Origin of the sequence: Pseudidiomarina mangrovi (assembly GCF_003999375.1) — a bacterium.
Taxonomy (GTDB): domain Bacteria; phylum Pseudomonadota; class Gammaproteobacteria; order Enterobacterales; family Alteromonadaceae; genus Pseudidiomarina; species Pseudidiomarina mangrovi.
Map to the genome: position 1 here is coordinate 403700 of NZ_RJLC01000017.1, position 57671 is coordinate 461370.

The 57671-nt window shown below is 50.6% G+C and carries 58 protein-coding genes (2 of these 58 running past the window's edge); 15 read left to right on the plus strand and 43 right to left on the minus strand.

The genetic code is table 11. The features are described from left to right. A protein-coding gene (gene rne, locus EFO84_RS11200; protein WP_127348137.1) for a ribonuclease E crosses the window boundary here: on the plus strand, window positions 1-1820 show its 3' portion. Its footprint begins 1162 nt before the window's first position; 1820 of the gene's 2982 nt are visible here — the last part of the coding sequence; its start codon lies off the left edge, out of view; the stop codon is at window positions 1818-1820. Between the two features lie 92 nt (window positions 1821-1912). Here the strand turns inward: rne and EFO84_RS11205 are convergent, their stop codons facing one another. The 12 genes from EFO84_RS11205 to pspA form a co-directional block, all read right to left on the minus strand. Next, window positions 1913-4396 carry a S9 family peptidase gene (locus EFO84_RS11205; protein ID WP_205701978.1) on the minus strand — a complete coding sequence of 828 codons (2484 nt, stop codon included), beginning with the start codon at window positions 4394-4396 and terminating at the stop codon, window positions 1913-1915. Window positions 4397-4498: 102 nt separating this feature from the next. Then, window positions 4499-5140 carry a maleylacetoacetate isomerase gene (gene maiA, locus EFO84_RS11210; protein ID WP_127348138.1) on the minus strand — a complete coding sequence of 214 codons (642 nt, stop codon included), beginning with the start codon at window positions 5138-5140 and terminating at the stop codon, window positions 4499-4501. 30 nt (window positions 5141-5170) lie between these two features. Then, the gene (locus tag EFO84_RS11215; RefSeq protein ID WP_127348139.1) at window positions 5171-6211 is read right to left on the minus strand and encodes a fumarylacetoacetate hydrolase family protein; all 1041 of its coding nucleotides are present in this window, start codon (window positions 6209-6211) and stop codon (window positions 5171-5173) included. Window positions 6212-6225: 14 nt separating this feature from the next. Next, window positions 6226-7362 (minus strand): homogentisate 1,2-dioxygenase, encoded by a 1137-nt coding sequence (locus EFO84_RS11220; protein ID WP_127348140.1) that lies wholly within the window; start codon window positions 7360-7362, stop codon window positions 6226-6228. Further along, the gene (gene hppD / locus EFO84_RS11225) at window positions 7355-8434 is read right to left on the minus strand and encodes a 4-hydroxyphenylpyruvate dioxygenase (protein ID WP_127348141.1); all 1080 of its coding nucleotides are present in this window, start codon (window positions 8432-8434) and stop codon (window positions 7355-7357) included. The genes EFO84_RS11220 and hppD overlap by 8 nt, the downstream gene beginning before the upstream one ends. Window positions 8435-8659: 225 nt before the next feature. Next, on the minus strand, window positions 8660-10222 hold the full coding sequence (gene tyrR, locus EFO84_RS11230; protein WP_127348142.1) for a transcriptional regulator TyrR: 1563 nt from the start codon (window positions 10220-10222) through the stop codon (window positions 8660-8662). Window positions 10223-10342: 120 nt separating this feature from the next. Further along, window positions 10343-10684, minus strand: coding sequence for a 4a-hydroxytetrahydrobiopterin dehydratase (locus tag EFO84_RS11235; protein ID WP_127348143.1), 342 nt, complete (start codon window positions 10682-10684; stop codon window positions 10343-10345). Between the two features lie 42 nt (window positions 10685-10726). Continuing rightward, window positions 10727-11518 (minus strand): phenylalanine 4-monooxygenase, encoded by a 792-nt coding sequence (gene phhA / locus EFO84_RS11240; protein ID WP_127348144.1) that lies wholly within the window; start codon window positions 11516-11518, stop codon window positions 10727-10729. After that, the gene (gene megL / locus EFO84_RS11245) at window positions 11511-12761 is read right to left on the minus strand and encodes a methionine gamma-lyase (protein WP_127348251.1); all 1251 of its coding nucleotides are present in this window, start codon (window positions 12759-12761) and stop codon (window positions 11511-11513) included. Before megL ends, phhA begins: the two co-directional genes overlap by 8 nt. Before the next feature lie 115 nt (window positions 12762-12876). Next, window positions 12877-13266 carry an envelope stress response membrane protein PspC gene (gene pspC / locus EFO84_RS11250; protein WP_127348145.1) on the minus strand — a complete coding sequence of 130 codons (390 nt, stop codon included), beginning with the start codon at window positions 13264-13266 and terminating at the stop codon, window positions 12877-12879. Then, entirely contained in the window at window positions 13263-13499 is a 237-nt protein-coding gene (gene pspB, locus EFO84_RS11255; RefSeq protein ID WP_127348146.1) for an envelope stress response membrane protein PspB, read from the minus strand. Before pspB ends, pspC begins: the two co-directional genes overlap by 4 nt. A gap of 57 nt (window positions 13500-13556) precedes the next feature. After that, complete coding sequence (gene pspA / locus EFO84_RS11260; protein WP_127348147.1) at window positions 13557-14231, minus strand: phage shock protein PspA; 675 nt, start codon at window positions 14229-14231, stop codon at window positions 13557-13559. Between the two features lie 237 nt (window positions 14232-14468). On the opposite strand from pspA, the gene pspF reads away from it, so the two are divergent. The 7 genes from pspF to putP are packed head-to-tail and all read left to right on the plus strand — an operon-like array spanning window position 14469 to window position 22463. Beyond that, window positions 14469-15554, plus strand: a complete 1086-nt coding sequence (gene pspF, locus EFO84_RS11265; RefSeq protein WP_127348148.1) for a phage shock protein operon transcriptional activator — start codon at window positions 14469-14471, stop codon at window positions 15552-15554. After that, window positions 15554-17227, plus strand: coding sequence for an ABC transporter substrate-binding protein (locus tag EFO84_RS11270; protein WP_127348149.1), 1674 nt, complete (start codon window positions 15554-15556; stop codon window positions 17225-17227). Before pspF ends, EFO84_RS11270 begins: the two co-directional genes overlap by 1 nt. Next, window positions 17224-18255, plus strand: a complete 1032-nt coding sequence (locus tag EFO84_RS11275; RefSeq protein WP_127348150.1) for an ABC transporter permease — start codon at window positions 17224-17226, stop codon at window positions 18253-18255. Before EFO84_RS11270 ends, EFO84_RS11275 begins: the two co-directional genes overlap by 4 nt. Further along, entirely contained in the window at window positions 18242-19138 is an 897-nt protein-coding gene (locus tag EFO84_RS11280) for an ABC transporter permease subunit (protein WP_127348151.1), read from the plus strand. The genes EFO84_RS11275 and EFO84_RS11280 overlap by 14 nt, the downstream gene beginning before the upstream one ends. Next, complete coding sequence (locus tag EFO84_RS11285; RefSeq protein WP_127348152.1) at window positions 19135-20130, plus strand: oligopeptide/dipeptide ABC transporter ATP-binding protein; 996 nt, start codon at window positions 19135-19137, stop codon at window positions 20128-20130. Before EFO84_RS11280 ends, EFO84_RS11285 begins: the two co-directional genes overlap by 4 nt. After that, window positions 20123-20887: an ATP-binding cassette domain-containing protein gene (locus EFO84_RS11290; RefSeq protein WP_127348153.1), complete on the plus strand. Its 765-nt coding sequence runs from the start codon at window positions 20123-20125 to the stop codon at window positions 20885-20887. The genes EFO84_RS11285 and EFO84_RS11290 overlap by 8 nt, the downstream gene beginning before the upstream one ends. 52 nt (window positions 20888-20939) lie before the next feature. Further along, window positions 20940-22463: a sodium/proline symporter PutP gene (putP, locus tag EFO84_RS11295; protein WP_127348154.1), complete on the plus strand. Its 1524-nt coding sequence runs from the start codon at window positions 20940-20942 to the stop codon at window positions 22461-22463. A gap of 108 nt (window positions 22464-22571) precedes the next feature. Here putP and EFO84_RS11300 read toward each other — a convergent pair whose 3' ends face one another. From EFO84_RS11300 to EFO84_RS11315, 4 genes are all read right to left on the minus strand, one after another. Next, window positions 22572-23291, minus strand: coding sequence for a hypothetical protein (locus tag EFO84_RS11300; RefSeq protein ID WP_127348155.1), 720 nt, complete (start codon window positions 23289-23291; stop codon window positions 22572-22574). 432 nt (window positions 23292-23723) lie between these two features. After that, the gene (locus EFO84_RS11305; RefSeq protein WP_127348156.1) at window positions 23724-24521 is read right to left on the minus strand and encodes a patatin-like phospholipase family protein; all 798 of its coding nucleotides are present in this window, start codon (window positions 24519-24521) and stop codon (window positions 23724-23726) included. A gap of 19 nt (window positions 24522-24540) precedes the next feature. Further along, a complete protein-coding gene (gene recA / locus EFO84_RS11310; protein WP_127348157.1) occupies window positions 24541-25614 on the minus strand; it encodes a recombinase RecA in 1074 nt (357 codons plus the stop codon). 48 nt (window positions 25615-25662) lie between these two features. Then, entirely contained in the window at window positions 25663-26154 is a 492-nt protein-coding gene (locus EFO84_RS11315; RefSeq protein ID WP_127348158.1) for a CinA family protein, read from the minus strand. Between the two features lie 51 nt (window positions 26155-26205). Here EFO84_RS11315 and mutS point away from each other — a divergent pair, with 51 nt between their 5' ends. Further along, window positions 26206-28761 carry a DNA mismatch repair protein MutS gene (gene mutS / locus EFO84_RS11320; RefSeq protein WP_127348159.1) on the plus strand — a complete coding sequence of 852 codons (2556 nt, stop codon included), beginning with the start codon at window positions 26206-26208 and terminating at the stop codon, window positions 28759-28761. Between the two features lie 10 nt (window positions 28762-28771). Here the strand turns inward: mutS and rpoS are convergent, their stop codons facing one another. Genes rpoS through ftsB form a run of 9 tightly spaced genes read right to left on the minus strand, consistent with a single transcriptional unit; the run spans window position 28772 to window position 35058 of the window. Then, on the minus strand, window positions 28772-29752 hold the full coding sequence (gene rpoS, locus EFO84_RS11325; protein ID WP_127348160.1) for an RNA polymerase sigma factor RpoS: 981 nt from the start codon (window positions 29750-29752) through the stop codon (window positions 28772-28774). After that, on the minus strand, window positions 29749-30573 hold the full coding sequence (locus EFO84_RS11330) for a peptidoglycan DD-metalloendopeptidase family protein (RefSeq protein WP_127348161.1): 825 nt from the start codon (window positions 30571-30573) through the stop codon (window positions 29749-29751). The genes rpoS and EFO84_RS11330 overlap by 4 nt, the downstream gene beginning before the upstream one ends. Beyond that, on the minus strand, window positions 30557-31135 hold the full coding sequence (locus tag EFO84_RS11335; RefSeq protein ID WP_127348162.1) for a YqaA family protein: 579 nt from the start codon (window positions 31133-31135) through the stop codon (window positions 30557-30559). Before EFO84_RS11335 ends, EFO84_RS11330 begins: the two co-directional genes overlap by 17 nt. Next, complete coding sequence (locus EFO84_RS11340) at window positions 31132-31767, minus strand: protein-L-isoaspartate(D-aspartate) O-methyltransferase (protein WP_431355332.1); 636 nt, start codon at window positions 31765-31767, stop codon at window positions 31132-31134. The genes EFO84_RS11335 and EFO84_RS11340 overlap by 4 nt, the downstream gene beginning before the upstream one ends. Then, on the minus strand, window positions 31767-32522 hold the full coding sequence (gene surE / locus EFO84_RS11345) for a 5'/3'-nucleotidase SurE (protein ID WP_127348164.1): 756 nt from the start codon (window positions 32520-32522) through the stop codon (window positions 31767-31769). Before surE ends, EFO84_RS11340 begins: the two co-directional genes overlap by 1 nt. Next, on the minus strand, window positions 32500-33573 hold the full coding sequence (truD, locus tag EFO84_RS11350; RefSeq protein ID WP_127348165.1) for a tRNA pseudouridine(13) synthase TruD: 1074 nt from the start codon (window positions 33571-33573) through the stop codon (window positions 32500-32502). The genes surE and truD overlap by 23 nt, the downstream gene beginning before the upstream one ends. Beyond that, window positions 33566-34048 carry a 2-C-methyl-D-erythritol 2,4-cyclodiphosphate synthase gene (gene ispF, locus EFO84_RS11355; protein ID WP_127348166.1) on the minus strand — a complete coding sequence of 161 codons (483 nt, stop codon included), beginning with the start codon at window positions 34046-34048 and terminating at the stop codon, window positions 33566-33568. The genes truD and ispF overlap by 8 nt, the downstream gene beginning before the upstream one ends. Before the next feature lie 22 nt (window positions 34049-34070). Next, the gene (gene ispD / locus EFO84_RS11360; RefSeq protein WP_127348167.1) at window positions 34071-34775 is read right to left on the minus strand and encodes a 2-C-methyl-D-erythritol 4-phosphate cytidylyltransferase; all 705 of its coding nucleotides are present in this window, start codon (window positions 34773-34775) and stop codon (window positions 34071-34073) included. Window position 34776: 1 nt separating this feature from the next. Next, window positions 34777-35058, minus strand: a complete 282-nt coding sequence (ftsB, locus tag EFO84_RS11365) for a cell division protein FtsB (protein ID WP_127348168.1) — start codon at window positions 35056-35058, stop codon at window positions 34777-34779. Between the two features lie 85 nt (window positions 35059-35143). On the opposite strand from ftsB, the gene EFO84_RS11370 reads away from it, so the two are divergent. Continuing rightward, entirely contained in the window at window positions 35144-35866 is a 723-nt protein-coding gene (locus EFO84_RS11370) for a sulfite exporter TauE/SafE family protein (RefSeq protein WP_164742439.1), read from the plus strand. On the opposite strand, the gene EFO84_RS11375 is transcribed toward EFO84_RS11370, so the two are convergent. The 16 genes from EFO84_RS11375 to rpoE all read right to left on the minus strand — a co-directional run bounded on the left by EFO84_RS11375 (window position 35863) and on the right by rpoE (window position 52446). Further along, on the minus strand, window positions 35863-36486 hold the full coding sequence (locus tag EFO84_RS11375) for a hypothetical protein (protein WP_127348170.1): 624 nt from the start codon (window positions 36484-36486) through the stop codon (window positions 35863-35865). The genes EFO84_RS11370 and EFO84_RS11375 overlap by 4 nt on opposite strands. A gap of 12 nt (window positions 36487-36498) precedes the next feature. Continuing rightward, window positions 36499-37797: a phosphopyruvate hydratase gene (gene eno, locus EFO84_RS11380; protein WP_127348171.1), complete on the minus strand. Its 1299-nt coding sequence runs from the start codon at window positions 37795-37797 to the stop codon at window positions 36499-36501. A gap of 35 nt (window positions 37798-37832) precedes the next feature. Then, a complete protein-coding gene (gene pyrG / locus EFO84_RS11385) occupies window positions 37833-39470 on the minus strand; it encodes a CTP synthase (RefSeq protein ID WP_127348172.1) in 1638 nt (545 codons plus the stop codon). A gap of 69 nt (window positions 39471-39539) precedes the next feature. After that, window positions 39540-40382, minus strand: coding sequence for a nucleoside triphosphate pyrophosphohydrolase (gene mazG, locus EFO84_RS11390; protein WP_127348173.1), 843 nt, complete (start codon window positions 40380-40382; stop codon window positions 39540-39542). Then, window positions 40379-42565: a GTP diphosphokinase gene (relA, locus tag EFO84_RS11395; protein WP_127348174.1), complete on the minus strand. Its 2187-nt coding sequence runs from the start codon at window positions 42563-42565 to the stop codon at window positions 40379-40381. Before relA ends, mazG begins: the two co-directional genes overlap by 4 nt. Window positions 42566-42568: 3 nt before the next feature. Continuing rightward, entirely contained in the window at window positions 42569-43882 is a 1314-nt protein-coding gene (locus EFO84_RS11400) for a class I SAM-dependent RNA methyltransferase family protein (RefSeq protein WP_127348175.1), read from the minus strand. Window positions 43883-43897: 15 nt separating this feature from the next. Beyond that, the gene (pdxJ, locus tag EFO84_RS11405; RefSeq protein WP_127348176.1) at window positions 43898-44665 is read right to left on the minus strand and encodes a pyridoxine 5'-phosphate synthase; all 768 of its coding nucleotides are present in this window, start codon (window positions 44663-44665) and stop codon (window positions 43898-43900) included. A 1-nt stretch (window position 44666) separates the two neighbouring features. Further along, a complete protein-coding gene (gene recO / locus EFO84_RS11410) occupies window positions 44667-45365 on the minus strand; it encodes a DNA repair protein RecO (RefSeq protein ID WP_164742440.1) in 699 nt (232 codons plus the stop codon). A gap of 2 nt (window positions 45366-45367) precedes the next feature. Beyond that, window positions 45368-46276, minus strand: a complete 909-nt coding sequence (gene era, locus EFO84_RS11415; RefSeq protein WP_240642702.1) for a GTPase Era — start codon at window positions 46274-46276, stop codon at window positions 45368-45370. Window positions 46277-46278: 2 nt separating this feature from the next. After that, entirely contained in the window at window positions 46279-46971 is a 693-nt protein-coding gene (rnc, locus tag EFO84_RS11765) for a ribonuclease III (RefSeq protein WP_127348178.1), read from the minus strand. A 3-nt stretch (window positions 46972-46974) separates the two neighbouring features. Continuing rightward, window positions 46975-47871, minus strand: a complete 897-nt coding sequence (gene lepB / locus EFO84_RS11770; protein WP_127348179.1) for a signal peptidase I — start codon at window positions 47869-47871, stop codon at window positions 46975-46977. Between the two features lie 26 nt (window positions 47872-47897). After that, window positions 47898-49709 (minus strand): translation elongation factor 4, encoded by a 1812-nt coding sequence (gene lepA / locus EFO84_RS11430; protein ID WP_127348180.1) that lies wholly within the window; start codon window positions 49707-49709, stop codon window positions 47898-47900. Window positions 49710-49797: 88 nt separating this feature from the next. Continuing rightward, on the minus strand, window positions 49798-50238 hold the full coding sequence (locus EFO84_RS11435; protein ID WP_127348181.1) for a SoxR reducing system RseC family protein: 441 nt from the start codon (window positions 50236-50238) through the stop codon (window positions 49798-49800). After that, entirely contained in the window at window positions 50235-51215 is a 981-nt protein-coding gene (locus EFO84_RS11440) for a MucB/RseB C-terminal domain-containing protein (protein WP_127348182.1), read from the minus strand. The genes EFO84_RS11435 and EFO84_RS11440 overlap by 4 nt, the downstream gene beginning before the upstream one ends. Beyond that, the gene (locus EFO84_RS11445; protein ID WP_164742441.1) at window positions 51208-51834 is read right to left on the minus strand and encodes a sigma-E factor negative regulatory protein; all 627 of its coding nucleotides are present in this window, start codon (window positions 51832-51834) and stop codon (window positions 51208-51210) included. Before EFO84_RS11445 ends, EFO84_RS11440 begins: the two co-directional genes overlap by 8 nt. A 33-nt stretch (window positions 51835-51867) precedes the next feature. Continuing rightward, window positions 51868-52446 (minus strand): RNA polymerase sigma factor RpoE, encoded by a 579-nt coding sequence (rpoE, locus tag EFO84_RS11450; protein WP_127348184.1) that lies wholly within the window; start codon window positions 52444-52446, stop codon window positions 51868-51870. A 178-nt stretch (window positions 52447-52624) separates the two neighbouring features. Between rpoE and nadB the strand changes: the two genes are divergently transcribed. Next, a complete protein-coding gene (gene nadB, locus EFO84_RS11455; protein WP_127348185.1) occupies window positions 52625-54238 on the plus strand; it encodes an L-aspartate oxidase in 1614 nt (537 codons plus the stop codon). On the opposite strand, the gene EFO84_RS11460 is transcribed toward nadB, so the two are convergent. Together EFO84_RS11460 and EFO84_RS11465 are read right to left on the minus strand one after the other, a co-directional pair. Then, on the minus strand, window positions 54203-54487 hold the full coding sequence (locus tag EFO84_RS11460) for a hypothetical protein (RefSeq protein WP_127348186.1): 285 nt from the start codon (window positions 54485-54487) through the stop codon (window positions 54203-54205). The genes nadB and EFO84_RS11460 overlap by 36 nt on opposite strands. 6 nt (window positions 54488-54493) lie before the next feature. After that, entirely contained in the window at window positions 54494-54766 is a 273-nt protein-coding gene (locus EFO84_RS11465; RefSeq protein ID WP_127348187.1) for an FAD assembly factor SdhE, read from the minus strand. A gap of 77 nt (window positions 54767-54843) precedes the next feature. On the opposite strand from EFO84_RS11465, the gene ygfZ reads away from it, so the two are divergent. The 4 genes from ygfZ to EFO84_RS11485 form a co-directional block, all read left to right on the plus strand. Further along, window positions 54844-55785, plus strand: a complete 942-nt coding sequence (ygfZ, locus tag EFO84_RS11470) for a tRNA-modifying protein YgfZ (protein WP_240642703.1) — start codon at window positions 54844-54846, stop codon at window positions 55783-55785. Further along, window positions 55782-56270, plus strand: a complete 489-nt coding sequence (locus tag EFO84_RS11475; RefSeq protein ID WP_127348189.1) for an FKBP-type peptidyl-prolyl cis-trans isomerase — start codon at window positions 55782-55784, stop codon at window positions 56268-56270. Before ygfZ ends, EFO84_RS11475 begins: the two co-directional genes overlap by 4 nt. A 307-nt stretch (window positions 56271-56577) precedes the next feature. Then, complete coding sequence (locus EFO84_RS11480; RefSeq protein WP_127348190.1) at window positions 56578-57156, plus strand: hypothetical protein; 579 nt, start codon at window positions 56578-56580, stop codon at window positions 57154-57156. A 499-nt stretch (window positions 57157-57655) separates the two neighbouring features. Then, a protein-coding gene (locus tag EFO84_RS11485) for a trans-sulfuration enzyme family protein (protein ID WP_127348191.1) crosses the window boundary here: on the plus strand, window positions 57656-57671 show its 5' portion. The gene runs 1154 nt beyond the window's last position; 16 of the gene's 1170 nt are visible here — the first part of the coding sequence; the start codon lies at window positions 57656-57658; the stop codon falls past the right edge of the window.

The following is a 57671-nucleotide window of genomic DNA, read 5'->3' on the forward strand; positions in this document are numbered from 1 at the left end:
GTCAGCGCTTGCGTCCAAGCTTGGGTGAGTCATCCAACCATGTGTGTCCGCGCTGTAGCGGCCAAGGCACCATTCGTTCAGTTGAATCACTGGCTCTATCTATCTTGCGCTTAATCGAAGAAGAAGCGCTGAAAGACAAAACCTTACAAGTACAAGCACAGGTTCCGGTCAGCGTTGGTACTTATTTGCTCAACGAAAAACGCAGCTCAATCACTGATATTGAAAAGCGCCATAAGGTATCGGTACTGGTTATTCCAAATCAGAATCTCGAGACACCACATTTTGATGTGCGCCGTTTGCGTTCTGATGAGGTAGAAGCCGCCAATAGCTTCACCCTGCTTGATAAAGCCGACGATAGCTCCATGACCTTTACCTTAAATAAGGAAAAAGTCGCTTTTGAAGAGCCTGCAATCAAACACCTGCAAGCCCCAGCAGCTCCAGCACCAGTTGCCGCAGCTGCCTCCACTGAAAAAGCTGCAGTACCAGCCGGCCCGGGCTTAATCAGTCGCTTGATGAGTTGGTTCGGCAGCCTATTCAGTGGCTCAGACAACAAAGAACAAAAAACTGAGCAAGAGCCGCAACGTCGTCCACAACAACGTCGTAACCAGCGCGGCAACAACCGCCGTCGTGGTGGTGCTAACCGTGGCCCGCGTGAGCGCGATGAACGTAACAATAAAGCTGAGGTAGCAGCTGTTGCCGAGCCAGTGGCAGCCAGCGCTGCGGCTAGTGATGATAAGCCAGTACGTAATGAACGTGGTGGTCGTCGCGGTCGTAACCGGAATAACCGCCAGCGTAATGAAAATGCAGCAGCTAGTGACGCCGCAAACGTTGAAGCAACAGCAGTCACTAGCGTTGCTGACGACGTTTCCAGCAGCAATGAGCAGCATGATGATGCACCTACGGTCAGCAAACCGCGCCGTCAACGCCGTAAGCTTGAGCGCTCGGTGCGTGTTGTTGCTGGTGACAGCACTGAAACGGCAAGCACTGAAACCACAAGCGCTGAAAAAGCCGAGGCAGTAACAGCAGCCGATCAAGCCGAAGTGAAGGCGGAAGTGAAGGCCGATATCGATACCACAGAGAGTGCGACGACCGCAGCGGTAGATATGACCGCAGCTGATACAACGTCGACCGAAACAGCCCCGACAGCCAGTGACGATACCAGTGCTACCGCGGCCAGTGACAGTGACGAGCAACAGCCAACGCGCAATCGTAGCCGCCGTTCGCCGCGTCACCAGCGTGCTGCTGGTCAACGCCGTAAAGCGGAACAACAGGAACTAACTGACGAAACAGCTGACTCTTCAGTGACTGACGCAACAGCAGCGGCTGACGCTAACGACGTCGCGCAGCCAGAAGCGGAAGCGGCTTCCAGTGCTGTAACAGAGCAGGCTGTAACTGAAAGTACTGTAACTGAAAGTGCAGTAACAGAAAGTGCAGCGGCGGCAGCAATAACCGCAGAGCCGGCGGTAGCACCTGCTCCAGAACAAGCTCAAGTTACGGAAGCAGCAGCAGAAGCGCAAGCCGAAGCCACACCGGAGCCAAAAGTCGCAGCGAAAGAAGAGCCGAAAGCAGAGCCGAAAGCTGAAGCGAAGCCAGAGCGCAAAACTGCAGCCAAAGCGGCTCAGCCAGTAGCCCAGCCACAGGCGAAGAAAGTGGTGTCGGCGGCTATGGCTAAAGCCACTGCTACGCCGCGTGATGGTCAATTTAGCCCGCTCACAGTCGCCAGTGATGAGCAACGCCCAGCCTTTGCTAAAGCACCGGTAACGGCGAGCCTGAGTGAAGCGAAATCTGTCGCCAGCGCAGCCATGACAAAAACTCAGTAACTATGCGTGAGTAGTTGATTGATAGGCATTAAAAACCGGGGCATGCCCCGGTTTTTTATTACCTGTGTTATGCCGGTAGGCGAATCACTCGCCTACTTCAGGTTCTCTTCGAACAGCATAAAGATACGACGATACTCATCTAGCCAGCTTGATGGCTGCCGAAAACCATGCGGTTCAACCGGGTAAATCGCCGTCTCAAAATTGATATTCTCATGCTCAATCAAGCGTTGTACCACGCGCACGCTATCTTGGAAGAACACGTTGTCATCCACCATCGGTGACATGATCAATAGCTGATCACGAAGCCCTTCGGTGAAATAAATCGGCGAGCTACGGCGATAGGCAATCGGGTCGTCATCAGGCAAGTTCAAGATATTTGAGGTGTAACCAGTATTGTAATGCGCCCAATCACTGACCGGACGCAGTGCCGCACCAGCTTGGAACAAGCCAGGCTCTTTGAACAACGCCATAAAGGTTAAAAAGCCACCGTACGAACCACCATAGGTACCCACACGATTGGTATCAACATTAGCGTTCGCACCCGCCCACTTCACCACATCAATTAAATCTTCAACTTCTGGTGTGCCCATTTGCCGGTACACCGCGGTGCGCCAATCACGGCCGTAGCCTTTAGAGCCACGGTAGTCAAGATCAAGCACCACATAGCCATGTTCGGTGAGCATGCTATGGAACATAAACTCGCGCTGATAGTTCGACCATCCACCATGAGCGTTCTGCAAGTAGCCAGCACCGTGAATAAATACCACCGCTGGATATTTTTCCGCCCGATTAGGGTCATAATCAGCTGGGTAATACACCCGTGTATAGATTGGGTCAGCCACATGACTAGACGCAATAGGCACAATGTTTGGCGCGGCCCAATCAACGGCTAAATAAGCATCGCTAACGGTATGGGTCAAACGTTGTGCCGTGGCATCTGCGCCGATTGTTTGATGGTACAGTTCTGGTGGCGTAAGTGCACTGGAGTGCGTGATCAACAACTGATCTTCGTTGGGGCTCAATTCATAATTATTGATACCACCGAGCTTAGTCAGTTGCTCAAGCTCACCGCTGGCAGTGGCTACGCGGAAAATTTCATAGTTACCTGGGTGGGGCTTATTGCCACTGAAATAAATGTACGAACCATCAGCATTCACTTGCGGATCTTCAGTGACATACTTACCTGAGGTTAACTGACGCTCTTTGCCATTCAACGGTTTCACATAAAGATGCGCATAGCCATCTTGTTCCGATTGATACCACAGCGTAGTGCTATTCGGTAAAAAGCCAAATTCATTATGGGTGTAATTGATCCAGGCCTCATCGCTCAAGCGGTGTTGGCTTTGCAATTGTTTGCCAGCGAAATCGAAACTGGCTATCCAGCGATCTTTGTTATCCCAGGCTTCCAACATCACCAATGCTTGTTTGCCGTCGTCGCTCCAGCGGAATGCCCCGCTCGACCAGCCCCAATCCTGCAACAAGGTGATAGGCCGTGGCTTTTTCTCACTGCTGTAGGTTTTGCCTTGGGCTTGGTAGTTTTCTGCCTTCACCGCCGCCAACGCATCATCGTCATAACCCGGCAACGTGTTGTAGGTGAACGTTGTTTTCGTACCGTCGGTTAAATTAAGCGCCATCACAGTATGCTCAACTGGCTTGGCATCAGCCACCCGACGACGCACATCGCGGGCTTTAACTCGGCCATCTTCAGCCACATAATCAGGCATGATGTCGCCGTCAGCACGCCACCCTTGTGGGCTGGTGATAGCAACTAATAATTTGTCACCCGCTGGCGACAAACTCGCCGCGACGATCTGTTTGTTATTGCCTAAATAGAATGGCTGCGGCGCCAAGCTACTATTACTGTCTGCCAATAGTTGCTGCTGGGCAAAACGCTCAGCACGGTCGTTACGCTCTTTCTGTACAAATTCAATCAGCTCGATTTGCTCGCGGGCAATAAAATCCTTGGCTGGGGCATTGGCTTCTGGTGCTTCACGGGTTTCCAGGCTGGCCAGCTGGGTGGTCAACCCAGAGCGTGGATCAACAGCAAAGAAATCGTTACCTTGACGGAACGACAAGCGGCCATCGGTTAAGAACATCAATTGATTTTGCCGAGCTTCATCGCGAGTCAACTGCTGTACCTTGCCAGCGGCTAAGTCCCGCACAAACACATTGCCCTCAAAGGTATAAGCTAACAAGCTACGGTCACTGTTATACACACCGTCGCTGTAGGCATAGTTGTGTAAACGGTCGAGCGGGACTTGATGCGCCGCTTCGCCATTTAACGGCAAATGATACCAATCCCGTAACAAACTGCCTTCGCGCTTCTGTTGATACAGTACGCCATCACCAGAGACCATCCAGTAGGCATTCTCGGGCGAACGCCCCAACCAATCTTGGTCGGCCATAATTTTTTCAAGGGTTAATTCACTACCGGCAACAGCATTTGGATTACTGGCCAACTGCACAGTTTCAATCGGTTGTTGGGTGACATTTGGCGCGGTAGCAGCTTCATTGGTGCTAACACAGGCACTGGCTAGCAAGGCGGCTGCAATAGCTAACGCGAGTTTGCTTTTCATTATGGTTATCCTCTTAGTAAGCGTTACCGCATTAAAGCAAAAAGCCCGACACAATTCGAGTCGGGCTTTTGCTGATTGCGATGAAGTTGGCACAAATTGCGGTTAGCTCTCCGCATCGGGCTGTTTACTCGGATGCGCCGCTGCTACCCAGGGCAATTCCAGCAACTTCTGATACATAGCTTGTAGCCGCGGGTATGCGGTCAAATCAATACCGAAGCGCTCGGCGCTGTATACTTGGGGCACCAAGCAGGCATCTGCCATAGAGAACAAATCGCCGTAACAGTAATTACCGCCATGATCAATAAGCGAAATTTCGAAACTGGCAAAGGCTTTGGCAAACCAATGTGCCAGCCAAGCTTTTTTCGCTTGGTCGTCAAGCTTCAAGGTGCCGCTAAGATACTGCTGCACCCGTAAGTTAATCAGCGGCTGTAATTCACTGGCTAAATCCAGCGACATGGCTCGTATCTGTGCCCGATCAGCAGCCTTGCCCGGTAATAACGCTGGGCCAGGATACTTTTCGTCGAGATATTCCATAATCGCCAGCGACTGGTGAATGACGGTTTTACCATCCACCAAAGTTGGCACTAAGCCGTTCGGATTAAGCTGTCGATAGGCCTGCTGGTGTTGCTGACCACCATCACGCAGCAAATGAACTGGCAGATACTGGTAATCGAGGCGTTTAAAATTTAGTGCAATACGCGCCCGATAGCTGGCACTTGAGCGCCAATACCCATAGAGTTCCATCAGCGTGCTCACTCCTTAACAATTAACGCGTTAGTCGGCTTGGGGCGCTGCTGTTGGTTCAGTGTAGGCCACCACCTGTTGTTCAATACTGCCAAAGATACTCATACCCTGTTGGTCGAGCATCTCAATTTTGATGCTGTCGCCAAACTGCATAAAGCCAGTACTGGGTTTGCCGTCACGAATAGTTTCAATCATCCGCACTTCAGCAATACAACTATAGCCTAGACCACCTTCGCTAATTGCGCTGCCATGATCAGTGCCTTGCTTGTTCGATACCGTACCTGAACCGATAATTGCACCAGCACTCAAATGCCGTGTTTTTGCAGCATGAGCAACAAGTTGCGCAAAATTAAAGGTCATATCCACACCGGCGTTGGGCTTGCCAAATAATTGTCCATTAAGCTCGCTCAACAGCGGTAAATGCACTTTATGGTCTTGCCATGCCGCACCAAGTTCATCAGGCGTTACTGCCACGGGAGAGAATGCTGACGATGGTTTGGACTGAAAAAAGCCGAAACCTTTGGCTAATTCATTGGGAATTAAACCGCGCAACGACACGTCGTTCACCAACATCACCAAGCGAATATAATCGCCGGCATGATTGGCTGGGGTGCCCATCGGCACGTCATCGGTGATCACCGCTACTTCGCCTTCAAAATCTATTCCCCAGGCGGTATCGGCCATTTCAATCGGGTCTTTGGGGCCAAGAAAATCATCCGAACCGCCCTGATACATCAACGGATCGGTCCAGAAACTTTCTGGCATCTCGGCATTGCGCGCTTTACGCACTAATTCCACATGATTGACATAGGCGCTGCCGTCAGCCCACTGGTAGGCGCGTGGTAACGGCGATTCACAGAGGCTTTGGTCAAACGCCACCGCTTCACTGATCTCACCAGCATTTAATGCCGCGTAAATAGGCTCCAATGCCGGCGCAATACCATCCCAATCGTCGAGGACTTCTTGCAGGGTTGCGGCCAAGGCTGGCACAGCCACGGCCTGAGTTAAATCACGACTGACCAACATCAGCTGGCCGTCACGGGTTCCATTTCGATAACTTGCAAACTTCATAGTAAGTTTGGTTCCTATTCGGTTTTTGGCTTCCAGCTATACACATAGTCTGGATTTTCCACACTGGCACAAACATCGCCCATCTGCAGGGCGTCACGAGTATCAAGCATCACCGCCACTTCGTCGGTGAACTTTTTCTTGTACTCTAAGCCAGCTTTGAAGGCCTTCGGGTGTGGGCCATGAGTGAATCCAGCTGGGTGAAAGGTCACCATGCCTTTATCAATATTGTCACGGCTGAAGAAGTCGCCTTCATGGTAGAACAGCACTTCATCGTAATCGTCGTTGTTATGATAGAACGGCACTCGCAATGCACCTGGGTCGGATTCAATCGGCCGCGGCACAAAGGTACACACTACAAAGCGATCGGCCACAAAGGTGGTATGCGCTGACGGTGGCAAGTGGTAGCGATGGCTCATCAATGGCCGAATATCGCGCCAATTGATCCGCACCGGCGCCAGATCACCGTGCCAGCCAATCGCATCAAGCGGGTTGTATGGGTAGGTAATGACACTGACTTGGCCGTGTCGCTTGACCTGAATCTGCCACTGCTCTTCGCTGTACTGAGCTTTGAAGGCGTCGTCAATTTCGGGCACGTCTAAGCAACCCGGGTCAAAAATGGCATGATTGCCTACCAAACCTTTTTCCGGCAGCTGATAGGAGCCATTGGTGGCCTCAATCATCACAATCTGCATCGCTTCAATCGGCTCAATGCGCCAGCTGGTTGAACGCGGAATGCTGAAATAGTCACCTTTTTCGAGGGTGATATGGCCGTAATCGCAATACAGTTCGCCGCGACCTTCGTGAATAAACAGCAACTCGTCGCCATCAGCATTGCGCACCAAACATGGCATCGCCTCGCGACAATGCCAAATACGGAACTTACAGTGGGCATTATGCAACAGCATAGGTACCGCCCACGGCGATCCCACCGCAACGTTGGTCAGCTTGTTAAAGTCGAAATTACGCGGCCGCAAGTCGCCTTCCCAGTTGCTCCAACCGGTGGGTGCATGGCGATGATGAAAGTGCGTGGCCGGGCCAAAAAAGCCGCTACGCCCTACTTCACGCTCATAAATGGCCTGCTCCGGCAAATCCGCATGTGCTTGCTTGGAAAATACCCCGACTTTTTTCGGGAAACTCACCCATTTACGCATCAGTTAACACTCCGCGACGAATTTGATCCTCCTCGATCGACTCGAACAGGGCCTTAAAGTTGCCTTCACCAAAGCCTTCGTTGCCTTTGCGCTGAATAATTTCAAAGAACACCGGACCAATCACCGTCTTGGTGAAAATTTGCAGCAAAATGCCATCTTTCATTGGCGCGCCGTCAATTAAAATCCGTAAGTCACGCAGGTCATCGAGGCTTTCATCGTGGCCTTCAACGCGCTCATTGACTTTATCGTAATAGGTTTCTGGCGTTGGCATAAATTCCATGCCGATGCTGCGCAAATCACGAACGGTTTTGTAAATGTTGTCGCTGGTTAGGGCGATATGCTGAATGCCTTCACCGTTGTATTCGCGCAGATACTCTTCAATTTGCGATTTATCGTCGTGCGACTCGTTAATTGGAATACGGATCTTGCCGCATGGCGCGGTCATAGCACGGCTTAACAAACCCGTCAGCTTGCCTTCAATGTCGAAGTAGCGAATTTCACGGAAGTTACCAATACGCTCGTAGAAACCTGCCCAGGTATCCATGTTGCCGCGGAATACGTTGTGGGTTAAATGGTCGACTTCGTACAAACCGGCGGCATGCGCTTTCATGTCGGCTTCCCAGTTCGGGTAGAAATCAAAATCGCTGCTATAAATGGTGTCTGTGCCTTGGTACTTATCGACAAAGGCTAAGGTTGACGCACCAATGCCATACACCGCTGGGAACTCGGCTTCGCCAGCTGCTACATCGCGACTAAAGGCTTTAGCGCCATTGGCCACAGCATGCGCTAACGCGTGCTTAGCATCGGCTACGCGCCAGCCCATACCACACACACTTGGGCCGTGCTCTTTAGCAAATTCAGCTGCTTGGCCACCAGCTTCGGCGTTAATGATAAAGTTGATGTCGTTTTGCTTATACAGCCACGCTTGCTTACGCTTGTGTTTTGCCACTTCAGTAAACCCGAGTTTTACAAACAGGTCTTTGAGCGCTTGAATACCTTGGGCATCCGGTGCGGTGTATTCAACGAATTCAAAACCATTGGTTTGTAACGGGTTGTACGAATGATCAGCCATGATTTACTCCTTGTTGTACGCGCTAGTTCGCGCGTTATCAGTATGAGGTTGTCGTTACCTTACTGTGCGCCAGAAACGCCAACTGCGCCAGCGCCTAGCCAGAAAAGCTGACAGAACGGCTATTGGCCCATTTGTAAACTATTCGATACAGTTTAGCGGGTATAGTGCGGTTTACCCATCAACTGTCAGCTTTTCGATACAAAGCCGCGGTTTGACTGTAAACTTTTATGAACGCGACGGCTTCTTACCGGGCTTGCTGATGCCGTACTCGCGCAGCTTATTCGCCACCGCGGTATGCGATAGGCCGAGTTTTTTTGCCAGTTGGCGCGTGCTCGGATAGCTCGGATACAAGCGCCGCAAGATAGTGCTTTCAAATTTTTTCACCGCACTGTCTAAGTCTTCGTCATCAAACTCAATCGCCACACTCTCACTGACACCCTTGCCACCAGGTAACTGCAGATCACGGGCATCGAGCCGGTCACCTTCGAGCATTGAAATGGCCCGAAACAACACATTTTCCAACTGGCGGACATTGCCTGGCCACTGATAGCGCTGTAACAGTTCACGACAATCGCGGCTCAACAGCACCAAATTACGGCCTAAATGCTGACACGCCTGTAAGGTAAAATGCTCAGCCAAGATGGCGATATCGGAACGCCGTTCACGTAGTGGCGGAATACTCAAACTCAGTACATTCAGCCGATAGTACAAATCTTCGCGGAATCGCCCTTGTTCAACCCGCGTTAGCAGATCGTCTTGCACCGAACAGATGATCCGAACATCCACTGTCACTTCGGCTTCTTCACCAATGCGTCGGAACCGTCCTTCTTGAATAAAGCGCAGCAGCTTTGCCTGCAGACTATTAGACATTTCACTCACTGCATCAAGCAGCACGGTGCCGCCATGGGCTTGTTCAAAGATGCCCTTCTTGGCTTCGGTGTAGGGCCCTAAACTGCCTTTGCCATGACCGAATAACTCACTCTCGGCCACGTTATCGGGCAACGCCGCACAGTTAATCGCCAAAAACGGAGCGCTTGAACGCGGACCGGCTTGATGGCAGGCCCGCGCTAGCAATTCTTTGCCAACACCAGTTTCACCTTGAATCAGCAACGGCACATGCAATTCCGCCATGCGCGCAGCATCTTTCAACAGCCGTTTCATTAGCGGATGGTCGCCCAAGATCTTGGCAAACACTTCTGGTTGGCCGCTGCGCTGCCATTGCCCGGTCAGTGGTTGTGGCTTACCAGTGACTACCGCGCCGGCAAAGTTTGCGCGCTGGTTTTCATCGGTTACCCACAATGGAATCAAATCAAGAAAATACATGGCGCTGCCAATATTCACCTGCACTACAGTCTGCTCTTTGGGTTGTCGCTCAAGCCAGCGCACTACGTTAAAACCGCTCACCCAGTCGTTGATTGATGAGTTGTGAATAGTTTGGCTTCCATCACCAAAAATGTGTTCGGCGGCATCATTACACACGGTGATAATACCCTTGCCATCGACAGACAGCACCGGATCAGGCAAGCGGCTGAGCAGTAAGCTAAATTCATAGTGCTCGCGCTCACTGGGCATGTAGGCAACGGTCTTCACGTCTTTGACGTTGGCAATACGGCGGATCTCCGGCATCAAATGCTGAAAGTCAGCAAATTCTAATTCCGGAAAGTTAAGAAAGATTTTTCCTTTCGGGTCGACCTCAATGCCGCGTAAATCAATTTCATGATCACGCAAGATCTCAAGCACGTCTTGGGCAATACCGAGGCGATCGTCACAGCTGATTTCTAGCCGCATTGGGTATAATCTCCGCTCTAAGTGTAAAGCAAAGTATACACAAAAACGCCGCCGGAGCGAGTGCTGCGGCGGCGCTTTTATCGCATGAGCGCTTCGTTCTATCGCGCTAGCGAGGGCGCGTTAGGCTGATAACAAGGCGTCCGTGCGAGCCGCCATGATGAAATCATTTTTGTGCAAGCCATTGATAGCGTGCGTCCACCACACCACCGTCACTTTGCCCCACTCGGTAACTAAGGTTGGGTGATGAAATTCGGCTTCAGCAATTTCTGCAACTTGGTTGGTAAAGGCCAACGCTAACTTAAAGTTTTTGAACTTGAATTGGCGCTCTAACTGCATCACACCATCACGGACCACTGGCGACCAGTCCGGAATTTGCGCCATTAACTCGGCCAATTCAGCATCTGTTACTTTCGGTGCGTTGACATTACAGGCTTCACAGGTTTGTTGTTTTAACTCAGACATCATTACTCCAGTCGTCTTTCTAAAATGCGTTCAATGGATTCGTTAAGCCGCTGGCTTAGGTGGAAACTTAGGTTCAAACAAACCCAGTTCCATAGCCTGATGCACCAGCGCCATAATATCTTGGTCGGCAATCTCAAACAGCTGCTTAAAGGAGCTGATGGTGTAGTAAATGGGTTGCATGATATCAATGCGATACGGCGTACGCAGTGCATCTAATGCAACCAGCTGCTTGCGCTCCGGCACATCACTGAGCGCATAGTTGGTTTCACCCGGCGAGGACAAAATACCACCGCCATAAATGCGTAAGCCCTCAGCAGTCTGCATCAAACCAAACTCAATGGTGAACCAATACAAACGCGCCAAGTACACCCGCTCTTTCGGTGTGGCGGCTAAGCCTAAACGGCCATACTGATGGGTGAAATGGGCGTAGTCAGGGTTGGTTAGCAGTGGGCAATGACCAAAAATTTCATGAAAGATATCCGGCTCTTGCAGGTAGTCAAACTCTTCGCGGGTACGAATAAAGGTCGCCACCGGGAATTGCTTGTTCGCCAATAAACGGAAAAATTCATCAAATGGGATCAGACAAGGTACCTGCGCCACTTGCCAACCGGTGGTTGCCGCTAGCACTTTATTGATCTCGTGCAACTGCGGCACGCGGTCTTTTGGCAAATTAAGTAGTTCTAGCCCCCGCATATATTCATCACAGGCTTTACCGGGAATATGCTTCAGCTGACGCTCTACCAAATCATGCCAAACCGCATTATCTTCGGCGGTCCAGGCAATGTTGCCATCGGCTTCTGGTAGGCGCGACACGTATTTGCTTTGCTTACCCATGGGATACTGGTTCCTTTGTTTGTTCTGTGTTCATTGTTAATGCAGCCTTGCACTGATTCAGTGCTTGGGCTAAATCGGCAATAATATCGTCAACGGCTTCAAGGCCAACTGAGATACGGATCAAGGTATCACTGATGCCTGCTTTGGCCCGTGCCTCTGGGGTATAGGGCGAATGGGTCATTGACGCTGGATGCTGAATTAAAGTTTCCGCATCGCCTAGGCTTACCGCAATAGTAATCAGCTGCAAACTGTCGAGCATGCGCCGCGCGGTATTAATATCACCGGCAAGTTCAAAGGCCACTACCGCGCCGGCACCATACATTTGGCTGCCCATCAGCGCTTGCGCTGGGTGATCGGCAAAGCCCGGATAATAAATTGTTTTCACCAACCCATGATCACGCAAAAATTCAGCGACCACGCGGGTATTCTTGCAATGGCGCTCCATGCGCACATCTAAGGTTTTTAAGCCACGTAATATCAACCAAGCATCATGGGGGCTCATGGTCGCCCCCATATCTTTCAAGGTGGTCAGCTTGATCAGTTCAATATCTTCAGTACTGCCGCAAATAATACCGGCCACCACATCACCATGACCATTTAGGTATTTGGTGGCGCTATGGATCACAATATCAGCGCCCTGCTTAATCGGCTGTTGCAATAGCGGCGTCATAAAGGTGTTATCAACCACCACCCGCGCACCGACCTTGTGGGCCAGCTGACTCACCATGGCGATATCGACCACCTTCAAGTGCGGATTCGCAGGCGTTTCTAAGAACACCAATTTGGTATTCGGACGCATCGCTGCCTTGGTCAACTGCGCATCAGCCATATCGACAAAATCGACGTTGATACCAAAACGGCTAAACAGGTGCGAAAACAAAGCAAAACTGCAGCCGTATATGGCGTCAGACACCAGCACATGGTCGCCTTGCTGTAAGAACGCTAACATCGCCGCCGATACCGCCCCCATGCCAGTCGCCGAAGCGGCTGCAGCTGGATAACCTTCGAGCGCAGCAACACGTTGCTCTAACTCGGTAATCGTGGGATTGCCCAAACGCGAATAAATATACCCGGCTTCTTCGCCGGCAAAGCGGCGTGAACCTTGTTCGGTGCTGGTGAACGCAAAAGTGGCTGTTTGATACAGCGGTGCAACCAAAGCACCGTGTTCATCGCGGCGTTTGCCGCCATGAATGGTCACGGTTGCTGGCTGCCATTGCGATTTATGATTATTGTTGTCGCGCATTGGCAGTGAATCCTCCTGATAAGTGCTCATCAGAGTGCATTCAGGCTGCCAACAACGCAACTAGTGGGCGACTTGCGGGGCCATCACGAAGTGTAACGAAAATTTGCCACTTCGGTTAAAGACGATTGAGTTCGCGGTCAATTTTGAACGCATTGGAGGTAACATGACGCTCCAACTTTTGCAGCCGTTGCTCTAGGTCACCAAACTCACCGCTAATTTCACGATAAGCAGCACGTGGTGGCTCGCCGGCTTGCCATACTTTGGTCTTGACCTCGATGGTATCGTGGCTGCGACCGCTGCTATGAGCTGGCTTTTCATCTAAAATCATCCACATGGCGATATACAGTACCGCAATAAAACCATGTCCGAAAATGATGGCAGTGACTGCAATAATCCGCACTAACCACACTTCAATATTAAAGTAGTTGGCAATGCCGGCACAAACCCCGGCCACTTTGCCGTTACGCTTGTCACGTAACAATTGCTTTTTCGGTTCGGTACTCATGAGCGACTTCTCCACTGTGGAGACTCTGCATCCAGAATCGCCTCCAGCGTTTGAATGCGTTCACGCATCTGCTCGGCCTGGCGCGCCAACTGCTGCAGTTGCGTCAACTCGTCTTCGCTCAAGCCCTGACTAATCTTACGCTGACTACGATAATGCATGATCACCCAGATAGGCGCGACGAACAGCATAAATAGAATGACAGGAGCGGCAATTAAGGGGGCAATCGTTTCCATCGTTATCTCTCTTTATTAGGCTCTAGGCAGCAAACACCCGCAATGCGGGTGTATCACTTATTCCGCTGCTTTCTTGTCTTTGTTAACACGGGCTTTCAACGCGGCTAACTCATCATTGATTTTATCCGCACCTTCTAGCTCGGCGAATTCATCACGTAAGGTGCGTTTGCCCATATCGTATGATTCCACTTGCGCTTCTAGGTCATCAATTTTCGCTTCAAAGCGTTCAAAGCGATACATGGCGTCATCAATTTTGCCACTATCAATGGTTTTCTTCACATCAAGACGGCTGGCAACTGCACGTTGACGCATGATAATAGTTTTTTGCCGTGCTTTGGCATCAGCTAGTTTAGCTTGTAATTGCCCAACTTCCTCATTTAAACGATTCAAATGTTCGTCTAAACGCTGAATATCAGACTCTAATGCCGCCGCCTGTTCAACTGATTTCTTTTTCTCAACCAGTGCCAGACGCGCCAAATCTTCGCGTTCTTTGCTGATCGCCAGTTCTGCTTTCGCTTCCCAGTCGGCAGCTTCTTGGCTGATACGGCTCAGTTGACGCTCAGAATCTTTCTTCTCAGCAATTAAGCGTGCTGAGGTAGAACGCACTTCAACTAAGGTGTCTTCCATTTCCTGAATAATCAGGCGGACCATTTTTTCCGGATCTTCCGCTTTATCCAATAAAGCATTGATGTTGGAATTTACGATATCTGTAAAACGTGAAAAGATACCCATTGTTAGTTCCTCATTTCGGTTTAAATTGCTGTCACATTGACGGTCATTGGGTAACTTGCATCAACCGTGCCAACTTTTCATAAAATTTTTAATTCACTGTTTTACATAGATTTATTGAATTAGCTTAAAATTTACATTGACCCCTAGCGGTTAGCAATTACACTAATATTTAGTGATTTTCGCCACCCATAACAATAATACGGTCGAGTCCATCATGATAAGTCACGCGGTGTTGCCATGAGTCGGTTTCACGAAAGCGACAATTTAATCGGTCAAGCCAACAGTTTCCTGACTGTGCTTGAACAAGTTTCGCAAATAGCGCCGCTGTCTAAGCCTGTGCTGATCATCGGTGAACGCGGTACCGGTAAAGAGCTGATTGCCGTGCGCTTACACTATCTATCACAACGCTGGCAGCAAAACTACGTCAAGCTCAATTGTGCAGCTCTGAGCGAAAGCCTACTCGAAAGCGAATTATTCGGCCATGAAGCGGGCGCCTTTACCGGTGCACAAAAACGCCATGAAGGCCGTTTTGAACGCGCTGATCGCGGTACCCTGTTCTTAGATGAATTGGCGAACACCTCGGCGTTAGTGCAAGAAAAAATCTTGCGGGTCATTGAATACGGTGAATTTGAACGGGTTGGCGGTACCAAAACCGTGCAGACCGATGTGCGCCTAATTGCCGCCACCAATGAAGACCTGCCGCAATTGGCCGAACAAGGTAAATTTCGTGCCGACTTACTAGACCGCCTCGCCTTCGACGTGATCACCTTGCCACCGCTACGCGAACGCCGCGAGGATATCCTTGTGTTAGCCGAGCACTTTGCCATTCAAATGGCGCGAGAACTGAATTACGAGCTATTTGGTGGCTTTACCCAACAAGCGCGCAATGCCTTGCTCGAGTATCACTGGCCAGGCAACGTGCGGGAATTGAAAAACGTGGTCGAGCGCTCTGTTTACCGGCTGGGTAGTGGTCAATTGCCGCTGCATGAAATTATTATCGACCCCTTTGCCAGCCCCTGGCGGCCTGAGCCAGCGGCTCATCGGCAAGGTAGTGCTAGCAGCTCAGCACCGAGTAAACCCACCGCCAATGCGGGAGCCGCGGAAACAACTGCGCCTCCAGCCGATGCCACACCACTGCCAGACTTCAGCAACGGCGTCATTGATTTCAAAGAAGTGACCGCCAAATTTGAGCAAGACGTGCTGCAGTGTGCATTGCAATGTGCACAGTTCAATCAAAAGAAAACCGCCGAACTATTGGGCCTCACCTATCATCAGTTGCGCGGCTATTTGAAGAAGTACCAGTTATTAGAAGGCTCATCCTAATGCTGGCACACCGCTGTTCTCGTAACGGCCGCACCGCCTGGCAACTGGTTTTCGGTTCGTTTCTAGGGCTCGGTTTAGCGGCCTGCCAGCCGGCTACCACCACAGTGGCTCCCTTGCAGCAAGGCTTGGTGTATTGTTCCGAGGGCAACCCTGAGGGCTTTAACCCGCAATTGGGCACCTCAGGTACCACCATTGATGCCACCTCAGCGCAGCTTTATGACCGCCTGTTAGATTATGACGCCGAGCAACAACAATTTGTGCCAGCCTTAGCCGAGCGCTGGCAAGCCCTTGATGACGGACAACGCTATCGCTTTCATCTGCGCCGCAACGTGCAATTTCATAGCACCCCGTGGTTTACTCCCAGCCGCGCCTTAAATGCTGACGATGTGTTGTTTAGTTTTCAGCGCTGGTTACAACCTAATCACCCCTACCACGCAGTCAATGGCGGAAATTATCCATTTTTCACCTCAAGTGGGTTGATGAATTTGATTGTGGCAGTGGAGCGCATTGACGACTACACCGTTGATTTTCAATTGAGCCGTCGCGACAGCTCATTTTTAGCTAATTTAGCCACAGATTTCGCGGTGATCCTGTCGGCCGACTATGGGCAGCAATTGCTGCACGCTAAGCAGCCTCAGCAACTGGACCGCCAGCCTATCGGTACAGGGCCGTTTCAATTTGTCGAGTTTCGCAAAGATCTATTGATCCGCTATCAGCGCCACGCTGACTATTGGCGTGAAGCACCGTTCTTTGAGCAATTGGTGTACGTGATCACCACCAGCGCCAATAAGCGCATGTTAAAGCTATTAACGGGTGAATGTGATGTCATTCCCTACCCGCTGGTAGATGAACTGCAACAGCTAGATATTGATGACGATATTCAAGTGTCCAGCGCCGTTAATCCGAATATTGCCTATTGGGGCTTCAATACCGCGCGCCCACCCTTTGATCAGCCGTTGGTGCGTCAAGCGCTTTCTCATGCAGTAAATCGTCAGGCCATTATTCAAGCGATATACAACGGCAATGCCCGCCAAGCCAGTGGCATTCTGCCAGAGACCTCTTGGGCATTTACTGAGCTTGATCAAACCCATGCCTACAATCCGCAACTGGCCAAGCAACTATTGCAACAAGCGGGTTATGAACAAGGCTTCAACATGCGCATTTGGGCCATGCCGGTGCAACGCGCCTACAATCCCAATGCGCAGCGCATGGCCGAACTGATTCAGGCTGATCTGGCACAGATTGGCGTTCGTGCGGAAATTGTCAGTTATGAATGGAACGAGTTTCGCCGACGCCTTGACCGCGGCGAACACGACAGCGTATTGATCGGTTGGGTGGCTGACAACGCTGACCCAGACAACTTTTTCCGCCCTATTTTGAGCTGCGCGGCGGCCGCTGGCGGCAACAACCGCACCAATTGGTGTGACCCCAACTTTGACCAACTGTTGGAACAGGCGTTGGCAGAAACCGTGGCTGACAACCGCGCGCAATTGTACCAAGCCATTGAAACCTACGCTCTGCAACAAGCACCGCTGATGCCGATCGCCAATTCGCTGCGGTTTCAAGCACACCGCACCGATATCAGCGGGGTTGAACTGCCCCCTTATGGCGCTATTAGTTTCCGCCATGCGCGGCGCATTTTGCCGGTTGACGAACGCGGAGAACAACCATGATCCGCTACAGCATCCGGCGTTTACTGTTATTACTGATCACCTTGTGGCTGCTCACGGTGCTGATGTTCGTGCTGCACCATCTGTTCCCTGGCGATACCCTTACCAACATGAGCGGTATTCGGCAAAGCGATGGCGTGGCTTACCAACAAGCTCAGCAACATTACGCTATGCCACAGTCTTGGCTGAGCCAATACTGGCAATTTTTTCTCCACCTGTTGCATGGTGATTGGGGCCAATCGCTGGTCACCCAACGTGGAGTGTTCGCCGACATTATGCCGCAGTTAGGCGCCACTCTAGAACTCACCATCATGGCGATGACGCTGTCGCTGGTCATTGGTGTGCCGATGGGAATGTATGCAGCGGTGCAGCAACGCGGTCCGCTTGACCGCGTGATCATGGGCGTATCGCTGAGTGCCTACTCCATTCCGGCCTTTTGGTTAGCGCAATTGGCACTATTACTGTTTGCGGTCAAATTAGGCTGGGCACCGATCTCAGGGCAGTTAAATCCATTATTTAACATCACGCCGGTGACTGGTTCAGTGATCATTGACATTCTCCTCAGCGATTCACCCTATCGCGGCGCCGCCCTCAAAGATGCTCTGCAGCATTTATGGCTACCGGTATTGGTGCTTTCAAGTATTCCGCTAACTATGCTGATCCGCATTACCCGTAACGCCACCTTAGATGTGTTGCAGCAAAACTATCTGCGCGCGGCGCGTTCACGTGGCTTAAGCGAGAGCCGTATCATGGTCAAACACGTTATGCCAAATGCCATGCAAGTGATCGTGCGGCAGCTGGGCTTACAATTTAGCTTGCTGATGAGCAATATCATTATTATTGAAACTATCTTCAATTGGCCGGGTATTGGTAGTTCATTGATCAAGAGTATTTATGAGCGCGACTATCCGGTGATGCTTGGTGGCTTGTTTACCCTTGCCGCGCTGATTCTGTTGGTCAATGTAGCGGTTGAGTTGTATCACGCTTGGCGCTATCCGCAAGTACGCAAGGAATTGTATGCCGAACGCTAGTATCTATTACCAACAGCGCGAACCCTCACCGTTGCAACAGATTTGGCTGCACATGAGTGCCAATCCGTTTGCCCTTGCAGCCCTTTACACCCTCGCCTTGCTGCTGTTGATGATGGTGTGCTCAGCATGGCTGACGCCCTTTAGCCCTGACCAGCAATTTGCCGACTCTATATCGCAGCCGCCATCGTGGCACGAGCAAGGTCAGATCCGCTTTTTGTTTGGCACCGATGACTTAGGCCGTGACCTGCTCTCGCGGATCATGGCGGGCTCAGTCTACAGCTTAGGCTACCCGCTGCTAGCGGTGGTAATCGCCGCCTTAATTGGTATTCCAATTGGGGCTTGGGCAGGAATGAGTCGCGGGGTGCAGTCCTCAGCACTGAATCATTTCCTCGATGTTATCAACTCCATTCCATCGCTGCTTCTCGCGTTGTTGGTGATCGCTATTCTTGGCCCCGCCCTGCAAAACGTCATGCTAGCTATTGTCGTGGTGCTGATACCGCAGTTTATTCATAGTGTGCACAGCGCCATTTATGACGAGCGCTATCAAGATTATGTCATGGCATCGCGGCTTAATGGCTGTTCACGCTGGTATATTCTGACCCGGGTGATATTCCCTAACATCACCGCGCCATTGGTGATGCAGGTCACCCTAGCCCTTTCTACCGCTATCTTTGATATTGCCGCTCTGGGCTTTCTGGGCCTTGGCGTGCAAGCTCCGGCCCCCGAATGGGGCACCATGTTGGCACGCAGCTTAGAGCACGTGTATTTATCACCTTGGACCATGATTTTGCCTGGGTTTGCGCTGTTCCTAACCTTGCTCTCCATCAACGTGCTGGGCGATAGTATTCGCGCCGCTATTCAAGAACGGGTGCGCTCAGCATGAATATTCTTGATATTCGTAACCTCACCATCGAAATTGACGGCGATAACGGCCCCATCCGTTTAGTCGATAAACTCAGTTTGCAAATTGCCGAGGGTGAAATCCATACCCTCGTGGGTGAATCTGGCTCCGGTAAAAGTCTGCTGGCCAAGGCTATTTTGGGCTTTATTAACCCGCGCTGGCGCGTCACTGCTGATCGCCTATGGTGGCGCCACTATGACCTACTGGCACTGAATCCGGAACAACGTCGGGTGGTGACTGGGCGCGATATGGCGATGATTTTTCAGAACCCAGGCAGTTACTTAGACCCCAATGCTAGCATCGGTGCGCAGCTGCAAGAATGCATCCCCAGCGGTGATTTAAAAGGCCTGTATTTGCGCCGCCGCGCCGACCGCAAAACCCGAGCCGAACGCCTGTTGCACCGCGTGGGGATCAAAGATCATGACGCGGTGATGCAAGCTTATCCGTTTGAGCTCTCTGACGGGGTGGCGCAAAAAGTCAGTATTGCCATGGCCATTGCGCACAATCCAAAGCTGCTGATTGCCGATGAGCCCACTACCGCTATGGAACCACAAACCCGCAGCCAAATTTATCGCTTATTGAGTAAACTCAATGCCAGCCAAGGCATGTCGGTATTAATGATCACCCAAGATCTCACTGCCATTATGCCGGAAACCAAGCGTATTAGTATGGTGTACTGCGGTCAGTTGATGGAAGTTGGCACCCCACAACAACTGCTTGAACAGCCGCTGCATCCCTATACCGAAGCAATGCTAAGCATGAGTTTGGCGAATCACAATACTCCGGTGAAAACACGCTTGCCGACCTTAGGCGGTTCTATTCCAACCATGGCTAATTTACCAATTGGCTGTCGTTTAGGCCCCCGCTGTCAACACGCGCGGCGAGCCTGTATTGATACACCGCGGTTACGTAAGTTGAAACAGCACCAGTTTGCTTGTCATTACCCGCTGATTGAGGTGAAGAATTATGACTGAGCCATTGTTGCAAATTCAGCAAGTCAGTAAGTCGTATTATCACAAGACTGGCTGGTTTCGTGGCCGTCGCACGCTAGCTTTAGAGCCTATTAGCTTTGCCTTACAAGCCGGCGAAACGCTCGCCATCATGGGCGAAACCGGCTCAGGAAAGTCAACCTTAGCAAAGATTATTGCCGGCGTTGAAGTTCCATCTAGCGGCCAAGTGCTGCTGCGAGGCGAGGTGCTCGAACCGCATAATTACCGCCAACGCTGTAAGCATATTCGCATGATTTTTCAAGACAGTTTGCGTTCGCTCAACCTGCAAACCAGTATTGGCCAACAACTTCTTGAACCGTTGCGCTTTAATACCGCGCTAGACCCGCAGGAGCAGCAGCAAAAAGTTATAGCGACCTTGCGCCAAGTCGGCTTACTGCCGGAACATTTTAATTTTTATCCGCATATGCTCTCCAGTGGCCAACAACAACGCGTGTGTATTGCACGAGCTATTATTCTTGAGCCGCAAATCATCGTTGCCGATGAAGCGTTCGTCGCATTAGACCCATCCATTCGTGCACAAATCATCAATTTGATTTTGGATTTGCAAGAAGATATGGGCATTTCGTTCATTTTCATCTCTCATTCGGCGGAGATCGTGAAACATGTCGCTGACAAGATCTTGATTATGCATCATGGTAAACTAGTCGAGTTTGGTACAACCGAAGCGCTGCTCTCTAACCCGCAACAACAACTGACCAAGTTATTGTTAGGGGTCGAATAAAACGCATAACAACGAGCCGCGTATCACTTGTTAACAACCAAGGAGTTTTGCTTTGCAAACTGAATCGCTTATCTCATTAGGCATTTATTTTCTCGTCATGTTAGGCATTGGTTTATATGCCTACCGTACTTCTACCAGCGATGTATCTGAATATATGCTCGGCGGCCGCCGCTTAGGCCCAGGTGTGACCGCACTATCTGCGGGTGCCTCAGATATGAGTGGCTGGATGCTGATGGGTTTACCCGGCGCTATCTATGTCTCGGGCGTGTCGCAGCTGTGGATTGCCGTGGGTCTGGTTATTGGTGCTTGGCTAAACTACGTGATCGTAGCGCCGCGCTTGCGCAGCTACACCCATGTAGCCAACGACTCCATCACTATTCCTGACTTTTTTGCCAACCGCTTTGACGATAAAACGCGGGTACTGCGGGTGTTTTCATCGCTGGTGATTATTGTGTTCTTCACCCTGTACACCTCAGCCAGCTTAGTGGCCGGCGGTAAATTATTTGATACCTCGTTCGGTTTTGATTACACCACTGGCTTATGGGTGACCGCCGGCGTAGTTTGCGCCTATACCCTATTTGGTGGCTTCTTAGCGGTGAGTCTGACTGACTTTGTGCAAGGTATCATCATGCTTCTTGCGCTGGTGATTGTACCAGTGGTAGCGCTAGATCATCTTGGCGGCTTCAGCGCAGTTTCTGAAACGGTTAGTGGCATGAATCCGGATTACTTGCGCTTCTTTCAAGATGCCAATATTACCGATGGCAGCGCCAATCAATTGAGCTGGATAGCTATCATCTCGCTACTAGCATGGGGACTTGGTTATTTTGGCCAGCCACACATTATTGTGCGCTTCATGGCCATTCGCTCCGTTGACGATGTACCCACAGCACGCCGCATTGGTATCAGCTGGATGATCATTACCATCATTGGAGCCATGCTGACCGGCTTTGTTGGTATTGCCTATGTAGCCGATACCAAAATGACCTTGGCGGACCCAGAGACTATTTTCATTGTGTTCTCGCAGTTCTTATTCCATCCGTACATTGGTGGCTTTTTGCTCGCCGCAATTCTGGCAGCAATTATGAGTACCATCTCCTCGCAGCTATTAGTGACCTCAAGTTCACTCACCGAAGACTTTTACAAAGCCTTCTTACGCCGCGACGCCAGCGATCGTGAACTGGTTACCGTAGGCCGGATATCAGTGTTGTTGGTGACTTTGGCTGCCATTGCCCTAGCCTGGGACCCAAATAACACCATTTTAGGCTTGGTAGCGAACGCCTGGGCTGGTTTTGGTGCCGCATTCGGCCCAGTCATCATCTTTAGCTTGTTCTGGCGCCGTATGAATCGTCACGGCGCATTAGCTGGCATGTTGGTGGGTGCGGCTACGGTACTGGTCTGTACCTACGTACCGATCAATGGCGTCATCATCAACGATGTGGTGTACTCCATCATTCCAGGCTTCATTCTGTGTAGCCTCGCCATTATGGTCGTTAGCAAGCTAACCGCCCTACCGGCGACGCACCTGACCGATACCTTTAGCGAAATGGAACAAACCTTTGAACGCAGCGACGCCTAACGCCGCTGTGAATCTGAAAAGCCCAGCAATGCTGGGCTTTTTTGTTACCGCGATTTGCTCTAGGTATCAAACCGATGGTGAAAACCAGGTAAACAGAATGTGGATGGCTCAAAATTGCAAACTCTGCTTATCTTTACCAAGGTAAAAAGTTATAGAACCATCCTCGCTATTGTTATTGAAGATGAAGCTTGCCTCTTTATCGCGCCAGTCTTGACCTGCCAATGCCTTGGCTAACTCCGCACCGACAATATATGACTGTTGATCAGCATCCACTGTGACCTCACAGAGTGTGCTTTTACATGACACGTCGCGTAAATTAAATTGACTGAGAGCTTTGTCAGTAAGAAACAAATCCGTCAAATTCATCTCATATTCAAAAGCCCAGTTAGCTTCAACAAGTTGGCTATCAAAATCCTGCTTAACCGATTCAATAGGGTCGTAACTATCGCCGGACATCATTTTTTCCGCAAATTTATCCAGCGCAGTAGAGTCATCACCAATTGCCACATCAACCTTTTCAGCATGGATAACGTCCGTCTGAGGCTCTGTTCCAGATTTTTTTTGCTGAGTATAGCCGGTGGTTCTCTCTAGACTAGCAGTTTGATCGGGGCGCACCAGCATCTCGTTTGTATGAGCGGCCTGGGCCCTAACAGACTGCAGATCTGCTACTAGTACTTTCAATTGATTCAAGTCATTACGCAGCTGGACAAGTTCCGCTCTGTTAGCCTCTTCAAATTTTTTATCAGACTCGACTATATCACCTATAACCAATACTGCGATGATGCCAGTTAGCAAACCAATTAATAGCAATGGAGCAGAACTACGCATGATAAAACTCTTTACTCATTTTAATATCTCCGCTCGACACTTGAAACTGAAGCGCTAATCTCAAACGACATTGTGAAATACTCCTCTGTCAACGATGTCAATTCGATCTTTCTATATTGGCATGGAACACATCCGTCGGCGAAATAATCAATAAGGACTAAAGTATTTCTGTTTTTGGCTATGCTTTTTACTTCATCTATTTGCTTTTCACGCAAGCCGAGTGTTTTCAATACCGACTTCAGTGCGCCTGCGCTACCGTTCAATTTAAGCAACTGCTGCGACCATAACCAACAAACTCATTTCACTCAAGTACTTTTCTATTACAATTTAGTCGCAACTTAGTAGCAATTGCTGGCAGGTAATAAAAAACCCGGCGCAAAGGCCGGGTGGGTAGAGTTTGGAATCAGTTAGTCCATTCAATATTTCGAAGAATTACAACGATTCGAGCTCGTGTTCGATTTGTTCTTTCATACGCATGGTGGCCTTATAGCCAATATCAATGGCTTCGTTGCCGCGTTCAAACTCGAGTAAGCCAATACCGCCCAACTTGGGTTGAATGAGGATGTCGGGTGGGTCACCGGCCAAGCGTGCACGGGTGATACGCTCTTGCATGATATCGATAGAGCTGGCAACCACGCTTAGTAGGCCTGGTTGTTCATTGACATTCACTTCGGTGCTTTGTTGATCATTGAGATTTACTGCGATCACCAACTCGCCACCGAGTGCACGACACAAGGATACCGGTACCGGGTTGACTAAACCGCCATCGACTAACCAGCGTTCATTGTGCAATGTAGCAGCTAATAAGCCCGGAACCGCACAAGAGGCACGCGCTGCGTCATACACATCGCCCTCTCGCAACCACACCTCGCGGCCGCTATGAAGGTCTGTTGCCACGGCGGCAAAGCACATGGGTAGGTCTTCAATACTTACTTTGCCCAGCAGATCACGGGCGTGGCCAAAGACTTTATCGCCGTGAATTAATGCACCACGGTTAAAGCCAATGTCTAATAAGCGGATCACTTGCCAGCGATCCATACCGCGCACCCAGCTTTCTAATTCATCGAGTTTGCCAGAAGCAAAACCGGCCCCCACGAGGGAGCCGATTGAGGTGCCAGCAACAATACTGACCGAGATATCCATTTCTTGTAACGCGCGGATAACGCCAATGTGGGCCCACCCCCGCGCCGCACCACCACCAAGAGCAAGTGCGACCTTTACTGTTGCCATAGCTGCCTTCCTAGTATGCTTAAATCAAATCATCATCCATGAGCGCAGCATCGTCATCGTCATGACTGACGCTTAATTCACTTACTGGCTTATCACCTGTTGGCTTAGCCAATAATTGCTCACGCAATAGTTTTTCAACTTCCGCGGCGACCTCTTTATGTTCATTGAGATATTTCATGGCGTTAGCTTTACCTTGGCCGATCTTGTCGCCTTTGTAGCTATACCAAGCACCGGCTTTATCGATGATTTTTTGCTTCACGCCCAAATCAATTAGCTCGCCTTCTTTAGAAATACCACTGCCGTACATGATCTGGAACTCGGCTTGCTTGAATGGCGGCGCCACCTTGTTCTTGACCACTTTCACGCGGGTTTCGTTGCCCACCACTTCATCACCCTCTTTCACCGCACCGGTACGACGAATATCTAAGCGCACTGACGAGTAGAATTTCAGCGCGTTACCACCGGTGGTAGTTTCTGGGTTACCGAACATCACCCCGATTTTCATGCGGATTTGGTTGATGAAAATACACAGGCTGTTTGAACGTTTGATATTCGCAGTTAATTTCCGTAATGCCTGAGACATTAAGCGTGCTTGCAAACCAACGTGGGTGTCGCCCATTTCGCCTTCAATTTCGGCTTTCGGGGTTAATGCCGCTACCGAGTCAACCACCACCACGTCAACTGCACCTGAGCGCACTAACATATCGCAAATTTCGAGGGCCTGTTCGCCGGTATCGGGTTGCGACACCAACAGTTGGTCAACGTTGACGCCTAACTTTGCCGCATAGATTGGGTCGAGCGCGTGTTCAGCATCTACGAAGGCACAGGTTTTACCTTGTTTCTGTGCTTCAGCGACAACCTGCAAGGTCAGTGTGGTTTTACCGCTTGATTCAGGACCATAGATTTCAACAATACGGCCATAAGGCAAACCACCGATACCTAAGGCGATATCAAGACTTAATGAACCGGTTGAGACCGAATCGATATCCAGCGCGCGGTTATCACCTAAACGCATAATGGAGCCTTTGCCGAATTGACGTTCAATTTGACTTAACGCGGCATCAAGGGCTTTTTGTTTGTTATCGTTGCTCATATGGGGTTCCGTAGCAGTTGACTCAATTGAAATTAGTATACTGTGTATTTATACAGTATCAAGTATTTTTTTAAAACTCTGTAGTGCTTCAACAATGGTCGCTTGGCGAACTGCGGCACGGTCGCCGCTAAACTGCTGCTGCCAAGTCATCACACCACCCGGCCACGCCAATCCAAACCATACCAAGCCGACTGGCTTACTCGCACTGCCACCGCTGGGACCCGCCACTCCGGTTACCGCTACTGCAACCTCAGCACCACTGACGCGACAGGCGCCCTGTGCCATGGCGGCAGCGGTTTCGGCAGACACCGCGCCAAACTCGACCAAGGTAGCTTGTGGCACACCGAGCACCTGTTCCTTCAAGCGGTTTGAGTAGGTAATAAAACCGCCGGCAAACCAGTCTGAACTACCTGCTAAAGCACTCATAGCATAACCTATCCCACCGCCCGTGCAGGATTCTGCGGTCACTATTTGCCAGTTTTTGGCGCGCAGCCAAGTGGCTAAATCAGCTGCTGAATCAAGCCAAGTTTGTGATACCATTTGGACATTCCTCGACGCTATAACACGGCTACTATACGGATAATAACAGGCATGTCGACCACACAAAAGAACAGTGCTGAACTCGCTTCACATACGCCCATGATGCAACAATATCTGCGCATCAAAGCGGAACACGCCGACACCTTATTATTCTATCGTATGGGCGATTTTTACGAATTGTTCTATACCGACGCACAACGTGCGGCGGCGCTGTTAGATATTTCCTTAACCAAGCGCGGGGCCAGCAATGGCGAACCCATTCCCATGGCTGGGGTGCCGTACCATGCGGTAGAGGGCTACTTAGCTCGGCTGTTGCAACTGGGCGAATCGGTGGCAATCTGCGAGCAAATTGGTGATCCTGCCACCAGTAAAGGCCCGGTAGAACGTCAGGTAGTGCGTATTTTGACGCCCGGTACCTTAACCGATGAAGCATTATTACCTGCTGAGAAAGAAAATCTGTTAGTCGCGGTTAATCCGCATGGTCAGCAGTTCGCTATTGCCTACTTAGACATGGCCAGCGGCCGTTTTCAGGTATTGGAGTGTGCTGATGAGACGCAACTAACGGTTGAGCTGAATCGGCTTCAACCGGCAGAGTTATTGCATCCAGATACCTTTCAATGGCCCGCAGCTAAGCAACTCTGTGATTGTGTGCGCCGCCGTCCAGACTGGGAATTTGAGTACAGTAGCGCCGAACAACTGCTGCTTCGGCAGTTCAACGTGCGCCATTTAGACGGCTTTGGTATTGCCGCCAATAGCCCAATGGTGGGCGCCGCCGGTGCCATTATTAGCTATGTGCGTAGCACCCAACGCGCTGCTCTACCGCATATTAATCAACTCCACGTTGAGCAACGCGATCAACTGCTCCAACTTGATGCCGTCAGTCGCCGTAATTTAGAAGTTATACGCGCATTAAGTGGTGCCAAAACCTCATTGTTCGATGTCCTTGATGACACCGCAACCGCCATGGGAAGCCGCCTGTTACAACGCTGGCTGCAACAACCCTTGCGTGATCATCAGCAGGTTAGCCAGCGCCATGATGCCGTAGCAGCGCTACAGCAACTCGACTTAGCCGAATTGAAGCAGCAATTGCGTCAAATTGGTGATCTGGAACGAATTCTCACCCGTGTTGCACTGCGTAGCGCGCGCCCACGTGATCTGGCCCGTATTCGTAGTGCTCTAGAACAACTACCGGCATTACAACAGCACCTGCAGCACCCTGCTCTGCAACTGTGGCAGCAGCGCATTCATAGCTTCCCTGAATTACTGACCGAACTCCAACAGGCTTTGGTTGAACAACCGCCGCAGCTGATCCGCGATGGTGGGGTCATTGCCAGCGGCTATGATGCCGAGCTGGATAAACAACGTGCCCTCGCCGATGGCGCCACCGATTTATTAACACAAATTGAGCAACGCGAGCGCCAACGTACCGGTATCAGTAGCCTGAAGGTGGGGTATAACAAGGTTCATGGCTTCTACATTGAAACCAGCCGCAGTGCCGCCGCGCAAGTGCCGGCCGATTACCAACGTCGGCAAACGCTAAAAAATGCCGAACGCTTTATCATTGCTGAATTAAAAACCCATGAAGACCAAGTGTTGCAGAGCCAAAGTCGCGCGCTAATGCGAGAAAAATGGCTCTATGACGAGTTACTAGAAACCATTGCCGCTGAACTCACCACGCTGCAACTAACTGCGCGTTCGTTGGCTGAACTAGATGTATTACGTAGCTTTGCAGAACAGGCTCTGAGCCATCAATATGTGCGCCCTAACTTGGTCAGCGATGCCGTTATTGATATCCGCGCGGGCCGCCACCCAGTGTTGGAACGCCTACAACAACAGCCGTTTATCGCCAACGATACGCAGTTAACGCAAGCGCGCCGTATGCTGCTGATCACTGGCCCTAATATGGGCGGTAAATCTACTTATATGCGGCAAACCGCATTGCTAGTGATCATGGCCTATTGCGGCAGTTTTGTGCCCGCCGATAGCGCTACAATAGGCAGCATTGACCGTATTTTCACCCGCATAGGTGCCTCCGATGACTTAGCCTCGGGCCGTTCAACCTTTATGGTGGAAATGACCGAGGCAGCCAATATCTTGCACCATGCTGGGCCGCACAGTTTGGTGATTATGGATGAAATTGGGCGGGGTACGTCCACCTATGATGGCATGGCCTTGGCGTATGCCTGTGCTGAGCACCTGCGCCTACACAATCAAGCGCTGACGTTGTTTGCCACTCACTATTTTGAGCTGACTGAACGCATTGGCGCTCAGCCTGGCTGCGAGAATGTCCACGTGAGTGCCGTAGAGCACGGCGATGGCATTGTTTTTCAACATCATGTTGAAGCGGGCGCAGCGAGCCGCAGTTTTGGTATTCAGGTGGCTCAACTGGCCGGGCTACCGCTGGCTACCCTGCAAACTGCACGAGACTTTTTGCAGCAGTACGAACATAACGCGCCAGCTGCGGCGCCCGCGGCGCGCTCTGAGACGCCCCAGCAGCCAGCACCGCACCCGGTACTGAACCAATTAGCTACGCTCGATGTGAATCAACTGACACCGTTACAGGCGTTGCAGCAGTTAGCTGCGCTACAACAGCAATTGAACAAGTGATGGTTGGGAATTAATCGCGGTGAAACAAGGCATCAAGGCTGAGGCCTTGTTGGCGCATTAAATCGCGCAGGCGGCGCAGCGCTTCTACTTGAATTTGCCGCACCCGCTCGCGGGTCAGACCGATTTCTCGGCCGACGTCTTCTAAGGTGGCAGGTTCGTGCCCTAACAGGCCAAACCGTCGCGCCAACACTTCACGCTGTTTGCTGTTGAGGCTATTGAGCCAGGCTAAGATATGCTCGCGCAGATCATCGTCTTGCAGAATACCTTCGGGGCCTTGCTCATGGTCGGCAGACAACACATCCACCAAGGACTTGTCATTGCCCTCGCCACCCATAGGGGTATCCACTGAGGTGATACGTTCATTTAAGCGCAGCATTTTAGTCACGTCGGCGACATTAACGTCCATACGTTCGGCAATATCTTCAGCGGTTGGCTCATGATCAAGGGTTTGCGATAACTCACGAGCGGTGCGTAAATAGCTGTTTAGTTCTTTAACCACATGAATCGGCAACCGAATAGTACGAGTTTGGTTCATGATAGCGCGTTCAATGGTTTGCCGAATCCACCAGGTGGCATAGGTTGAAAAACGAAAGCCACGTTCCGGATCAAATTTTTCCACGGCACGAATCAAGCCCAAATTGCCTTCTTCGACCAAATCTAGTAACGCCATACCGCGGTTGGTGTAGCGCCGGGCAATTTTAACCACCAAGCGCAGATTGCTCTCTATCATGCGGCTGCGTGCTTGCTTATCGCCTTTTCGTGCTAGGCGGGCAAAAGTGACTTCTTCGGCGGCAGTCAGTAACGGCGAGAAACCAATTTCGGTCAGATACAGCTGAGTGGCGTCAAATTTCTTTTGTGCGGTGCTGGTATTGGCGAGAATCTCTTCAAACTCGTGGTCGACATCTGAGGTAGCCTGAGCATCGCCATTCTGCATTGCAGACAGCAGCTCTTGCTCATCTATATCTTCAACTTCATCGTTACGACGACTCATTGCTTCCCCCGAGGCAAATAGTGTCTGGGATTCACTGACTTGCCACGGAATCGCACTTGAAAATGCAATTTGACCCGTTCGGCATCAGAATCTCCCATTTTAGCAATTTCGTCACCCGCGTTGACCCATTGTTGTTCTGTGACCAGCAGTTGCTGATTGTGGGCATACGCTGTTATGTAATCATCGTTATGTTTCAAAATGATTAAATTGCCGAAACCTTTTAACGCATTACCTACATAAACCACTTTACCTGACGCCGCGGCATACACCGGATCACCGCGATTACCGCTTAGATCAATACCTTTGCTGCCTGCTTCGGCGGCGGAAAACTCGGTACTGACACGCGCTGACGCTGGCCATTGCCATTGAATGTCGTTGTTACTGACAAACACCTCACCGGTATTAATATCCAGCTTAGGAGGGCTTGGCTTGGGACGCGTGGGTAGCGTTACTTTTTTATCACTATTTTGTTGTTGTTTGGTATCACGATACTCTTTATTGACTGCTGGATCAATGCCTTGCTGACTAGTTGAGGCAGTCACTAAACGCAAGTTTTGACCGGGCACAATCACATAGGGGTCGCGCAACTTGTTTAATTCGGCCAATGTGCGCACATCGACATTGGCACGAAAGGCAATTGAATAGAGGGTGTCGCCAGCAACCACTTGGTAGCTCTCTTCGCGCAAGCTGCCAGCTTCAAAATCGAGATAGGATTTACCCTGATAGAGCCGATCTACCGGTGCCGGCGCATCACGGCCGGCACAACTGATTTGGCTCAGTAATAAGCCAACAATAACAATAACTCTAACGTGTCCATACATAAGCAATCACGGCGATAATCACCATGCCCCAGCCAATTCGGTCTACATAAGCACGTAACTTATCGGCCATTGCCGGTCCTCCTGTGCGCATCAATCCAGCCACGATAAAATACCGTAAACCACGACTAATTAATGAGCCCAGAATAAAGGGTACTAACGCCACCTGCAACATACCGCCGGTTACAGTAAACAGCTTATAGGGCAATGGCGAGAATCCAGCAATGAAAATAATCCAGAAACCATAGGCCTGAAACCAGTCGGTCACCGTGGCCAACTTGTCTTGCCAACCCAGCCATTCAATAGCCGGCAACACCAACGGTTCAAAGGCAATGTACCCCAAAAGATAACCGGCTATGCCACCTAATACCGATGTCACCGTGGTAATAGTAGCGAAATACCAGGCTTTTTTCGGCTGGGTCATCGCCATAGGCGCCAGCATCACATCGGTAGGAATAGGGAAAATAACTGCTTCGGCAAAGCTCAACCAGCCCAAAATAGCTGGGGCGCGACGATGCTGTGACCAAGTTAAAACCTTGTCGTACAACCAGCCAAAAATTTTCACAACAACGCTCCTGGTACTAAGGGTACAAACTTGACATCAGCTAACTGTTTTTGTTCAAAATCATCGCCAAAACGGCGAATCACATAAAGCCGCTGTTGGGTTGTACCCACCGGTATGATGAGTACCCCACCATCGGCTAATTGTTGCATCAGTGCGGTGGGAATATCGCTGGCAGCAGCGGTAACAATAATACCGTCGAACGGTGCTTTACTTGCCCAGCCCTGCCAACCATCGCCATGGCGCATGCTAATGTTGTGCAAATCGAGCTTTTTTAGCCGCCGTTTGGCGTGGTACTGCAGTTCAGCAATGCGTTCCACCGAAAACACCTGCTCCACCAATTGCGCCAACACCGCGGTTTGATAACCGCTACCGGTGCCAATTTCAAGCACCCGCTTACAGTGATGTTGGGTGAGCAACTGGGTCATACTAGCAACCATAAGCGGCTGCGAAATAGTTTGCCCACTGCCAATCGGTAAGGCGGTATTTTCATAGGCTTTGTGAGCTAGCGATTCAGGCATAAATAGATGCCGCGGAGTGGTTTCTATCACCTGCAGTACGCGTTTATCTGAAATGCCCTCAGCGGCTAATTTATCGACTAGCCGTCGTGCCATGCCCTGAAAGTTTTGCATCATCATGAATCGCTAGTCGTCAACCACGTTGAGAGAGTCTGTTGATGCGATTGTGCAGTCATATCCAGACTGATGGGGGTAATCGATACATAGCCATGTTGCACCGCATGAAAGTCGGTGCCTTCGGCATCGTCTTGATGGCCGCCAATCGGCCCATACCAGTAAATTTCGCGGCCAAACGGGTCCTTCGATTGCACCATCGTATCGGCACGATGACGCCGCCCTAAGCGGGTCACTTTAATACCCTTGAGTTGCTCATAGGGTATGGATGGCACGTTAATATTCAGGATCGTATCGAGCCGTAATGGCTGCTGCGCCATTTTATTAACCACATCAGCCACCACACGGGCGGCGGTTTCATAGTAATCGTGACCACGTGAGCCCATCGACACCGCAATCGCCGGCAAGCCCATATAGCGCCCTTCCATTGCGGCTGCCACGGTACCTGAATAGAGCACGTCATCGCCCATATTCGGGCCATCGTTAATACCCGACACCACTAAATCCACATCATCGGCCAGCGGCGAGTTGGTGCCCAAATGCACGCAATCGGTTGGCGTGCCATTGAGCGAATAAAAGCCGTTCGGTAAGCGCTGCACCCGCAACGGATTATGCAAGGTCAATGAATTACTGGCACCGCTGCAATTGCGATCAGGGGCAATGACGCGCACTTGCGCAATGTGTTTAAGCTGCTCATACAGTGCTTCAATACCCGGTGCATGCACACCGTCGTCGTTACTCACTAATAACTTCATCATACGCTTGGTGACCTGTTGTAGTTTCGGTTAATTCGGTTACGGGAGCGCTCATCAGCTCACGCAGCACACTGGTAGCAAAACTGCCACTGGGCAAGGCAAACTCAAGCCGTACCCGCTGTGCATCAAGTTGGGTTAATTGGGCCTCGGCTAAATGCACCAGTAATGGCCGCCGAGCCGCGTCGACCCGATGTTTCTGCAAGCCGTCGTAGAGCTCAGCATGCTTAGCAATAATATCCTGCTCAAACTCAGCTATGGCACCGGATACTGGGTTACGGCCAGAGCCTGGTAGCGCGGCGGTAAGTTGGATATCGCCCTGCTGCAAGCGCGCGGCGAGAGTGTCATCACTCTGTTCGGCAACAAAAAATGAGTGGCTGCCCGCTAGCATTAACGCATCGCCGGGCTCAATAGCTAAGCGTTGAGCACTGATGCGCGCACTAGCAATTTGATTAAACAAAAACGCTCTCGCACTCGATAGCAGCAGTCCCGATTGGGTGCGCGACAGCTTTTGTCGCAGCTGACCGCTAAACCATGCCCGCGCTTTGTCGATGTTCTGCCCTTGGCGCCCAAAACGTTGTGGACCAAAATAATTTGGCACCCCCTGCTCTAACACCTGTTGCCAGCGTGCTATGAAGGTATCCATAGCGCTGATTTGCTGTAACTCTAAGGAAAAATGATTGCCCTTGTGTGCACCAGACTTAAGCTTTTTGGGCTGCAAACGGGCATCCAGCACCTTAAACTCTGGGTGTTGCAGTTGCTGCCACGCCAATAGCGGCTGACCGGGTAGCTGAATGGAATACCACTGGCGCGTTACCGCATGCCGGTCTTTTAATCCGGCATAACTGACTTGGCGCTCATTCACTCCAGCAAAAGCCGCCAGTTGACTGGCCACCCATGCAGTATTGGCACCGCGTTTTTCCACCCACAGCCACTGATGCTCGCCTTGTGGCTCACCGTTCGGGGTGAGTAATTCAGTCACCGCAAAGTGCTCAGGCTGTTGCCGAAACACTCCAGTAACTTGCGGCTTACCATGCAAATAGGCTAGCTCATCCACCGTTGATATCCTTCAATAGCACCACGGCATAACAGGCGATGCCTTCTTTACGACCAACGAAACCCAAGCGCTCTGTGGTGGTTGCTTTAACGTTAACTGCATTACGCGGCAGCTGACAGATGCTGGCGATACGTTCACACATGCTCGGAATAAAATTGGCTAATTTTGGCGCTTGTGCGGCCACCGTCACATCAAGATTACTAATTTGCCAGCCCGCCTCAGCCACGCGCTGCAACACCGTTTTCAGCAGCTCAGCGCTATCTGCACCGGCATAGGCAGCATCCGTATCAGGGAAATGTTGCCCTATATCGCCCAATGCCGCAGCACCTAAACAGGCGTCCGCCAAGGCATGTAAAATCACATCACCATCGGAATGGGCTAACAACCCCTGTTCATAAGGAACTTGAATGCCGCCAAGCGTCAATGGCCCGCTGCCGCCAAACTTATGAACATCATAGCCATGACCAATGCGCATGCTGTCTCCTTTTTGCTTGTTGTTACACCCGTGCCGCCAGCAATGCAGCGGCAATGATGTCATCCCCAGGTTGGGTAATTTTTAAGTTGCTGCGCTGCCCCGGGACCATTTGCGGATGCAAGCCCAAGGCCTGCACAGCCGCCGCTTCATCGGTCAGCGTTGGATCATCAACGCCTTGCTGCAATAAGGCACGCAGAAGTAATTCGGTGCTAAATACTTGCGGCGTCAATGCATGCCACAATTGCTGACGATCAACGTTACGCAGCGCACACAGCTGCTGATCCACTCGTTTCATGGTGTCACTGCATGGCAAACCCAACAGCGCACCAGCTGGATGCGTTATGCCGGCATCTAGCACCGCGTTAAGTTCGCACTCAGATAAACAAGGTCGTGCCGCATCATGTACCGCAACCCATTGAAAACCACGCTCGGCGGCTCGTTGCACCCCGGCTAATACCGATGCCGCTCGGCTAGCACCGCCCTGCACCACTGTAATTGGCACACCCTGGATGGCGCTCAATTGCAATTCAGTAAACCATGAGTCGTGCGCGGCCAGCGCCACAAACATCTCGCCAATACGGGGGTCGCGACTCAGCGCCCGCAGACTATGTTCGAGTACGGTCACACCATGCAGCGGCAAATATTGTTTGGGTACAGCGGCTGATTGCATTCGACTGCCGACACCAGCAGCCGGCACAACTGCGGCGATAGATGCTCGATGACTCATACTATTGTGGCTTGACCGGAACGATACGGAAAAACGTTTCGTGTTGCTTGATTAAACCAAGTTCATTGCGGGCGCGCTCTTCTAGCGCGACCTGGCCGGCGCGTAAATCAGCAATATCGGCGGCTAGCACTTGGTTACGTTGTTGCAAGCGTTGATTGGCGTCTACTTGTCGGGCGACGTCTTGCTGAACCCGCCAGTAATCGGGCAAGCTATTTTTGCCAAACCATAAGCGATACTGCATGGCTAGCAGTACTATCAACAATGCGAGTTTTAATAATCGCATAGCCACCCTCACCAAATGGGTGCCAGTTGGCACCAGATATCTGTTAGTATACCGACCTATCCAGCCAGACCAAGTCAAATTTTACATGGACTATCTTTATATTTTTCTGATCATGTTTAGTGGCGCCTTATTGCAAGGCATCACTGGCTTTGGCTCGGGTTTGTTTGCCGTACCATTACTGAGTTTACTGCTACCACTGACGCTCATAACACCGTTATTGTCGGTGGTCAATTTAGTCATGGCGTTGCACCTGTGTTGGCTGCTAAAAAGCTACCTCAGAATCCGTCCTTGGCTGCCTTTGGTCACCTTTGGTGTCATCGGTTCATTACTAGGAAATTACCTGTTACTGCACTACAACGTTGGTGGCCTACAAATGGCTATGGCGATATTTGTCTTGATTGTCGCACTGCTGTTTTGGTTCGGGGTGCAAGTGAAAACCCAAGCCACCGCGCCACAACAGGCGTTTACCGGCTTGTTGGCGGGCATCAGTAATGGTGCCTTAACGCTTGGCGGGCCGCCGGTAGTATTGTTTCTAACCAGTCAACGCCTCGATAGATTGGCTTTTCGCGCTACCTTAACCTGGTTTTTTCTGATCATTGCAACGGCTAACGTGACCTCGTTCACACTGCAGCAGCGCTACGATAGTGGCATGATTGATGAGTTAGCGGTGTTATTGGCGGCGGTGATCAGTGGTGCCTGGCTTGGTCATCACATTAGCCCGAAATTGTCCGACCAATTATTTCGTAAAGTGAGTTTACTGTTGGTCATGCTGGCGGCACTGATGGCGCTACTGAAAGCGTTGCTTTAAGCCCAATTGAAACTGGTCGCCAATAACACTTCACGTAACGATAAGGTGCGCGGATCTATGCGGCCTTTGTGGTTCCACTGATGGCCGCACAGCGCTGGAGTCAATGATTGCGCGTCGGGCCGCACTAAACGCAGATGGCTGCTCGCCGGCTCTAAACACTGCCCCTGCCAATCAAACCAACCATGCATATTTAAATGCACTCGCTGTTGGGCGATATCCAGCCGATCAATCGAATCGAGTAACACCCGTTGTAAACGTGGTTGCAAGTCTAATACTGGTACTACCGCACCTAATTTCGCCTGTCGTTGTAACCACTGCTGTAATTTTTGCGGTTGGCTTGGGGAGTGAGTCAGTTGCCGTTTTTGCGCTGCTTGCCAGCTGGCATTTTGCACGTCTAGCTCAAGCGGAATGGGCTGTTGTAACATTGCACGCGCCGCTTGTTTCACGTAATAACTGGTGCTGGCAAGGCGCCGTTGCAACAGTGGTAGCGAAGCCACCTCAGCCCGCGCCAAGGTGGTTAATTCACGCTCATACAAGGCGGTACACAACTCAGGGAATGCCCCCGCTGGTACATCGCGTTGACCAAACGACTGAAAAATGTCGCCTTGCATGATGGTCATGGTGTTTACCGGTTACTGCTGTGCCGCACGAACTTCAGCGCGACCACGATAGGGTGCAGCAGTTTTCAGTGCCGCTTCAATACGCAGCAACTGATTGTACTTAGCAACCCGATCAGACCGGCACAATGAACCCGTCTTGATTTGGCCGGCTGCAGTACCTACCGCTAAGTCAGCAATGGTGGCATCTTCGGTTTCACCTGAGCGGTGCGAAATCACCGCGGTAAAACCAGCCTCTTGCGCCATACGAATAGCCGCTAAGGTTTCGCTTAAGCTACCAATCTGATTGAACTTGATCAGAATGGAGTTACCAATACCCTGCTCGATACCACGCTTGAGGATTTTAGTGTTAGTAACAAATAAGTCGTCACCGACTAACTGCACCTGAGCACCTAAACGATCGGTCAAGACTTTCCAACCGGCCCAGTCGCTTTCATCCAAACCATCTTCAATTGAGATAATTGGATAGCGCTCACATAAGCCCGCTAAGTACTCAGCGAATTCCGCCGCGGTAAACGATTTACCTTCACCACTTAAATGGTACAAACCATCGCGATAAAACTCAGAAGCGGCACAATCTAGTGCCAAGGTAACATCGCCACCTAGGCTGTAGCCTGCGTTAGCAACTGCTTCGGCAATAACCGCTAGGGCTTCTTCATTCGAGGCTAGGTTCGGCGCAAAACCACCTTCATCACCCACCGCGGTGCTTAAGCCGCGTTGTTGCAGAACTTTTTTCAAGGCGTGGAAGATTTCGGCGCCCATACGCAGGCCTTCGCTAAAGTTCTTTGCACCAACTGGCTGAATCATAAACTCTTGAATATCAACGTTATTATCAGCATGTTCGCCGCCGTTTAAGATATTCATCATGGGTAGCGGCATGCTGAATTTGCCAGCTGTACCATTAAGTGTAGCAATGTGTTCATACAGCGCGATACCAGCACTGTTAGCGGCAGCTTTAGCGGTGGCAAGCGATACCGCTAAAATAGCGTTAGCACCGAGCTTTTCTTTGTTCTCAGTGCCATCGAGTTTGATCATGATGTCATCTACCAAACTTTGGTTAGCGGCTTCAACGCCTTGCAGCGCTGGCTGAATCAGCTGTTCGATATTATTCACTGCAGTTAATACGCCCTTGCCTAAATAACGGCCTTTATCACCGTCACGTAGCTCCAGCGCTTCACGAGAACCGGTTGAGGCGCCACTTGGTGCCGCAGCGCGGCCCCAATGACCGTCGCTTAAATACACATCAGCCTCAACTGTGGGGTTACCCCGTGAGTCCATGATTTCACGCGCTACAATACGAGAAATTGTTGCCATGATGCTGTAAATCTCCTTGCTGCAATAAGCGACGCTTAGGCGCGACGCATTTTTTGATAACTACCAGCAGCTTCAATGAAGCCTTTGAATAACGGATGACCATCACGCGGTGTGGAATTGAATTCTGGATGGAATTGCGCTGCCACAAACCAAGGATGATCCGGGATCTCAATCACTTCAACTAAGCGATTATCAAACGACCAGCCCGATACTTTTAGCCCGGCTTGCTGCAATTGCTCAACAAAATGGCCGTTGACTTCGTAACGATGACGGTGGCGCTCGCGGATGACATCCTTCGCGTACAAGCTGTGTGCCTTAGTGCCACTGACCAAGTTACAGGCCTGTGCGCCTAAACGCATGGTGCCGCCTAAGTCAGAGCTATTATCACGCAGCTCTTTCTGACCTTTTTCGTCCATCCATTCGGTGATCAAGCCCACCACCGGATGCTCGCTTTTGGCATTGAATTCGGTACTGTCAGCATCAACCCAGCCCAGCACATTACGGGCATATTCAATAATGGCAATTTGCATGCCTAAGCAGATACCCAAATACGGTATTTTCTGCTCGCGGGCATACTGTGCCGCCATGATCTTGCCTTTGATACCGCGCTCACCAAAGCCACCTGGCACAATGATGGCATCCACATCGGCGAGTTTTGCTACGCCTTTGGTTTCCACGTCTTGCGCATCAATATAACGAATATTTACCGTTAAGCGGTTTTTCAAGCCCGCATGCGCTAATGCTTCGTTGACTGATTTATAGGCATCGGGCAATTCAATGTACTTACCGACAAAACCTACAGTCACTTCGCCGCTTGGGTTTGATTCTTGATACAGCACCTGTTCCCACTCGGAGAGATCTGCCTCTGGGCGGTCGAGACGGAACCGTGCAACAACAATTTCATCGAGCCCTTGGGCTTTCAAAATAGCTGGAATTTTATAAATACTATCGACGTCTTTCAGGCCAATAACAGCGCGCTCTTCAACGTTGGTAAACAAGGCAATTTTAGCCCGCTCGTTCGCCGGCAACGCGCGGTCAGAACGACACACCAAAATATCCGGTTGAATACCAATAGAACGCAGCTCTTTGACCGAGTGTTGGGTCGGCTTGGTTTTCACTTCACCGGCAGCGCCCAAGAATGGCACTAAGGTGAGGTGCATAAACAAGGTGCGGTCACGCCCTACTTCTACCGCTAATTGGCGAATGGCTTCGAGGAATGGTTGCGATTCAATATCACCCACGGTACCGCCAATCTCAATGATGGCAATGTCGTAGCCCGTTGAGCCATCCACAATACGGCGTTTAATTTCATTGGTGATGTGCGGGATCACCTGAATAGTGGCACCAAGGAATTCACCGCGCCGTTCACGCCGAATAATATCTTCGTAAACGCGGCCAGTGGTGAAGTTATTCTTTTTGGTCATACGAGTGCGAATGAAACGCTCATAATGACCTAAGTCGAGGTCGGTTTCGGCACCGTCTTCGGTAACGAACACTTCACCATGTTGAGTGGGGCTCATAGTGCCCGGATCAACGTTGATGTAAGGGTCCAGTTTAAGGATAGTGACCTTTAAGCCACGCGCTTCTAGAATTGCCGCCAATGACGCTGCTGCAATACCTTTACCCAGCGAAGATACAACACCGCCGGTGACGAAAATATAATTAGTTGTCATGCGAAACCTAAGTCGTCAGGTTAAATTGGGAATTGCTTCAAGACGGGAAAATAGTATACGCGAGCATGGCTATTCCGACAATTTTATTTCGCCATTTAATGCCGCTGACTTTTTCACTGCCTGCCATTCGTGCTCTAACTGCTCAAGGGTCAATTGCTGTGCCTGCAAGCCACGTTTGGTAAGATTGGCCTCTATCGCTTCAAAACGTTGTTGAAAGGTGTGGTTAGTGCGTCGTAGCGCTTGTTCTGGGTTGACCTGTGCATGACGGGCCAAATTCACCACCGCAAACAACAGATCACCTAATTCAGCTTCAATGCGGTCGCTGTTATTGGCCAGCGGTAACTCGGCTTCCAGCTCATCCAGCTCTTCACGAATTTTGCCAATCACTGGTGCTAACTCATGCCAGTCAAAACCCACACTAGCGGCGCGCTTTTGAATCTTAAGCGCCTGTAAAATACTGGGTAAATTATCCGCCATACCGGCAAACACGGAGTTATTTGGTTGCTGATGTTGTCGCTCTTGTTGTTTGATCTGTTCCCATTGCGCTTTCACTGCGGCCGGATCAAGTTGCTCGCCGCCATTAGCGAACACATGTGGGTGGCGACGGATCAATTTGTCGGCGCATTGTGCCGCCACCTGATCAAAATCGAATTCACCCTGCTCCTGGGTCAACTGGCTATAAAACACCACTTGAAACAGAAGATCACCCAGTTCGTCTTTGATAGCTGCCATATTACCGCTGGTAAGCGCCGCGGCCACTTCATAGGCTTCTTCAAGGGTATAGGGAATTAAACTGGTCAGGGTTTGTTGCTGATCCCAGCTGCAGCCGCCATCAGGATCACGCAAACGCCGCATTACCTCAAGCAATGCTGCGACACCGGGAAATTGCTGAGACGATGTATTCTGGGTCATGATCGTTGCGCTCGCTCAACGTTATGTACGCCCTTTACCTGCTGTAAACGGTTCATAATACGTTGTAAATTATCACTGTTAGGGATCAGCAAACCAAGCTGAATACGGGCCTGCTGAGCAACCCCGTCGGTGCTGGTTTCGAGTTGTGTCACGCTGACTTTTTCGTTGGCTAAAATACTGGTTAAATCATGCAGTAAACCGGTGCGATCATTGGCTTCCACCACCAAATCAACCCGGTAATTGCTGCGCTCGCGCGCACTCCATTGCACTGCTAAAGCCCGTTCCGGATGCTGCTGCAATAAATGCCGTAACTGCTCACAATCATGGCGATGCACCGACACTCCGCGGCCTTGGGTAACAAAACCCATGATCGCTTCACCAGGGATCGGTTGGCAACATTTGGCATATTGCACCAGCAAATTACCAATACCCTGCACCACCACATCACTTTGCTTACTTGGGTTGCCTGTAGTTTTACGTTGAGTCAGCCGCTCCAGTCTCTCAGCACTGGTATCCACCGGCGGGCGCACCGCATTGACCACCTGCAATAAGCGCACATCACCGGCACCTACAGCAGCGACTAAGTCGTCAAGGCTATGCATGTTGAAGCGCTCAAGAACTTGCTCGAGCTGACTCAAGGGCACATTAATTTTGCTCAGTTCGGCTTCAAGGTTGTCGCGGCCAAGTTTAATATGTTTATCGCGATCAAGTTTCTTAAAATAGGCTTGCACTTTACTGCGCGCGCGGCTGGTATTGAGATAGCCTAAACTAGGATTCAACCAATCCCGGCGCGGCTGGCCATTCTTTTGTGTCAGTATCTCAACCCTCTCGCCATTTTTCAGCACATAGGTGAACGGCACAATATGGCCATCTACTTTGGCACCAATACAGCGGTTACCGATCTGCGAATGCACGTAATAAGCAAAATCAAGTGGTGTGGCGCCGGCTGGTAAATCCATCACCTCGCCTTTAGGCGTGAACACATACACCCGGTCTTCAAACACCTGCGAGCGGATCTCCGCCACCAACTCATCGTTGGAGGCCATATCTTCTTGCCACGCCAATAACTTACGAAGCCAGGCAATTTTTTCTTCAAAACCATGGCTGCGACCAGCCGCCGTACCTTCTTTGTAAACCCAATGTGCCGCCACGCCAAGCTCAGCATCGTCATGCATGGCTTGGGTACGAATTTGAATTTCAACGTGCTTATCATCAGGCCCTACCACTACGGTATGAATAGATTGATAGCCGTTGGCTTTGGGTGTGGCGATATAGTCATCAAACTCAGAGCGAATATAGCGCCACATGCTATGCACCACACCTAAGGCGGCATAACAGTCTTTTAATGACTCGGTGATGATCCGCACGGCGCGAATATCGTATAGCTCACTAAAATCGAGATGCTTCTTCTGCATCTTGCGCCAAATTGAGTAGATATGCTTAGGCCGCCCATACACCGTTGCGGCAACCCCCTGTTGGTGCAAATTTTGCTGCAGTGACTGCACAAAACGACTGATGTAGCCCTCGCGATCAACCCGACGTTCGGTCAGTTGGCTGGCAATGGTCTTGTAGGTGATTGGATGCAAATAGCGAAAGGATAAATCTTCGAGCTCCCACTTCAACTGACCAATACCTAAGCGGTTAGCCAGCGGTGCATAAATCTCCTGGCATTCTTTGGCGGCCAACACGCGGGTTTCTTCATCAGCGGTTTTTACTTGGCGCAAGTAGCACACCCGTTCCGCCAGTTTCACCAGCACCGCCCGCACATCAGCCACCATGGCTAATAACATGCGGCGCACATTGTCTACTTGCTCAGCATTGGGTTTACCATGCTGAAAATGCTGCAGGGTACCTATGGTGTTCATCTGCTGCACGGTGCTCAGTAGCGCCAATACTGGCGCCGGTAGCTGTTGCTGCAGCTGTTGTTCAGTGAGTTGCTTGGCTTCATAAGCGGGGCTATACAGCGCACATAGCAGCGCTTCATCATCGAGATTGAGCGCTAGCAAGATCTCGACCATTTCTTGGCCTTTCACCAAAAGATCGGGCTTTCCTAGCAACCATTGTTGCAAGGTACTGGCATGCTGCTCGAGTTGCTGCCGCCGCTCGCTATCATCCAGTTGCGCCAACCAATTACCGGTCTGTTGTTCCGGCTTATCTACATGGGTACTGCGAATGTGCACCACCGCCTACTGCTCCCGTTCAAACCATGCCATGGTTTCAATGTGATGGGTCTGCGGGAACATGTCAACCACCGCAATTTCACGCAGTTGATAGCCGCCCTGTTTCAGCACCGCAGCGTCACGGGCGAAGGTATCCGGTGCGCAAGACACATACACCACACGTTGTGGTCGTCGCTGTACGATTTCATGTATGGCTGAGGCGGCACCAGCGCGGGCCGGATCCAAGAGTACTTTGTTGAGCGCCTGCGAATGCCAGCGAAATTGCTGCCACGGTTGCTCTAAATTGGCGCATTCGGCCTCAAGCGTCACCCCAGCATTGAAGGCGTTGCGCTGCAGCATCTGTACCATCGATGGCACGCCTTCTACGGCAGTAACCAGCGCTCCGGCTTGAGCCAACGGAATAGAAAAATGACCGCTGCCAGCATACAAATCCATAATCGCTTCACCAGGTTGCGGCTGCAACCACGCCAGCGCTTGGCTTACCATGGCTTCGCTTAGCACTGGGTTGACTTGCAAAAAATCACCCGGGAGAAAATTCAACAGCGCCCCGGCACTGCGATACATTGGCAACGATTGCTCAGCAAGCAGAGGCTGTGGCGCTTGCTCGGCGCATTGCAACCAAATCTGCAGCAGCTGCTGCGCGGCAAATTGCTGTAACAGCGCACGATCGCTATCGCCTACCGCGCAAGTAAAGCGCGCTAACAATAGCGTTTGCTCGGCGGCAATCAATTCAATGTGGCCTAGACCACGAATTGCTTTCAACCGCGGCAGCAATTGCTGCAATGGTTGTAAGACTTGATTCAGTTGCGGTTGCAAGGTCAGACAGTTGCTTACCGCAACAATGGTCTTGCTGGAACGGCTACGGTAGCCCAAGGTTAAGCGCCGCTGCTTGCCATCCCAATGCACCGCTAGGCGGGTACGACGGCGATAATGCCACGGCTCTGCAGTTAGCGCAGGCAACCAGATTTGTGGCTGTAATTGGGCAAATTTTTGCAGTAATTCGCTAACCACCCGCTGTTTGTGCTGAACTTGCTGAGCATAGGCTAAATGCTGCAGATCACAGCCACCGCACTGCTGATAATACGGGCATGGTGGGTTTTCACGCTCAGCGGCAGATTCGCGAATGGCAATCAACTCGGCCTCATAATGGCCATGCGGACGAAACTTGATTAACTCACCCGGTAACGCCCCAGCCACAAAACACACGCCCTGCTCGCCGCGCACCACACCGCGACCTTGATGATCAAGGCCGTGCACGCGTTGCTGCTGCACCGCAGCAAGTTGCTGTGAGCGTTTTTGGGGGCGAAAAATCTGGGCCATAGCGTACTCGTAACCTTAGCGTGACATAAGCGCCTGCTGGCGTGCCTGTACTAGCAATGCTTTCATATCGCGCACGGCAGCATCCAGACCAACCATCACCGCTCGGGCAATAATGGCATGGCCAATATTCAGTTCCAGCAGTTCGGGAATGGCCGCAATGGCTGCGCTATTGTGATAGTGCAAACCGTGGCCAGCATTCACTTGTAACCCTGCTGAACGGGCATAGCTGGCCGCTTGTTGAATGCTTTGCAGAGCCTTCAGTTGAGCACGTTCACAGCGTTGCTCGGCGTAGTGGCCAGTGTGCAGCTCAATAATCGGTGCGCCACTGGCCACCGCCGCATCAATCTGGGCTTTATCGGCGTCAATAAACAACGAGGTTTGTATACCTTGCGCCGCCAAACGGTCCACCGCTGCGGTGATTTTCGGCAACTGCCCCGCCACATCTAAACCACCTTCAGTGGTCAATTCTTCGCGCTTCTCGGGCACCAAGCAACAGTATGTTGGCTTGATACGACAGGCGATAGCGAGCATTTCTTCGGTCACGGCCATTTCTAAGTTCATACGGGTTTGCAAGGTTTGCGCCAAAATATCGACATCACGGTCGGTAATATGGCGGCGATCTTCACGCAAATGCACTGTAATTCCGTCGGCGCCGGCCTGCTCGGCAATAGCGGCCGCAGTCACTGGATCTGGATACCCGACACCACGGGCATTGCGCACCGTCGCGACATGATCAATATTTACCCCAAGCAAAATTGCTGAATACCCATCACGCTGCTGCATTTTAGCTATCCTTGGTTTGGATTAGTGAATGAAAAAGTTGGCGACTGCGCAATGGCTGGTCACCCAAATACGGCTGCAAAGCCATGCGCATAATACGTTTCATAGCTTGTAAAAGTTGCGTTTCAGTTAAATCAAATTGACTTAATTGCAAAATAATTTGACCGCTAAAGGTATTTGTTGCTGGCCCTGGCTGCCTAACAAAACCAATCTGCGGGCTAAATTGATAATAGCTTGTTGCCGTTACCGCATCACCTGCGCTGTCTGCTAACCAATCAAATTGATGGCCGAGGTGTTCCAATAACTGCCATTCAAAGCGCCGTAAAATCGGCTCAACCGCACTATTCTCGCTGAGCAGCTGAAGCGTTTGCTGATAATCCTCAAACAAGCCATCGAGTGGTTGGTACAGCACCGTCAGCCGCTGCAACAATTCATTGATATAAAAGCCACTGTACAAGCTATCGCCCTTGAGCCCGTAGGCATCACCGCAAGCTTCTGCTTCAACTAAGGTTTGTAATTCATGACGACCACGGCTACTGATCAATAGCGGTGTAAAGGGCTGTAAGCAGGCACGCCAGCGGCTTTTCGGCCGCCGTGCGCCCTTGGCGATGAGGCGATAACGCCCGTGCTGAGCGCTAAACATCTCAACCATATAGCTGCTATCTTGAAAGGGCCAGCGATGCAATACAAACGCCGGTTGCACGGTTATTCCTCGCCGTAGCCTAAGCTTCGCAGGGCGCGCTCATCGTCAGCCCAACCCGACTTCACTTTAACCCAGAGTTTCAGCAGCACTTGGCCATCTACCAACGTTTCAATGTCTTTGCGCGCTTCGGCACCAATCGTTTTCAATTTTTGCCCGCCAGCACCAATGACCATGCGTTTCTGACCATCACGCTCGACTAAAATTAAGGCGTGAATATGGGTAACCCCTGATGGCGCCACTTGAAACTGCTCAATAGCTACCGTGGTGCTGTATGGCAATTCATCGCCGGTAAAACGCATCAACTTTTCACGAATGATTTCCGCAGTCATAAAGCGTAACGAACGGTCGGTGACATAGTCTTCAGGGTAATGATGCACGCCGGGTTTGGCATATTTGTGCACAATCTCACGTAAGCCATCAACTTGCTCGCCGGTTTCTGCCGATAATGGAATGATTTCAGCAAAGTCATGTAACTGCGCATATTCTTGTAAGCGCGGCAACAACTTGCCTTTGTCTTTGACCAAATCAATTTTGTTGACTACCAAAATCACTGGACGCTGGGTTTTCTTCAGTTTGTCCAGCACGTGCTGATCATCGGCGGTCCATTTATTCGATTCCACCACAAACAACACCGCCTCAACCCCAGCAATCGAGCTACTGGCAGCACGATTCATCAGCCGGTTCATGGCCTTTTTCTCATCTTGGTGCAAACCCGGCGTATCCACATACACAATTTGCCGCTCGCCAATGGTTTCAATACCGAGGATACGGTGACGGGTAGTCTGCGGTTTGCTTGAGGTAATGCTAATTTTTTGCCCAAGTATTTTATTCAACAAAGTTGATTTGCCAACGTTTGGTCGGCCAACAATGGCGATAAAGGCAGATGCTTGTGGCATCGATTCAACTGACATGCTTAGTTATCCTGTTGCTGCAGTAATTGCAGCGCTTTGCTAGCGGCGTGTTGCTCGGCTTTGCGACGGCTCGTGCCCTGACCTAATACCGGTTCGGCTAAACCAACCACGGTACATTGTACGGTGAACTGTTGATTATGTGCCTGCCCTTGAATGCTGATCACATCATAACTGGGTAAATCCAGTGCCAAGCCCTGCAAGCGCTCTTGTAAGCGAGTTTTTGGGTCTTTGTGGCTCGCACCGGGCTTGATTTGCTGAAGATCGCTAGCGTACCAGCCCAGCACCACCTCACGACAATGCGCCAGGTCACTATCAATGTACATAGCGCCTAAAATGGCCTCTACCGCATCAGCTAGAATGGATTCACGGCGCTGCCCGCCACTTTTAAGTTCACCTTGACCCAACTCTAAGTGCCGGCCTAATTCAAAGCGCTGCGCTATTTTTGCCAACGAACGCCCACACACCAGGGTAGACCGCATACGACTGAGGTCACCCTCATCAATGTTGGGAAAACCTTCGTACAGCGCTTCACTAATAATGATGCTTAATACCGAATCACCCAAAAATTCCAGCCGCTCGTTGTGTAGATTAGCGGCACTACGATGCGTTAACGCCTGTTGCAACAAGGCTTGCTGCTGAAACTGATAGCCAATAGTCTTTTCTAGCTGCGCCAATGGCGGTTTGGGTAAACTCAAAACTTACTCCACTGACCCTAAACGATGCCAACGAACACCCGTTGGAACCCATTGCGGTAGCCAACTGCTGGCGGGACGATCCATTTCAAAACTCATCCAAATAAATACCGCGCGGCCGACCAGATTTTGCTCCGGAACAAAGCCCCAAAAACGACTGTCTTCAGAGTTATCACGGTTGTCACCCATAAAGAAATAATGCCCTTCTGGCACAATCCACTCGTCTACTTGGGTACGGCGATCGGTCTGCTGATAGTAAAAACGCTCACGCGCCGATACATTTGGGTTGATCAAGATGTTGTGGCTGACTTCGCCTAATTGCTCTTGGTACTGCAACAACGGTGCGGCGTCAGTAACCACCTGCAACTGCTGCGGACACTGTGCTTGTTCACCAATACAAGCGGGCTCTAAATATAAGGTCTTATTGCGATAGATAATCCGATCACCGGGTAGCCCAACAATACGCTTAATGAAATCAACTTGGTTTTGTGGCGGATGTTTAAACACCGCAATATCACCACGTTGTGGCTGACCTGTTTTCACTAACTCGTGGCGCCACACTGGGTCGCGCAAACTGTAGCTAAATTTTTCCACCAAAATGAAATCACCGGCCAACATGGTCGGCATCATTGATGCCGATGGAATGCGAAATGGCTCATAGGCAAACGAACGCAGCAACAAGATCACCACTAAGATCGGGAACACCGATTGCGCAAATTCAGCTACGGCTCCTTGCGGCGCAACCCGCTGTCGCGCGGCATCATCAAGCTTTTGATCAAGGCGCTGCTCTTCAGCGGCAACCCGTGCTAGCCGTTTGGGCTTATTCACCCGTGCATCAAACAACCAAATTAAACCGGCGGTCAGCGTCACTACGGTTAACAGCACAGAGTAAAAATTAGCCATGGTTTATCCTTCGGTTTATCCTTCGGTTACTTCCCTACTTTAAGTACTGCCAAGAAGGCTTCTTGCGGTACTTCGACGTTGCCGAGGGTCTTCATACGTTTCTTACCCTCTTTTTGCTTCGCTAATAGCTTCTTCTTACGGCTGACATCGCCGCCATAGCACTTGGCTAAGACGTTTTTACGCAACTGTTTGACCGTTGAGCGCGCAATAATATGCCCGCCAATGGCCGCCTGAATAGCGATATCGAACATTTGCCGTGGGATCAGCTCGCGCATTTTTTCGACCAATTCGCGGCCACGCCCTTGTGAGTTATTACGGTGCGTGATCATCGCTAACGCGTCAACACGATCACCATTGATCATGATATCAACCCGCACCATGTCGGCTTCTTGGAAGTGTTTAAACTGATAATCCAATGACGCGTAACCACGGCTGGTCGATTTCAAGCGGTCAAAGAAATCCATCACCACTTCGGCCATGGGTAATTCATAGGTGACGGCCACTTGCTTACCGTGATAAACCATCTTGGTTTGATAGCCGCGTTTATCCACACACAGGGTAATCACGTTACCCAAATACTCCTGTGGAACCAGAATATTAGCTTCTACGATAGGTTCAAAAATGGTATCGATATCGTTGATTGGTGGCAAATTAGTCGGGTTATCAACCATCACTTCAGTGCCGTCTTTTTTGAGTACCTTGTAAACCACCGTTGGTGCCGTGGTAATTAAGTCGATATCGTATTCGCGCTCTAAACGCTCTTGGATGATTTCCATGTGCAACATGCCCAAGAAACCAACGCGGAACCCAAACCCAAGTGCTCCAGAATTCTCTGGCTCATAAAACAACGAGGCATCATTTAGCGACAGCTTGCCGAGCGCGTCACGGAAGCTTTCGTAGTCATCGGAAGAAATCGGGAACATCCCTGCATACACTTGCGGCTTCGACTTTTTAAAACCGGGTAAGGCTTTATCTGCGGCATTTTTTGTCAGCGTTAAGGTATCGCCTACTGGAGCGCCGTGGATATCCTTGATACCGGCGATCACAAAACCTACTTCGCCGCTGCGCAAAACCCCACTTTCGGTTTGTTTTGGTGAGAAAAAGCCCACTTTATCAATCAAGTGCGATTGCCCAGTCGACATAACTTTCATTTTGTCACCGGCGCGGATCACGCCGTTTTTGACCCGAACTAACGACACCACGCCCTGATAGTTGTCGAACCATGAGTCAATAATTAATGCTTGAACCGGAGCCTCTGGGTCGCCTTCTGGCGGCGGAATTTGCTTCACAATGCGCTCAAGCACATCTTCAATGCCAATTCCGGTTTTTGCCGAACATTGCACCGCGTCAATCGCTTCAATACCAACGATATCTTCAATCTCTTCGGCTACTCGCATGGGTTCAGCCGAGGGTAAATCGATTTTATTAAGAATAGGTACCACCTCGAGATTCATCTCAAGCGCGGTGTAACAATTAGCCAGTGTCTGTGCTTCAACACCTTGGGCAGCATCGACGACCAACAGCGCGCCTTCACAACCAGCCAAACTGCGCGATACTTCATAGGAGAAGTCAACGTGACCAGGGGTATCGATAAAATTTAGCTGGTAAGTTTCGCCATCTTTGGCTTTGTAGTGCAGCGTCACACTTTGTGCTTTGATGGTAATACCGCGCTCACGCTCAATATCCATTGAGTCCAGCACCTGCTCCGCCATTTCGCGATCGGCAAGGCCGCCACAAAATTGGATCAAGCGATCAGAGAGCGTGGATTTGCCGTGATCAATGTGCGCAATAATGGAAAAGTTGCGAATGTTTTTCTGATTAAACGCCTGCTCGGGCATTAAGTACTCCGTCTACAACACATACCAAAACTAGTAACCGCTGATCATACTGATTCTGCGGCCGCGCATAAAGAAATTTCGGGAGATTTCAGCTGATTTGCTGAATTTGTAGGAGTTGGCTAACCTGCACGTCACGCAGTTTCAACCATTGGCGGATCAGTACAAAGCTGCTAATGAAACCCAGCGCCGCAGTTACAATCACATACCCCTCAGACCAACCAAGGCCAAGCTGGGTGATCAGGGCACTAGTTAACAGCACCAGCAGCGGCAAACCGTACACCCACAATGAGAAGCGGGTCAGCATAGTTTGCGGCAAAGCCAGCTCAATGTGATCGCCTAGGGCAAACTGCATACCACTTGGCCGCTGCACAATGAATTCAGCACGACGATCGGCAAATGCCTTGGAAATAATGCCAGCACCACAGGTATTTTGCTGAACACAACCACCACAACCGCTTTTCAGTTTGGTGCTTACAGTCAGGTAATCATCATGTATCGCGACAATTTCGGCGCGTTCACTGATCATCATTGGGAATTACCGCTCGCTTCCACGTTATCGGCAATTTGCTCTAGGGTGGCAACCGGAAGTTTACCCACCACGGTGATCGCAAACTCACCTTTACTAGAATTATAAAATGACTCAGCGCCTTCAAAGGCTAACTCTGGTAAAGCTTGATCGCGCTTGCGACTGATATAGACCGACACTTCGGTTAAGCCATCGCTGTACAAGAAATGGTCGTGCGCAATTTGCGTGGCATACAACAAACGATGGGTTTGTCGCTGTAATTTAAAACCAATAGGTAACCAGCTGGGGGCAAAACCAAACTGCGGGGCGACCGCACTATTGGCATCAAATAATCGTGGTGGTCGTTGCACGCCTTGCAAATCAGCCAGTGATACCGGTAATTCTTCGCTGAGTTGAAACGAAGTGAGTTGTAATTGTTCGAGTACTTGCCCCTGCGGCGTCAGCATTTGTAACTTCAACACCATGCCAGTTTCGCGGTCAATCCATAAGCTGTAATGGTAACGGCTATTGTCACGGCTAACCAAGCGTAAGTACTGGGTATCTCGCCCGGTCACGCGCATACCGCGCCCCGCAATGACTTGATAATAATCATTCAATTGTGCAAACGGCTTATAAAATGCCGCTGGCAGCAAGCCATAGGTACTGTCTGAATTGATCGAGTAGGAATTATCGGCCGGCTGAAAATAGTACGAGGTTTGGTCACCTAAGCGCAGAATACGTACATCGGCGCCGTTCAAATGAATCAGCAGCTCAACTTCCAAATCATCGGCGTGACGCCCGTGCAGCCATAAGATAGGTTGGATGCGGTCGCCTTGTACTTGCACCAAGGTGGCCTCAAAATTGAGTTCGCGCAGGGCTGTCGCCATGCGATCAAACCACAAAACCCCAGCTTGCTCAGCACTGGGTTGTTGTGCGGAGACCTGTGGGGCTAGGAAAAGTGCCAGCAACAACGCGATACTGGCGCGCCAGATGTTATTCATCGGGGTTGATAGTCGCCTCTTTTTGCTGCGGCTCTTGCTGCTGCTCTAATTGTTGCTGTTGCAGAGATAATTGTAACTGCTGCTGATGGTCTAACATGTACGATTGCAACAGCGCGCGTTGTTGCGCTACTTCGGCTTCCGATGGATTGTTGTCCATTACCACCGTATTAAAACTAACCGGGTTACGGTCGCCAAACGGATTGGTGACAAATGCCGGCGAGCTCGATGCTTCGGCGACACCCGCATCAGGTGCCAGCGGCTGCTGCACCGAGAGTACCGCGACCAGTGCCACGCTGGCTGCAATCGCAATACCACCTAGCGGTTTCCACCAACGCTCGCTGGCTTTCGCCAGCGTTTGACCAAATTGACCACGGACCACGTTGCTCTGGGTTGGCGCCGCTTCGTTGGCTAATTGTGCCTGAATGGCTAGGCTGATATCGATACGATGACTCGATTGTGCATCACCACGCATGATATGCCCAATCAGTGCATACCGTTGCCAGCTTTGCTGTGCCTGCGGGTCAGTTAGCAACACATCAAGCTGCTGCTGTAACTGCTGCGCATCGGCAACGTCGTTATCCAGCAACGCGGATGTGTTTTCTAAGCGGTGATCTGACATAGCTTTTCCTCGAATCATGTTAACGCTCTGCTATTAACGCTCTAGCAACGGTCTTAATTGATGATCGATTGCTTCTCGGGCCCTAAATATGCGTGAACGCACGGTACCAATCGGACAATCCATCTCGATGGCTATTTCTTCATAGCCAAGGCCATCTAATTCTCGCAACGTGATTGCGCGGCGCAAATCGTCTGGCAAACTATCGATGGTTCGCATCACCACGTCACGAATCTCATCGGTTAGTAATAAATTTTCTGGTGATGCCGCATCTTTCAACGCGCCACCACCTTCATAATACTCCGCCTCTTCAGCATCAACATCACTGGCTGGCGGCTTGCGCCCTTGGGCAACTAAGTAATTCTTCGCGGTATTAACCGCAATGCGGTACAACCAGGTGTAAAACGCACTTTCACCACGAAAATTTGCTAATGCCCGATAAGCCTTAATAAATGTTTCTTGTGCCACATCAGGCACATCGGCCTGTTGCTTCACATAACGAGCAATGAGGCTCATGACCTTGTGCTGATATTTCTTGACCAACACATCAAACGCTCGCTGGTCACCTTGCTGCACTCGCTGCACTAAGGCGTTATCAGTATCTAGTTCGCTCATTCGAGCCCGTTCTCCCTCATTGCGACTGCTTTTCCGAACCAGGCCCTGTAACAATATGTTGCAATTGCAGAATATGACCGGCGCCTCGGTAAAAAGTTCGCAAAAAAATTATAAAAGAGTAAAATCGCCGTCATTCCTAGGCAAACCTGCGTTTAAGCGCATTATAGCTGCATACATTATGGAACAAGCAACTGATTATCAATGTGATGTGCTAATCATCGGTAGCGGCGCTGCCGGTCTTACCTTAGCACTGCAACTAGCTGACGATGCGAAGGTCTTGGTGCTGTCGAAAGGCCCACTGACTGAAGGCTCGACCTATTATGCCCAAGGTGGCATTGCCGCTGTGTTCGATGAGCATGATAGCATCGACAGCCACATTCAAGATACTCTGATTGCAGGTGCTGGCTTGTGCGATTTGGCAGCGGTTGAATTTACCACCCGTCATGCCCGCGAAAGCCTGCAATGGCTGATTGATATGGGCGTTGGTTTTGACCGTATGCCTGCCTCTGGCGATCAACCGAAATACCATCTTAATCAAGAAGGTGGCCACAGCCATCGGCGTATTTTGCATGCTGCCGACGCCACCGGTAAAGCCGTGCAAACCACCTTGGTAGAGCGCGTTCGTCAACATCCGAACATTACTATTCTTGAGCGCTTTAACGCTGTTGACTTAATTACCCACAAGCATTTGGGTGGCCAGCCACGCTGCTATGGTGCCTATATATGGAACCGTGCCGCGCAACGCGTTGAAACCGTTAGTGCCGGCTTTGTGGCATTGGCCACCGGTGGTGCCAGTAAAGTCTATCAATATACCAGCAACCCCGATGTTGCCAGTGGCGACGGTATCGCTATGGCCTGGCGCGCCGGTTGCCGAGTTGCCAACATGGAATTTAACCAATTCCATCCAACCTGCTTGTATCACCCGCAGGCACATACCTTTTTGCTGACCGAAGCACTGCGTGGCGAAGGTGCGGTGCTAAAACGCCCCGATGGCAGCCGTTTTATGCCCGACTTCCATAATGCTGCGGAGCTTGCCCCGCGCGATGTAGTGGCACGAGCCATAGACTATGAAATGAAGCGGCTTGGTGCCGACTGCATGTATTTAGACATTTCGCACCAACCAGCGGACTTTATTCGCGAGCATTTCCCCACTATTTATGAGAAATGTCTGAGCCTTGGCATTGATATTACCCAACAACCGATGCCAGTGGTGCCCGCTGCTCACTACACCTGTGGTGGCGTGATGACAGATTTAAACGCGCGCACTGATATTGCCAACCTGTACGCCATTGGCGAAGTGGCCTATACCGGTTTGCATGGTGCCAACCGCATGGCCAGTAACTCATTGCTAGAGTGTGTGGTATTCGCCCGTGCAGCCGCCGCCGATATTCGCCAGCAACTGCCCCATCTACAGATCCCTATGCAGCTACCAGCTTGGGATGAGAGCCGTGTTGGTGATTCCGATGAAGAAGTCATTATTCAGCACAACTGGCATGAATTGCGCTTATTTATGTGGGATTACGTGGGTATTGTGCGTACTAACAAGCGCTTAGAGCGGGCTTTGCGGCGCATTGAACTGCTGCAACAAGAGATCCATGAGTACTACACCCATTTCCGCGTCAGTAATAACCTGCTTGAGCTACGTAACTTAGTACAAGTGGCAGAGTTGATTGTACGCTGCGCTATGCAACGCACCGAAAGCCGTGGTTTGCATTACAACCTTGATTATCCAGACCTAGCGCCAACGCCAGTACCTTCAATCGTGACGCCAGCGCCAACAAGCGCGAAGTAAACGGCGATATTCCAGTCGACTTAACCAGCCATGCCAGCAGAACCACCACATCTGCTGGTTTGTGCTGCCCTTGCGACCGAGTGACAGCATGACAAACAGCGGCGTAGCTAACACCGGTTGGCCAACCCGCCACACCACTTGGTCAAGGTCATTGAGCCGCACCAACTGGCGCTGCTCTGCATCAATACCCCAGCATTGTGGCTCTCGCATGAACCAGCGCGGTGGACGCATGGCCAATTGCCAGAGCATTAGGCGTTACACCTTAACCCGCTTTAAAATAATCTCGATCATGCCTTGTAACTCGGCATCAGGACATTGTTGATGGCCCATAAACCAGGCAAATAAATCCGGGTCATCACAGGTCAGTAGCCGCCGGAACACCCCCTGCTGTTGCTCGTTCAGGTCATCATAAGCCTCATCAACAAAGGGCCGAAATAACACATCAAGTTCCAACATACCGCGCCGACAGGCCCAACGCATACGGTTCTTATTCGTTAATAAATCGGCAGATTGTTGCAGCTTTTCCATGAGCAATCCTCGTGACCCTTGTATAATGTATTTTCATCCCCACCTAGTCGTTATAGCAACTACTCATGAGGTTCAGTGTGTCGACACCAGAGTTTACCAAAGCTGTGCCAGAATACGTAACGGTTTCCCTGTCTGATTACGGGGTGATTGAACTGATTGGCCCACAATCGGAGCAATTTTTGCAGGGCCAATTGAGTTGCGACCTACGCGAATTAACCGCCAATAACTGGCTCTATGCCAGTCATTGCGACAATAAAGGCAAAGCCCTGGCGATATTATTTGTTGCCCGCTGGGCCGATCGCTTGCTGTTAATTACGAGCAAAGACGCGCTACAAGCAAGTATTAGCCAATTACAAAAATTTGGCGTGTTCAGCCAAACCACCATTCGTGACGCCAGTGCTGATTTTCCGCTGTACGGTATTTTTGGTACCGCCGCCCCAGCTCGCGTTGCTGAATTACTCGGTCAACCGCTCGCTGTGGGCGTAGAGCAGCCAGTCAGCGCCAGTGACGATCAACTGGTGCTGCAAGTCGGCACTGATCCCGAGCAATACTTATTAGTCCGTAATAGCACTATGGCGACTAATAGTGACCCGCAGCTGTGGCATTTGTTAGAAATCGACCGTGGTCGAGCCACCCTGCAATCTGCTACAATACAGCAGTTCGTGCCGCAAATGCTGAATGTTCAGGCGTTGCACGGCATTAGTTTTAAGAAAGGTTGTTATATCGGCCAAGAGACCATTGCTCGGATGAAATATCTGGGTAAACAAAAACGTGCGTTGTTCCATCTGCGCGGCCAAGGCCAGCCAACTGCTGCGGGAGTAGTCGTTGAGCAACAATTGGGCGCAAATTGGCGAACAGCCGGTACGGTCATCAATGCAGTGAGCCGTGCCGAACATCAACTTGAGTTGTTAGCCGTGCTTCCGTCGGACCTGAGTGCCGATACACCGCTACGCATTCAAGGCGATGACACCAGTCTGTTGGAAATTTACCCACTGCCCTATAACTTGGATGAATCATGAGTCAAACAATTAGCCAGGATAAAGTTGTTGGTATTCACTACACCGTAAAAACCGACAAAGGCGATATCTTGGACCAATCACAAGAAGGCCAACCGCTGCAATTTATTTTCGGTCGTGGCATGTTGATCAAAGGCCTGGAAGACGCCTTAGCTGGCCGTGTTGTTAGTGACAAATTTGTCGCTGAAGTGGCACCCAAAGATGCCTACGGCGAGCGCCACGATGGCTTGATCCAAGCCGTACCGCGCAGCCTGTTTGGCGGCAACGATGTTGCCCCTGGCATGCAATTCCGCGCTAGCACCGATAACGGCGAGCAATCAGTCGTCATCGTTGATGTCACCGACGACGAAGTGACTGTTGATGGCAACCACCCATTAGCCGGCATTGCGTTGACCTTCGACGTAGAAGTCGTTGAAGTGCGCGAAGCGACAGCAAGTGAGCTCGACCATGGCCACGTGCACCCGCACGGTGACCATCACGACCACTAAGCGCTTATGCTTAGCAAAAACCGCAGCAGCCGCTGCGGTTTTTTATAACACCTACTTAGTTTAAGAATAGCGACGTCGCTAACTTAGCCACCAAGTTTATTTAAAATATTATACGGTCTCGCTACACCATTTTCGTTCTACTTCTTAAAATCTTGATGTAAGCATCGAAACTCTTCCGCTTTAGTTAAACTACATTTTTTACTTATAACCGCTCTGAACTTTCAGAGAAATTACAACATTTGATGATCAATATTTTTTACATTAAACTATCAATTCGATTGTTGATTACAGTAAAGGACTTTTGATTATGACTCTTCGTTCGATACTCGCAGTGTGCTGTACACCTCTTTTACTTGTTGTGCTTTTAGCACCTACAAAAACGCATGGCAACCAAGGTCACCAAGGATTGTCAGATGCTTGTCATGTTGCCTCGCTATTCGTCGGAGGAGCACTTCTTCATGGTGGGTTGCGACTTTATAATCTTTCGGGTCAAGTTGCCGCAGGTGTAACAATGGTCGCCGGATATCAAGGCGCAAACGTAATGGATGAAGTATGTGATGCAACTGCATCGGAACTTTTAGAATATGCTCGAAGTCACGCACCGTTAGACTATGATGACTACATCAATCAATACTGCGGAGGTGCAACTAAAGGATGTACCGATCCTCTTCTTTCGGTTGGTAATAATTGCAGTCTATTCCAAGTATGCCCAGATTCTCCTTTAGACTGCAGTGGTTATATTGTTTGCATGCAACCGATGCTAGGTAGCGGTTTTACACCAAATGAGTTAATCGCAGCTAGCAGCTTTTTCGCAATATCGTGGGAAAAAGGTTATTGGTATCTACCAAATTCTGGTGGTGGGTCTCCAAGCTGGGATGTCCAATAGGTTAAAATAGATGGACGGTGTAATTATGGAATTCACTATTATTAACTTTTTAATAATGGGGGCTTTTTCTATATTAGTGAGCTATTTTCTATATACTGATATTCGTCATAAAGCACCTCGTTTTGAGGTCGCTAGTAGCGTGAGTCGACGATTTTATGGGCGTTTATTCGGTGGCATTAGTGTTGGTGTTTTCGCAGCGATATTAGTGATATCGCTATTATTCGGTTACAACACTATATTTTATCGGTTGCCGACTCCATGGGCCGCATTAGTCGATGGGATAATACTCACTACACTACTATTTATCCTAGTCGTTTCGATGCTAGTTATTTCGTTCAAACGAAGCTCGTAATCGTAATCGTAATCGTAATCGTAATCGTAATCGTAATAATGATGAAATCAGTCTTAGTAGTTGTTACCAAAAACCGCAGCAGCCGCTGCGGTTTTTTTTGCGGTGTGCTAATCTGATGCCTCGTTTCAACCGTTCATGAGCACCACTATGTCAACCGCGCCTT

Bases quoted from the DNA above. Each gene is read 5' to 3' on its own strand.
- EFO84_RS11220 (WP_127348140.1), bottom strand. From the start codon at position 7,362: ATGCGTAAATGGGTGAGTTTCCCGAAAAAAGTCGGGGTATTTTCCAAG.
- tyrR (WP_127348142.1), bottom strand. From the start codon at position 10,222: ATGCGGCTAGAAATCAGCTGTGACGATCGCCTCGGTATTGCCCAAGAC.
- EFO84_RS11375 (WP_127348170.1), bottom strand. From the start codon at position 36,486: ATGACCATCATGCAAGGCGACATTTTTCAGTCGTTTGGTCAACGCGAT.
- megL (WP_127348251.1), bottom strand. From the start codon at position 12,761: ATGCGCGACAACAATAATCATAAATCGCAATGGCAGCCAGCAACCGTG.
- lepB (WP_127348179.1), bottom strand. From the start codon at position 47,871: ATGGCTAATTTTTACTCTGTGCTGTTAACCGTAGTGACGCTGACCGCC.
- maiA (WP_127348138.1), bottom strand. From the start codon at position 5,140: ATGGAACTCTATGGGTATTGGCGCTCAAGTGCCAGCTATCGGGCGCGT.
- EFO84_RS11440 (WP_127348182.1), bottom strand. From the start codon at position 51,215: ATGAATAACATCTGGCGCGCCAGTATCGCGTTGTTGCTGGCACTTTTC.
- EFO84_RS11340 (WP_431355332.1), bottom strand. From the start codon at position 31,767: ATGATGCAAAACTTTCAGGGCATGGCACGACGGCTAGTCGATAAATTA.
- EFO84_RS11435 (WP_127348181.1), bottom strand. From the start codon at position 50,238: ATGATGATCAGTGAACGCGCCGAAATTGTCGCGATACATGATGATTAC.
- EFO84_RS11315 (WP_127348158.1), bottom strand. From the start codon at position 26,154: ATGGTATCACAAACTTGGCTTGATTCAGCAGCTGATTTAGCCACTTGG.
- EFO84_RS11290 (WP_127348153.1), top strand. From the start codon at position 20,123: ATGACTGAGCCATTGTTGCAAATTCAGCAAGTCAGTAAGTCGTATTAT.
- EFO84_RS11300 (WP_127348155.1), bottom strand. From the start codon at position 23,291: ATGCGTAGTTCTGCTCCATTGCTATTAATTGGTTTGCTAACTGGCATC.
- mazG (WP_127348173.1), bottom strand. From the start codon at position 40,382: ATGACCCAGAATACATCGTCTCAGCAATTTCCCGGTGTCGCAGCATTG.
- nadB (WP_127348185.1), top strand. From the start codon at position 52,625: ATGGAACAAGCAACTGATTATCAATGTGATGTGCTAATCATCGGTAGC.
- EFO84_RS11475 (WP_127348189.1), top strand. From the start codon at position 55,782: ATGAGTCAAACAATTAGCCAGGATAAAGTTGTTGGTATTCACTACACC.
- phhA (WP_127348144.1), bottom strand. From the start codon at position 11,518: ATGGGTAAGCAAAGCAAATACGTGTCGCGCCTACCAGAAGCCGATGGC.
- lepA (WP_127348180.1), bottom strand. From the start codon at position 49,709: ATGCCCGAGCAGGCGTTTAATCAGAAAAACATTCGCAACTTTTCCATT.
- EFO84_RS11280 (WP_127348151.1), top strand. From the start codon at position 18,242: ATGCCGAACGCTAGTATCTATTACCAACAGCGCGAACCCTCACCGTTG.
- pspA (WP_127348147.1), bottom strand. From the start codon at position 14,231: ATGGGTATCTTTTCACGTTTTACAGATATCGTAAATTCCAACATCAAT.
- EFO84_RS11465 (WP_127348187.1), bottom strand. From the start codon at position 54,766: ATGGAAAAGCTGCAACAATCTGCCGATTTATTAACGAATAAGAACCGT.
- EFO84_RS11275 (WP_127348150.1), top strand. From the start codon at position 17,224: ATGATCCGCTACAGCATCCGGCGTTTACTGTTATTACTGATCACCTTG.
- EFO84_RS11330 (WP_127348161.1), bottom strand. From the start codon at position 30,573: ATGTATGGACACGTTAGAGTTATTGTTATTGTTGGCTTATTACTGAGC.
- EFO84_RS11370 (WP_164742439.1), top strand. From the start codon at position 35,144: ATGGACTATCTTTATATTTTTCTGATCATGTTTAGTGGCGCCTTATTG.
- EFO84_RS11235 (WP_127348143.1), bottom strand. From the start codon at position 10,684: ATGTCTGAGTTAAAACAACAAACCTGTGAAGCCTGTAATGTCAACGCA.
- hppD (WP_127348141.1), bottom strand. From the start codon at position 8,434: ATGGCTGATCATTCGTACAACCCGTTACAAACCAATGGTTTTGAATTC.
- pspC (WP_127348145.1), bottom strand. From the start codon at position 13,266: ATGAGTACCGAACCGAAAAAGCAATTGTTACGTGACAAGCGTAACGGC.
- EFO84_RS11480 (WP_127348190.1), top strand. From the start codon at position 56,578: ATGACTCTTCGTTCGATACTCGCAGTGTGCTGTACACCTCTTTTACTT.
- ispD (WP_127348167.1), bottom strand. From the start codon at position 34,775: ATGAGTCATCGAGCATCTATCGCCGCAGTTGTGCCGGCTGCTGGTGTC.
- rpoE (WP_127348184.1), bottom strand. From the start codon at position 52,446: ATGAGCGAACTAGATACTGATAACGCCTTAGTGCAGCGAGTGCAGCAA.
- pspF (WP_127348148.1), top strand. From the start codon at position 14,469: ATGAGTCGGTTTCACGAAAGCGACAATTTAATCGGTCAAGCCAACAGT.
- EFO84_RS11270 (WP_127348149.1), top strand. From the start codon at position 15,554: ATGCTGGCACACCGCTGTTCTCGTAACGGCCGCACCGCCTGGCAACTG.
- EFO84_RS11285 (WP_127348152.1), top strand. From the start codon at position 19,135: ATGAATATTCTTGATATTCGTAACCTCACCATCGAAATTGACGGCGAT.
- ispF (WP_127348166.1), bottom strand. From the start codon at position 34,048: ATGCGCATTGGTCATGGCTATGATGTTCATAAGTTTGGCGGCAGCGGG.
- eno (WP_127348171.1), bottom strand. From the start codon at position 37,797: ATGGCAACAATTTCTCGTATTGTAGCGCGTGAAATCATGGACTCACGG.
- recA (WP_127348157.1), bottom strand. From the start codon at position 25,614: ATGAGCAACGATAACAAACAAAAAGCCCTTGATGCCGCGTTAAGTCAA.
- pspB (WP_127348146.1), bottom strand. From the start codon at position 13,499: ATGGAAACGATTGCCCCCTTAATTGCCGCTCCTGTCATTCTATTTATG.
- EFO84_RS11305 (WP_127348156.1), bottom strand. From the start codon at position 24,521: ATGGCAACAGTAAAGGTCGCACTTGCTCTTGGTGGTGGTGCGGCGCGG.
- surE (WP_127348164.1), bottom strand. From the start codon at position 32,522: ATGATGAAGTTATTAGTGAGTAACGACGACGGTGTGCATGCACCGGGT.
- EFO84_RS11215 (WP_127348139.1), bottom strand. From the start codon at position 6,211: ATGAAGTTTGCAAGTTATCGAAATGGAACCCGTGACGGCCAGCTGATG.
- EFO84_RS11205 (WP_205701978.1), bottom strand. From the start codon at position 4,396: ATGAAAAGCAAACTCGCGTTAGCTATTGCAGCCGCCTTGCTAGCCAGT.
- era (WP_240642702.1), bottom strand. From the start codon at position 46,276: ATGTCAGTTGAATCGATGCCACAAGCATCTGCCTTTATCGCCATTGTT.
- EFO84_RS11460 (WP_127348186.1), bottom strand. From the start codon at position 54,487: ATGCTCTGGCAATTGGCCATGCGTCCACCGCGCTGGTTCATGCGAGAG.
- rpoS (WP_127348160.1), bottom strand. From the start codon at position 29,752: ATGAGTCGTCGTAACGATGAAGTTGAAGATATAGATGAGCAAGAGCTG.
- ftsB (WP_127348168.1), bottom strand. From the start codon at position 35,058: ATGCGATTATTAAAACTCGCATTGTTGATAGTACTGCTAGCCATGCAG.
- pdxJ (WP_127348176.1), bottom strand. From the start codon at position 44,665: ATGCAGCAGCGTGATGGGTATTCAGCAATTTTGCTTGGGGTAAATATT.
- EFO84_RS11445 (WP_164742441.1), bottom strand. From the start codon at position 51,834: ATGTCAGATCACCGCTTAGAAAACACATCCGCGTTGCTGGATAACGAC.
- mutS (WP_127348159.1), top strand. From the start codon at position 26,206: ATGTCGACCACACAAAAGAACAGTGCTGAACTCGCTTCACATACGCCC.
- pyrG (WP_127348172.1), bottom strand. From the start codon at position 39,470: ATGACAACTAATTATATTTTCGTCACCGGCGGTGTTGTATCTTCGCTG.
- EFO84_RS11400 (WP_127348175.1), bottom strand. From the start codon at position 43,882: ATGGCCCAGATTTTTCGCCCCCAAAAACGCTCACAGCAACTTGCTGCG.